Here is a 57,671-nt window from a genome sequence, read left to right on the forward strand (position 1 = left end):
CCAGCAGCAGCGCCACCAGCGGGGAGAGCATAATCAGCGGCAGGCCGGTCACCGCCCAGTGGGCCAGCACCTTCGCCAGCACCACCGCCGGCAGCGGCACCGGCAGCAGCATCAGCTGCTCCAGGCTGCCGTCCTGCAGGTCGTCGCGAAACAGCCGCTCCAGCGCCAGCAGCGAGGCCAGCAGCGCCGCCACCTGGATGATGCCCGGCGCGATACGCGCCAGCAGCTGCGGCTGCGGCCCGACGCTTAACGGAAACAGGGTGATGACCATCAGGAAGAACCACAGCGGGCCGGCGATGTCCGCGCCGTGGCGGAACGCCACGCGCAGCTCGAGACAGAAGACACGCCACATCACAGCCCCGCCTCCCCGCCGGTCAGCGCCAGGCGGCGGACGGTGTCCGCGGCCCCCGGCAGCGGCTGGTGGGTGGTGAGAATGACCATCCCGCCCTGCGCCGTGTGCGCCGCCATCCGCCGGGTGAGGCGCGCCACGCCGTTAACGTCAATGGCGGTGAACGGCTCGTCGAGCACCCACAGCGCGGCGCGGGTCAGCCACAGGCGGGCCAGCGCCACCCGGCGCTGCTGCCCGGCCGAGAGCCGGGCGACCGGCACGTCCTCAAATCCCGCCAGCCCGGCCTGCGCCAGCGCCTCCGGGAGACGCGCGCCGTCGCCGGGGTGGAAGAAGTGCAGGTTCTCCCGCGCCGTCAGGCGGGATTTAATCCCCGGCTGGTGCCCTATCCACAGCAGGCTGTGATGGAAGCTGTCGCGCACGCGGCGCAGGGGCTCGCCCTGCCAGTACACCTCGCCGCCGTCCGGGCGCGCCAGCCCGGTCAGCAGGCGCAGCAGGGTGGTTTTTCCGGCGCCGTTGCCACCGGTGACCTGCACCCACTCCCCGGCGTCCACGGTGAACGACAGCCCGCGAAACAGCGTCCTCTCGTCCCGCTCGCAGTACAGATCTCTGGCTTCAAGCATCATTGTCATTGCGCATATTCAGGTTGATATGGCGTATAAACACCGGTCAGGCTTTCCAGGAAGGCGACGATATCGTCAATATCGTTTTGCGGCAGATCGGTGCCAACCTGGTAACGCAGCATCAGTTTTACCGCGCCATCCAGCGTCGGTACGTCGCCCCGATGGAAATAAGGCGCCGTTAACGCGACGTTGCGTAAGCCTGGGACTTTTTGCCGTAATTTATCGCGAACCTCTTTGGTGACGTTCATACGACCAATATCCGCTGCGGTAATTTCGCCAAAATTAAAGTCTCGCTTTAATCCCAATGGTTCAAAAGAGCGTCCGCCTAAAATGATACCGCCGTGACAGGTTGCACATTTATTCTCTTTAAATAATTGATAACCGTGTTTCTGTTGCGCGGTCAGCGCATTTTCATCTCCACGGAGCCATTTATCAAAAGCGGAATCCGGCGTTATCAACGTTTTTTCAAATTCGGCGATCGCATCAGTAATATTTTCCCCGGTAAATCCTTGCGGATAAACCGCCTGGAAATCTTTTTTCAGGACAGGATCTTTATCAAGCTTGCTAATAATTTCATCCCAGGATTTAGAGGCCATTTCAATAGGATTTAACGGTGGTCCGCCTGCTTGCTCCTGCAGGGTTGCAGCACGACCATCCCAAAATTGTTCGATATTGAATACGGAGTTGAATACCGTCGGCGCATTTATTGGTCCTACCGCACCGCCAACGCCAATTGAGGTTTTTCTGCCATCGACACCGCCCGCATTTAACGCGTGACAATGCGCACAGGATATTGTGCTGTCGCCGGATAAACGTTCATCATGATAAAGCCGGAAACCTAAGTCGACTTTTTTCGCATCGACGGGAATATTGCGCGGAATAGGCTGAACGGGTTCATTCCGGTGCGCGGCGTCGGTATCGGCGCTGGCATAGTTGCGCTCACGCTGATCGGCTATCCAGTTCAGGATGTCAGTACGCTCTTTATCGCTGACGCCCCCCGCCCAGTGCAGCGCGACATAGCGGGTTGGCGGCATGGTCTGATGTTGCATAACCCATTCAATTTTATTCAGTTCGCTTTGCGGCACCGGCGTATCCGCAATCAGGGCGGCCCGTACCGCCTCCAGGTTAAACGATTTGTAGCCGAGCTGGATATCGTAATCCATTAGCTGCTTTGCCACCGGAAAAGAGGAATAAAAAGGTAATTCAGCGGAAGGCGTATGACAATAATCACATCCTTTCTCCCTGAAATAACCCAGTATTTTATTATTTTCACCCACAACCGAGGCCTGCACATCGCTTTTTTTACTGCGCTGTTTGTCGTAATACCATACATACCCGGACAAACCTAAATAACATAACAGCCCAACGGTGATAACCGTTGTCGCATAGAGGGTAATTTTTTTCATATCACTATCCTTATGGGGTATTGCGGCATGATTAATTAAATTTTATTTTTTTACTCATGAGGCCCGTCAATACTAAATACAAACCCATCATGGATATTGATTGGTATCAATAATTACAATTGGCTAAACCTATAGATATGATAACCCCCGACTATCGTAAGATTTATTTTGCGATGCCCGTCACAGGGTTTATTCAGCCGCAACAATGGATAAATCCTCTTTTCCGTCATCAAAACGAACGATAGCCAACAATAATTGACTTAACGCAGCATAAAAACCATAGAGATCATGCTTAAGGCAATTATTTGTAAATTCCGGAAGCCATTCCAGTAATGACGACAATGTTTTCTGGCGTAATTTATTCATTCTCCGTTGTTGGAACGATTCACCCAATGAAAAATGTAAATGGCTGAGTAATTCCAGATAAATCGCCAGGTGGTCGGTCGGCTCTTTAAAATCGTCGTTGACTTCCATCCCGGCTTCAAGCAATAAATGTTTAATCATGCCGGGTTCCTGCTGCGGGTATTGCGAGGCGTAGGGCAAGGCCGATTTTTTATCCGTCATCAGGAACAATCCGCAAAAATCTGCGGCCAGCTCCAGCTGCGCATCCTGACGCAGGCTAAGCGCGGCAATTTTTTGTTCGAGTAACGCCACCGACGCCGCCAGCGCTGGCTGACGCTTTAACAGCGCCAGCCAGTCCGCGATTTCCGCGGACTGTAATTGTATTAACCCTTCATCATCCACTTCCCGGAAAAAGAGTAACGCCAGCCATGCATATACGCAGGCGTACTGTTCCTGAGCAAGCGCTGGCTGCTTAATCATGCGGATTCCCCTGCGATGCGGGTACATATTCACACTGCGCGACCATCTCGACCGGACCGTTAAACGCCGTGACGTTATCAATAGGGCCGGTATATTTTTCAATTTCCACCAGCGTCGTATGCGCGCTGGTCGCCTGCGCGAGCTGTGATGTACCGATATCCAGCGTTAATACGTTAGGGTTGCCGTACTTACATAACGCGTTGAGATCGCCGCCTTTATCAGGATCGTACCAGGCGCCTTCATGAATTCGCGCCACGCCCGGCGCATAGCGATCGGAAACTACCGCCCCCGCCAGTACCTGCCCGCGTGCATTGAATACCCGCACGATGTCACCGTTGCGGATCCCGCGCGCGCTGGCATCCTGTGGGTTAATAAAGACCGGCTCCTTGCCGCCAACGGCATATTGCTGACGCAGCGTTTCCGACTCGCACAGTTGGGAATGCAGACGGAAATCAGGGTGGACGGATTGTAAGTGCAGCGGCCAGCGCTGCGATCCCGGCCCGCCATGCGAGCGTTCGATTTTTTCGAACCACATGGGATGGCCCTGACAATCGTCGTATTGCATGTCGGCGATCGTTTTGGAGTAAATCTCGATCAAACCGCTTGGCGTGCCCAACGGCTCCAGGTCCGGATCTTCACGGAAAGCCTGATGGCGCACAAACATCTGCGGATGATCAAACTCGATGTACTCCTGTTGATTCCAGAACACCTCGAAAGTCGGTAAGTGGATACCGCGACCTTTTCCCTGCTGGCTCCCTTCCTGCCAGATGCGTTTCAGCCAGCCCATTTCATCAAGGCCTTCCGTAAATGCCGCTTCACGGTTAAAGCGTCGGCAGAGATCGCGGAAAATATCAAAGTCGTTACGCGCTTCAAACTGCGGCGATACCACCTGTTTCATGGCGATAATGCCGCGGTTAGAGTGGTTGCCGAATTGATCGAGGTCGTTACGCTCAAATTGGGTGGTAGCCGGCAAAACGATATCCGCAAAGCGGCAGGTCGACGTCCACTGGTTATCAATAGCGATGACCGTTTCCAGCTTGCGCCACCCTTCAATTATGCGGTTAATTTGTTGGTGTCGGTGGAACGGGTTGGTCCCGGCGAACACGCACATCTTCAGCGGCGGTAATTTAACCGATTTCCCGTTCCAGTTAATGATCTTGCCCGGTTCAAGAATGGCATCCATAAAACGCGCAATAGGAATGGTGCTGCTGTAGCCTTTGTAATCCGTGCTGTCGTGCACTGGCGGAACGGTCGTCGAACCGGAAAAGCCGCTTAAAATGATCCCTTTACGACCAGGCGTCCCGGCGCCGTTATAGTGCCAGCCAAAACCAAAGCCGCCGCCCGGTAAACCAATCTGTCCCAGCATTGCCGCCAGCACGACGACCATCCATGACCACTGTTCGCCATGCTGCATACGTTGTACGCACCAGCCAGCGATGATTTGCGTTCTGTCGCCCGCCATCTGCCGCGCCAACGCGCGGATGGTGTCGGCGTCAATACCGCACAGTTTTTCCGCCCAGGCGGCATCTTTGGGCTGTCCATCTTTCTCGCCCAGCAAATAGGGGAGGAACTGGTCAAAACCGACGCAGTAGTTATCGAGGAAATTTTTATCGTACAGTTTCTCGCTGTACAGGGTATGCGCCAGCGCCAGTTGTAACGGGACATCCGTCTGCGGGTTAATGGCGATATGTTTGACCTTATCGCGCCCCAGATAATCGTGCGTGGAGGTGACGACCGGGTCGATGCTGATGACCGAGATAGCGCCGCTGGCAACCTTCTCTTTTAATTGTTCATAGTACTGATAGACATCGTGATCCGGGCACCACCAGTTTGCCTGCTGGTTTTTCACCATATCAGAACCCCATAGCACAATCGTTTTACTGTTCTGTAAAACCAGAGGCCATGACGTTTGCTGCTCGTACACTTCCATTGAACCCACCACGCGCGGCAAAATCACCTGCGCCGCGCCGGTCGAATAGTCCCCTCCCGTGCTGACGCTATTGCCATGTAGCGCAATCGCGCGCGCCAGCATCCCGGAGGCGTTATGGAACATGCCGGTAGATTGCCAGCCGCTCGCCGTCAGTAACGCGCTCGGCCCGTAGGTTTTTTGCACCCGCTCCAGTTCCTGATAGAACAGATCCAGCGCTTCATCCCAGGAGACGCGCACAAAACGATTATCGCCGCGCTGCGAGGTGTCGCTTTGATGACCTTTGCGCATCCAGTCGACGCGCACCATCGGATAGCGAATACGCGCCGCGTTGTGGACGTGATCGGGCAGGCCGGCGATCATTTTGGACGGGTATTTATCCTGTTCAAACGGTTTTGCCGCCACAAATCGACCGTCAACCACCGTGGCGCGAATCGCCCCCCAGTGAGAGCCGGTAAGGATACCCTCTTTCGTCGCGGCGCCTGGCGCAACGGCATCCGCTGCGCGGGCGCTACGGGGCGTCAGCAGTGACGGCCCCAGCATTCCTGCCACCGTCAAACCGCCAAGCTGCGCCAGAAAACGTCGACGAGAGACGTGTAGCGTGTCCTTATTTTTCATTGTGTTCTCCCTTATCGCTGTGCGGCGTGTTGGTGGTATCAGACGCATTCATCTGGAGATATTTCAACAAGGTACGTTCTTCACGCTTATCCAGACTGGTGAAACCGATCATGCCGTTGAGCGTGCCGATCCAGCCGTTAGCGTCAAAGTGCGCTTTGTCCGGCGCGCCGTGACACTGATTACAGGTGCCGTTATAGAGGGAGTCGGCATAGGCCCAAATCGGTTTAATGTCATTTACCATGTCGCCTTTTTGCATCCACGCAGTTGCCTGTAATTTGCTCCACTGAGTATTGGTCGCCGCGACGGTGGTCTCTTCCAGCGTTTTCACATGCTGTTGCACATCGCCGCGAATCGAGGCGACAAAAATACGTTTACCTGGCAACTGCGTCAGCACGCGCTGGCGACCGTCCGTCTCCGTCCAGCCTTCGATTTGCACTTGCAGCCAGTCACCGTCCCGTTTAAGGACTTTCACTTCAGAAGCAGGCAACAGCGAACCTGCCGGTTCTTTATCGCCTTTAGCGGCGTAAATCGGCTTGATATCCAGCGAATAGAGCGTATCGCCGTCATTATGCGTACTGGCGCTGGCGCGCAGTTCATCAAACTGTTTGCGGAAACCGCTGCTCATATCCGGTAGCTGGTGGGCAATCCCTTTATGGCAGTCGATGCAGGACTGATTTTCTTTCGCGGCGATTTTCATTTGCCGCGCCGCTTCCGGGTTCTGTTTCGCGTGATCCATCGCATCGTAGTTATGGCAGGAACGACAGGTCGCGGAGTTATTCTCTTTCATGCGCGCCCATTCACGCTCGGCAAGCTCGGCGCGTTTGGCTTCAAATTTTTCCGGGGTATCAATCGAGTGGGCGATAAATGTCTGGTAAAGATCGTTGCTGGCTTCCAGCTTACGTTTCACCATGCCTGGAATATCAGGGGGGATATGGCAATCGTGGCATTCCGCGCGTACGCCGGAAGCGTTCTGGAAATGTACGGACTGTTTATATTCCTGATACACCGGCTGCATACTATGGCAGCTGACGCAAAACTCTGTCGTACTGGTCAGTTTGATACCGACGTGAGGTAACACGATCAGCGCAACGCCGATCACAATCCCGACAATGACCAGCGCCAGTATCGACCAACGGGCGCTTGGCCTGAGTAGCGCTCTCCAGAGTTTTCGCATAATAGCCCCTGTAATTATATGGTTTAATGCGCAGATCTTATTCCGCAAATATGAACAGCGTCACTGGTCAGGATGAACGGGATACGGCAATATATGAACAGATATGAACAGAAAGAGACCGCGCGCAGGATGTCACATCACATTGTTATTGTTGAGGATGAACCTGTTACTCAGGCCAGATTACAGGCCTATTTTGAGCAGGAGGGGTATCGCGTTTCGGTGACCGACAGCGGCGCGGGCCTGCGCGACATCATGGAGCATGAGCACGTTTCGCTGATCCTGCTGGATATCAACCTCCCCGATGAAAACGGGTTGATGCTGACCAGGGCGCTACGCGAACGTTCCACGGTGGGCATTATTCTGGTGACGGGGCGTTGCGACCAAATCGACCGCATCGTCGGGCTGGAGATGGGCGCGGACGACTACGTCACCAAGCCGCTGGAACTGCGCGAGCTGGTAGTGCGGGTGAAAAACCTTTTGTGGCGCATCGATCTGGCCCGCCCCACGCCGCAAAATGCCAGTGAAAACTGCTATATGTTTTCCGGTTACTGCCTGAACGTGATGAATCACACGCTGGAGCACAATGGTGAAGCCATTAAGCTTACGCGCGCGGAGTACGAGTTACTGCTGGCCTTTGTGACCAACCCAGGCAAAGTGCTGCATCGTGAACGCCTGCTGCGAATGCTTTCCGCCCGCCGCGTAGAGACTCCGGATCTCCGCACGATTGATGTCCTGGTTCGCCGCTTACGCCATAAAATTACGCCGGAACTGTTGGTCACACAGCATGGCGAAGGCTACTTTTTAGCCTCGGAGGTGTATTGATACAGATAGACGGGCCGAAATCCCGGAGGCGATAGCGAACGACGAACGCGCGCGCTGTCAGCGTTGTTATGCGTCAAAATAAGCACCGGCGGGCTGATATTTTCAGGTACCGGTTGCCCCTGTAAGACCTTAATCGACTGCGTTATCGCTAATTCTCCCTGCCAGGCCATCTGATCGCTGAGCGCCATCAGGATATGGCCGCGTTTTAAACCGCGATAAACCTGATGCGTCAGATAAAATGAGACGATCGTGAGCGGAGTCGTCAAATTTCGCCCTTCGCCCATCGCCGCCTCCGCCGCTATCGCCGACCCGGCGACCACATTGGCGTCCGGATGGCGCTCCAGCATTTCCTGGAGTAAGTTTCGCTGCACTTCAATGTCGTTATCGCCCCAGGCGATATCCACAATGTTGATGGCGCTGCCTTTAATTGCCTGACGAAAACCCGCCACCATCTCCTGACTGCCGCCGGCTTCTTCCGGCCCCGGGAAGAGTAAAACGTTAAGCGCTTTTCCTTTGCTCCACTGCACCAGGAAACGTCCCGGCAGATACCCCATCTGAAACCACGGCAGACCAACGCGGGTTGCGACGCTGGCATCGTGAATCATGTTCACCAGTTCAATAACCGGCACATTACCGGCATACCGTTCCAGTTCCGGGAAACGATCGGTACTGCTGCCAAGCAGAATAGCGTCGGCGCCCCACTCCCGGCATTGCATCATTTGCTGTTGTTGCGTCGCCAGTTGCCGATAGCCATTCGCTTCCAGCACTTTTAAATCAACGCCATACAATTTGGCCGCTTTTTGCATCCCGTAGTTGACGGACAACCAGTAAGAATCTTTCAGGCTGGGGTATAATGCGCACAGTTTCCAGGGTTTACTCGCATTGACTGACGTTTGCCGCCAGGGAATCGCCCGATCGGCGCGCGTCCAGTGTAGCAGTCCGGTTTCGGCTGACGCCGTTTCTACATTCGAGACGATGATTATCAAAAAAAAGAACGAAATAAGCGCGCGCATGATAGCCCCACCAGCAACAAGGTTTTATCCTAATGGTTTTTCCGGCGGCAACTCAACCCATTTCACCCGCGGCGCATAAATGTCAACGCCTTCACTGACCCGCAGATTATGGCTGGCCTTCGCCCTGATGGCGGCACTCACCCTGCTCAGCACCGTGATCGGCTGGATAAGCCTGCGCGTCATTAGTCAGGTGGAGCAAACCAATACGCAAGCGCTGCTCCCCACGATGAATATGGCCAGGCAGTTAAGCGAAGCCAGCGCTTACGAGCTCTTTTCTGCGCAAAATCTGACCAATGCCGACAGTGAGGGCGTTTGGCTGGCGCAGGGGAAGATGCTGAAAGCGCAAAGCCTTAAAATTAACCATCTTTTGCAGGCATTAAGCGAGCAGGGATTTAATACCTCGGCCATCGCCCGGCAAGAAAAAGAGATTGCGCAAACGCTTGGGCAACAGGGAACGCTGGTCGGTGAAATTCTCACGCTGCGCGCACAGCAACAGCAGTTAAGCCGCCAGATTGCGGAGGCGGCGGAAAGCATTGCCGCCCAGGCTCACGGCCAGGCCAATAATGCCGCGACATCTGCGGGCGCCACCCAGGCCGGTATTTACGATCTTATCGAAAGCGGTAAAGGGGATCAGGCTGAACGCGCGCTTGACCGGCTGATTGATATCGACCTTGAGTATGTGAATCAGATGAATGAGTTGCGGGTCAATGCCCTGCGGTTTAAGCAGCTCATTGTGACCTTAAAAGACGCGCAAGGGCTGAGCGATGCCGAGGACACCGATGAAAAACTTAATCAGTTGGTTAAAATTTTATCCCGCCGCCAGCAGCGTATAGAAGATCCTACCGTTCGCGCCCAAATCGCCGACGCGTTGGAGAAAATAAACCAGTACACCACACTGGTTACCCTGTTTCGTAAGGAAAACGCCATCCGCGATCAGCTTCAAACGCTTATGGCCAATAACCTCTTTCAGTTTACCCGCTTCAGTACGGAAGTGTCGCAGTTGGTGAACGCCATCGAAAAACGAAACGAGGCTGGGTTAGCGCGTCTTACACACGCCAGTCAGCGTGGGCAAATAGGGTTAGTGATCTTAGGTATCCTGGCGCTGTGCTCATTAAGTTTTATTCTTTGGCGAGTGGTTTACCGTTCCGTATCCCGCCCGCTGGCGCAACAAACGCAGGCCTTACAGCGGTTACTGGAGGGCGATATTGATTCGCCGTTTCCGGAGGCGGCTGGCGTCAGCGAACTGGATACCATCAGCCGTCTGATGGAAGCGTTTCGCGCCAACGTGCGCAAATTGAACCGCCATCGTGAGGATTTGGCGGAACAGGTGCGATCGCAAACGGCGGAGCTTCATGCGCTGGTGCTGGAACACCGGCAGGCGCGCGCCGAAGCGGAAAAGGCCAACGAGGCGAAATCGACGTTCCTTGCCGCCATGAGCCATGAAATTCGCACGCCGCTTTACGGCATTCTCGGTACGGTACAATTGCTGGCCGATAAACCGCTCATGGCAAACTACCGCGACGATTTACAGGCCATTAATGATTCAGGCGAATCGCTACTGGCGATTCTTAACGATATTCTTGATTACTCAGCGATTGAAGTAGGCGGCACCAACGTTTCCATTAGCGAGGAACCGTTTGAACCGCGACAATTGTTGAATAGCGCGCTGCATTTAATGCACAGCCGCGTGCAGGTGGCGCTCATCACCGACTTTAGCGAGCAACTCCCTTCCACGCTACAAGGCGATCCGCGCCGGATACGTCAAATTGTGATTAATCTTTTAAGTAATGCGGCGAAATTTACCGATCGCGGCAGCATAGTGCTGCGCACGTTTTGCGACGATCAGAGCTGGTTTATTGAGGTTGAAGATACCGGGTGCGGTATCCCTGAAGCGAAGCTGACGGCTATTTTCAAACCGTTTGTGCAGGCGACAGGACGCCGGGGCGGGACGGGCCTGGGGCTGGCTATCAGCGCCAGCCTGGCAGAAGCGATGGGCGGGACGCTAACCGTCACCAGTACGCTTCATGTTGGCAGTTGTTTTCGTTTACAACTGCCAGTTCGCCACCCCAAACCCGCAAGCAAAAATGCGTTCAGAGAACCGATAAATCTTAACGGACTACGCCTGTTGCTGATTGAAGATAATATGCTGACGCAGCGTATTACCGCTGAAATGCTCACGGGTAAAGGGGTGAAGGTCTCAGTAGCTGAAAGCGCGAATGACGCGCTACGCTGTTTAGCCGAAGGCGAGTCCTTTGATGTGGCGCTGGTGGATTTTGATTTACCGGATTATGACGGCTTAACCCTGGCGCAGCAGTTGATGAGCCTGTATCCCGCCATGAAACGCATTGGTTTTAGCGCGCATGTGATAGACGATAATCTTCGTCAGCGTACCGCCGGTCTTTTCTGCGGGATTATTCAAAAGCCCGTTCCCCGCGAGGAGCTTTACCGCATGATAGCGCACTATTTACAGGGCAAATCTCACAACGCGCGGGTGATGTTGAATGAACATCAGCTTGCCGGCGATATGGCGTCTGTCGGCCCGGAAAAGCTCCGGCAATGGGTCGCGTTATTCAAAGACAGCGCGCTGCCTTTAGTCGAGGAGATCGAGGCGGCGCGCGCCATGAATGACGACGTTAACATTAAGCGGCTGGCGCATAAATTAAAAAGCGGCTGCGCCAGCCTGGGGATGACGCAGGCAACCGAAGCCTGTCGGGAGCTGGAATTGCAACCGCTTAGCGATATAGATATTAAAACTATCGTGACGCAGGGAGTGACGGCGCTCGACGCATGGATAGCCGATCATCCTTCGCCATAATAGCTTCCGGCTCGCCAAACGACGCGTTTCACATCACCAGTTATCAGGACATAAAACAGTACGCCGAGGGTATAAGAGGGAACTAGCCTACGGCTACTGCCTGTTTAATGATTCTGTGTTTTTTCGTCCTGTAGCCGTGCCTGCTCCGCCAGGGCGGCAAAATCTTTTTCGCTGTAATAGTGCGCGGGAGGCGGTAGCTGCGCCATATCCTCGCTGGGCCACAATTGTAGTTGCGCCAGCGTGCTAAGCTGGATACCGCGCCAGCGATGGGGCAAGCTCAGCGGCAATAGCGGCATTATCTCGCCAGGAATGGCGGTCGGCAGGCGGTCATCGCCCATCTGATAATTACGATGCAGCACCAGATATTTTTCCGGTACCCGCCGCTGGCTGTTCCACCAACGGCCATCAAGCATATCAAACTGAAAACGGGTGATCTGCGTCGGCTGCGCTGCCAGCTGCGTCAGCGCTTGCCGCAGCGCAGTTTCCATCGCCGTGTTGTACATCTCTTGCGTTTTCGTCTGGCCGCCGACAATTAAAGACGCTGCCAGACGGGCACCCGCGAGGTTAGAATAGAGATCTTCCGGCGAAAAGGCCGATACTCCCTCAGAAAATCCGCGAACAGACTCGAAACCGTACCATTGGGCGATTTCGTGCCACTCCGCCACCTGGAACGCCAGATGCGCCGACAGCCAGGCGGCCAGCGTGTAACGCTCGCGTGCATCGACCGGAGGGGTAAAAGCAGTAAAAACCAGACGCCGTTCGGCCAGCTCCTCGCCCAGATTCAGCGTAAAAGCCTGCCCCAGCTTTGGTAGTAGTTGGCTGAAGATATACACTGTCATATCAGCGGTATCCCGCACATGTGCGGTGTCGATGAATCCGCCACGCAAGGTATACACAATACCGTTATTCTCACCGCTAAGGCCAATCAGGTTTGCCACGCCCGAGTACAGATGGTCGTTGTACTGATGATGCCCCAGCGAGTCCACCGTCACGACGTTATTTAACTGATAGAACGGAACCGGCAGTCCCAGCAGCTCGGCATGCAGGTCGTAACCAAAAGCGCAACACGGACGCAACCCCTTTGGCAGCGGCTGCGGCGGCATCGTCGGCCAGGCTTCACTGGCAGCTGGCATTGGGAGAGAGGACAGATAGAGCGTCAGTGGTAAGGCGGCGCGGGCGCTCCCCGTCAGAAACAGTAGCGCCAGAAAGATAACCCGAACGACGGACCTCAAAATGCTTCTCCTACCTGAAAATAAAAACCGCTGCTAGCTTTGCCCACGCCGTAATCCAGCCGCACGTTGACGCGCGGCTTGAACTCAAAGCGATAGCCCACGCCCGCAGAAGGCAGCCATCGCCCGTCATCCAGATGGTGCAAAGACGATCCCATGGTGCCCGCGCCCACCCAACCGACAACGCCATGCCGCCAGCTCAGCTTATGGCGATATTCCAGCTGACCACTGATAGCATTTTTATCGCGATAGCGCCCTTCATAATAGCCGCGCATACGATGGTTACTGCCCAGCAGCGGCAGCATATTCCACGGCACATCACCCTGAGTAAAAGCGCCGTCCGTTTCCCAGGCCAGCACATCTTTATCATTGACGGCATGGTAACGACTATAGTGCAGTTGGTATTCATCAAACCGCGTATCGCTACCGACGTCCGGTGCGAAGTGGGTATAGCGAAGGGTGGCATACTGCCCTTTGCGTGGGTTAGGTATAAAATCACGATCATCCCAGCTAATCTCAACGCTACCGCCGTTACTCAGTGAAGAACAGCCCTGCGCTGTACTTTGAATTTTGGGCGGATCGGTCTCATCAATTTGCGCGGCGTGCTGTATATCCAGCGTCCAGCCAACGCCAAGATAGATATTGTTGACCAGCCGACGATACAGCATGGGTTGCAGATCCAGCACCTGCGCAGTATAGGCCTGCTTATGGCTGTCTTTATCACCGGTGGCAAAACCCTGTCCCCAATAGTAAGTGGGCGTGTCGCTCAATGCGCCAGTGAGGAAGAAACGCCAGCGATCTTGCGCGAAAAAAGCGTAATTTTGCAGGCTTACGCCAAAAGCGCCTGTGGAGCTGAAATAGCCGCTCAGCGACAGCGTGGATACCTGGCTAACCTTATCGGCAGGATCGGGGCGATACATACCGACGATGGCGGTGCCGATGCCCAGCCCCAGTTCAGGGGTATAAAATGGCCCGGGCATTACTCCCCAGTTGACGCCTTTGGCGGCATCGTAAGTATCGCTATCCCCCATTTGTTGTAGCCAGCCGTCCACCTGACTGCGGCTGGGCAGCGCCGCCTGCGCCACGCCGGACAGCACACCAGCGACGCAAAGCAACAGTCGGCAATGGCAGCGGTTCAAAAGCGGTACTCACCGGCCACAAAGAAGCTATTGCGCTCGGCAAAGCCAAACTCGGTGGTAACGTTGAAATGGCGGGTTATTTCATACTGAGCGCCCAGCAGCATGTTCCACGGTGATTGTAGATGCTGTTTGACGTCAAAGCGGCCGTTATTGTTATAGTTAGCCATACTCACCAGCCTTTGTAGCGTCGCTGACGGCATGGTCAGGTCGTCGAGGCTGCCTTTAAACTCCTGCTGCACATCCTGATACATGCTGCCGACCCAGACGTTTAGCTTGCCCGACGGCAGATGCATCTTATCTATACCCGGGGTGGTAAAACGGTAACCAACGCGAGGTGAGACGGTAAAGGCGTCGATGCTGCCATCAAGAATATCGAACTGTGTCTGGGTGTAGTTAGCATCAACAGCGGTAAACCAGTTACCTACGCCGCCGACCAGCGTGGTGCCGATGCCATAGGTAGTGCCTTTAAAGTCGAGTTTAAACTTGAGGTTTTGCAGATCGGCGGGATGAAAAACGTGGCCATTTTTCGTCATCAACCCAACACCAATTTGCGAAATGGAATGACCATCGGTATAGCCCACCAGGCCGTACACATTCATAAATGGCAGCAGCCAGGCATCCAGCTTGACCGTTTCGGTCTTGCTCTTTTCACGGGTATGACCGACGTTAATTTTAAATGCGTTATCTAATGGAATTCCCCCGTTGGAACCTAAAGCCAGGCCATTAAAGTTGATGCTATCAACGTTAATATTCTGCCCAATATTCATGTAGTTAATATTGAGGCCAAATGGCTCGGGAAGCTCATAGCCACGCTTTCGGGCTTCATCACCCAGAAAAGGCAACACTGATGTACTGGCAGGCTTTGCCACCGGCGTTGTCGCGACTGGCGGTGTGGCAGCAGATGGGACGTCATCCTGATAGCTATAAACAGGCGACAGGTTCGCCGGGGGGCTGGTAGCCGCCCAGGTAGAAAAAGCCATAGCGGGCAGCGCCAACAGCAAAAGGGAGCGTTTTTTCATAATGATGAAGCGTTTATTCTGGCGAGAAGCGCCGCCGGATCGAAAGGAGGAGGGAGAATATAGTAATCGTCGCCTGGTGGGCGGGATTTCTGTGCGAATTAATCTTTTGAAATAAAAAACTATTTTCTACAACGTCTTTGTTGCAACACATTAGCTTCATGAGTGGAACTATCGGCCCGACGGCGATCGGGCCGGAGTGAATCAGGACAGAACATGTTGTTCAATCGCCCAGGCAACACCATCTTCAAGGTTCGATTTAGTCACAAAGTTAGCCACCTCTTTGACCGACGGAATGGCGTTGTCCATTGCCACGCCCATGCCGGCGTATTCGATCATCGCAATGTCGTTTTCCTGATCGCCAATCGCCATCACCTCCTCTGGCTTAATACCCAGCGCCTCGGCCAGTGATTTTACGCCGGTGCCTTTATTAACCCGTTTATCGAGGATTTCAAGGAAGTACGGCGCACTTTTCAGCACGGTGTACTTTTCCTTCACCTCTGCCGGTATACGCGCAATCGCCCGGTCGAGAACGGCAGGCTCATCGATCATCATAACTTTCAGGAACTGGGTGTTCGGGTCCATCTTCTCCGCTTCACAAAATACCAGCGGAATGGTCGCCACATACGACTCATGCACCGTGTAGTAGCTGATATCGCGGTTAGCGGTATAAAGCGTATTTCGGTCTAATGCGTGGAAGTGAGAACCCACCTCACGGGACAGTTTTTCCAGGTAACGGTAGTCATCATAGCTGAGCGCCGTTTGCGCAACCGTACTGCCGTCCCCTGCTTTCTGCACCAGCGCCCCGTTATAGGTGATGCAATAATCGCCGGGCTGTTCCATGTGAAGTTCTTTCAGGTAACTGTGCACACCCGCATACGGACGGCCTGTGGTCAGCACCACATTTACCCCTTTTTCACGCGCAGCGGCAATCGCGTTTTTAACCGCCGGAGAAATGGTGTGATCGGGCAGCAGAAGGGTGCCATCCATGTCGATAGCAATAAGTTTGATAGCCATGAAATCCCCGCATTAAATGAGTCCTGACTCATGCTAACGCGATTCCGCTCAAAAAACAGCAAAGAATCCGAGAGAAAGGGGGATAAGATTCACAAACGGGATTCCCCTTTTCAGGCCGTATTCTCCCTCCTGATGTATTAGATAACCTCATTAATCAAACAGAAAATACCGTTTTTCTAAAAGAATGTGTATTGCTACTTTGGACATCATCACTTAGAGCCTAATGGGATTGGTTCTTAATCAGTAAAAATCAACAAAAACTTATATTTTAAAATAACCTTATCCGATGAGAAGGAGATCGCTAATGTCGATGGCCCTTACCGCCCCCCCAACCAGGAAAAGATTTTTAATCGTTGCCTGTCTGTTTATTGGAATATTTATTGCTTATCTCGATCGCGTTAATGTTTCGGTATTAGCCGCGAATGAACCCTTCTTAGCCTATATGGGTATTGAAGGTATGCCATTGCAAATCGGCATGATGATGACCGTCTTTCTGGCCGCTTATGGTATCGCTAACGTTGTATTATCACCGCTTGGTGATTATCTCGGCCCCAGAAAAGCAATGATGCTTTGTATTCTGATCTGGACTATCGCTTTAATGATTGGCGGAGTCGCTACATCATTCGCTCTAATTATTATTTGCCGTATATTACTGGGCATCGGAGAGGGATTTTATTATCCACTGCAAAGCGTATTTATTAAAAACTGGTTCCCGAAGCAGGAACGCGGCAGAGCAAACGCGGCGTGGATCGTCGGCCAGTCAGTCGCTCCCGCCATTGCGATGCCTTTTTTCACCTGGTGGATAGGCACCCACGGCTGGCGCTCCAACTTCTTTTTATGCGCCGCTCTCGGGTTAATCCCTCTTTGGCTACTTTGGCGATATGTTGCTGATAAACCAGAACAACATAAAAGTATCAGCGAACAAGAACTGGCTTATATCAAAGCTGGACAGGAAACGGAAAGCGCAGGCAACAGCGAAAGTTTTATGTTGCGGGTCAAACCGGTGATTACCAACTACAGCTATTGGCTGCTGGTGCTGTGGTATCTGTGTCTGCAATGTTTATATTGGGGAATGATTACCTGGCTACCGACCTATCTAAAATCAGCCAGAGGTTTCAGTTGGGCGGAAATGGGTTGGCTGGCGTCGCTTCCCTTTGTCCTGTCGATATTTGCCAAAGCGGCCGCAGGCGTCTTCGTCGATAAAATAGGACGCAGCGCCCCCATATTAATGGTATTAATGTTTTTCGCTGGCGTCAGTATCTATTTCGGTACCATAACCGAACATAAATATATGTCAGCAGTACTCCTCTCCTTTGCTGTGGCTTTCTGTACGATGGGCACCCCCGTTGCCTGGACGTTATTACAGGGAATGATACCAGGAAAATCCATATCCGCCGCCAGCGGCGTAATGAACGGCGTCGCCAATGGACTCTCTTCATTATCTCCTGTATTTATCGGCTTATTTATTTCTATCACTGGAACTTATACCGGCGGCTTACTATGCCTGGTTTTTATCAGCGCTATCGCCGTGGTATCGGCATTAATCTTAACGATTAAAAAATATTAATTACGGGGAGTAAATTATGAAAATTACCAGCGTTGATATTATTGATGTGGCGAACGATTTTGCGTCCGCCACCAGCAAATGGCGTCCGGTGGTGGTAAAAATTAATACCGATGAGGGCATTTCCGGTTTTGGCGAAGTCGGGCTGGCTTACGGCGTCGGCGCTTCTGCGGGCATCGGAATGGCGAAAGACCTGTCGGCCATTATCATCGGCATGGACCCGATGAATAACGAAGCTATCTGGGAAAAAATGCTCAAAAAAACCTTCTGGGGGCAGGGCGGCGGCGGCATTTTTTCCGCGGCGATGAGCGGCATCGATATCGCGCTGTGGGATATCAAAGGCAAAGCGTGGGGCGTGCCGCTGTATAAAATGCTTGGCGGCAAAAGTCGCGAGAAAATAAGAACCTACGCCAGTCAGCTACAGTTTGGTTGGGGGGACGGCAGCGATAAAGATATGCTGACCGAGCCGGAGCAGTATGCACAGGCGGCGCTGACCGCCGTCAGCGAAGGCTATGACGCAATAAAAGTGGATACCGTCGCAATGGATCGCCACGGCAACTGGAACCAGCAAAACCTCAACGGGCCTCTCACCGATAAAATCCTGCGTCTGGGCTACGACCGTATGGCCGCCATTCGCGATGCAGTCGGCCCGGACGTGGATATCATCGCCGAAATGCATGCCTTTACCGACACCACCTCGGCGATTCAGTTTGGCCGCATGATCGAAGAACTGGGCATCTTCTACTACGAAGAGCCGGTCATGCCGTTAAATCCCGCACAGATGAAGCAGGTTGCCGATAAGGTCAATATTCCACTGGCGGCTGGCGAACGTATTTACTGGCGCTGGGGATACCGTCCTTTCCTGGAAAACGGCAGCCTGAGCGTTATTCAGCCCGATATCTGCACCTGCGGCGGCATCACCGAAGTGAAGAAAATCTGCGATATGGCGCACGTTTACGACAAAACGGTGCAAATCCATGTTTGCGGCGGGCCGATTTCCACAGCGGTGGCGCTGCATATGGAAACCGCGATCCCTAACTTCGTCATCCACGAACTGCACCGGTATGCGCTGCTGGAACCGAATACACAGACCTGTAAATACAACTATCTACCCAAGAACGGCATGTACGACGTTCCGGAGCTTCCCGGCATCGGCCAGGAGCTGACCGAAGAAACCATGAAAAAGTCGCCGACCATTACCGTAAAATAAGCCAACAGTCTGCCTGCACCGCAGGCAGACACCCTGTATTTGCGAGTCGTATCAACGCGACCTTATCCAGCCTGAGATAAAATCCTCTCAGTAAAGGGGTAACACAGGTGGCAAATGAATTTAACTATCCGGCAATTTCGCGCGTTTCTGGCCGTCGCGGATTTGCGTAGTTTTACCGCCGCCAGCAAATATCTGTGCATCACGCAGGGAGCTGTTAGCGGTTTAATCAACGAAATGGAAAGCCAGATGGAGGTTTCCCTTTTCGACCGCACTTCGCGCGTGGTGAAGCTATCGCCCGACGGCGAAAAGTTTTTACCCGCCGCCATGCGGGTTGTTGAAGAGTTTCAACGGGCCGAAAATTATGCCCGCGACCTGAAAGAGATCAAAAAATCCCTGGTGCGGGTTGTTGGCGCGCCGCTGATCGCCTGTGCTTTTCTGCCGCAAATCATCCATGCCTTTAAGCGGCAGCATCCGCATACCCACGTACAGCTTATTGATAAGCCCATGTCGCAATTACAAAAAAGCATTATGTTGGGAGAAGCCGATTTTGGTATCGGCCCGGAGCGGCCGCTGGAACCGGAAATCGACAAACAAACGCTGTTCACAACGGAAATCGCCCTGTACTGCCATCCGGACTATCGGCTGCATAAAAAAACGGTTCGCTGGGAAGAGATTCAAAGCGAAGAGCTGATCGCCGTTGGCAACGAATCCATTCCGATGATCTCCGCAACCGCTGGCGTGCGCATTAAGCCCAAAATGACGGTGGAACATATGGCGACCGCCATGTCGCTGGCGGCGCAGTGTGAAGGCGTGGTGATCGCCGGAACCTTTTCCCGCCATTACGCCAAAAGCTACCAATTAGCGACCTGTTCGCTCACGCCTCCGCTGCGGCGCAATATGAACCTTTATTTCCATGCGTGGCGCGCACAAACGCCCGCCACTCAGCGCTTTAGAGATTTTTTATTCAGCTATGTCGATGAACATCATGATGCCCCGGCCAGCCAGCGGTAGGCCGGGGATTAAGGCAGGTTAAATATCAATATTCGCTGCTTTCAGGGCGTTCTCTTCAATAAAGGCACGACGCGGCTCAACGGCATCACCCATCAGCGTGGTGAACAGCTGGTCGGCAGCAATCGCATCTTTAACGGTCACACGCAGCATACGGCGGCTTTCCGGGTCCATGGTGGTTTCCCACAGCTGATCCGGGTTCATTTCACCCAGACCTTTATAACGCTGGATAGCCAGACCGCGACGTGATTCTTTCACCAGCCACTCCAGCGCCTGCTCGAAGCTGGTTACCGGCTGGCGACGCTCGCCGCGTTCGATAAACGCGTCCTCTTCAATCAGACCGCGCAGCTTCTCGCCCAGCGTACAGATACGACGATATTCCGCGCCAGTCACAAACTCGTGATCCAACGGATAATCGGTATCCACGCCGTGCGTACGCACGCGAACGATCGGCTCGAACAGATTCTGTTCCGTATTAGTATGAACATCGAACTTCCACTGACTGCCGTGCTGCTCTTTCTCATTCAGCTCGGTAATCAGCGCATTCACCCAGCGCGTTACAGTCTTCTCATCAGAAAGATCGGCTTCGGTCAGAGTTGGCTGATACACCAGCTCTTTGAGCAGCGCTTTCGGGAAGCGACGCTCCATACGACCAATCATTTTCTGCGTGGCGTTATATTCAGAGACCAGTTTTTCTAACGCTTCGCCGGATAGCGCCGGCGCATGAGCGTTCGCGTGCAGAGTCGCACCGTCAAGCGCGATGGAAATCTGGTACTGATCCATCGCTTCATCGTCTTTGATGTACTGTTCCTGCTTACCTTTCTTGACTTTGTACAGCGGCGGCTGCGCAATGTAGACGTGGCCGCGCTCGACGATTTCCGGCATCTGACGATAGAAGAAGGTCAACAGCAGCGTACGGATGTGCGAGCCGTCGACGTCCGCATCGGTCATGATGATGATGCTGTGATAACGCAGCTTGTCCGGGTTGTACTCGTCGCGACCGATACCGCAGCCCAGCGCGGTAATCAGCGTCGCCACTTCCTGAGAGGAGAGCATCTTGTCGAAGCGCGCTTTCTCGACGTTGAGGATTTTACCTTTCAGCGGCAGAATCGCCTGGTTCTTGCGGTTACGGCCCTGCTTCGCAGAGCCGCCCGCGGAGTCCCCTTCCACCAGGTACAGTTCGGACAGCGCCGGGTCGCGTTCCTGGCAGTCCGCCAGTTTGCCCGGCAGACCGGCTAAATCCAGCGCGCCTTTACGACGGGTCATTTCACGGGCGCGACGCGCCGCTTCACGCGCACGCGCGGCGTCGATAATTTTGCCGACGACGATTTTCGCGTCAGATGGGTTTTCCAGCAGGTATTCGCTCAGCAGTTCGTTCATCTGCTGTTCTACCGCCGATTTCACCTCGGAAGAGACCAGCTTATCTTTGGTCTGTGAGGAGAATTTCGGATCCGGTACTTTTACGGAAACCACCGCAATCAGACCTTCACGGGCATCGTCGCCGGTGGCGCTGACTTTGGCTTTTTTGCTGTAGCCTTCTTTGTCCATGTAGGCGTTCAGCGTACGGGTCATCGCCGCACGGAAGCCTGCAAGGTGAGTACCGCCGTCGCGCTGCGGAATGTTGTTGGTAAAGCAGTAGATGTTTTCCTGGAAACCATCGTTCCACTGCAGCGCTACTTCCACGCCGATACCGTCTTTTTCGGTGGAGAAATAGAAGATATTCGGGTGGATCGGCGTTTTATTCTTGTTCAGATATTCAACAAACGCCTTGATGCCGCCTTCGTAGTGGAAATGATCTTCTTTGCCATCGCGCTTGTCGCGCAGGCGGATGGAGACGCCTGAGTTCAGGAATGACAGTTCACGCAGGCGTTTCGCCAGGATCTCATATTCAAATTCAGTGACGTTGGTGAAGGTTTCGTGGCTCGGCCAGAAACGTACCATCGTGCCGGTTTTATCGGTATCGCCAGTGACGGCCAGGGGTGCCTGCGGCACGCCGTGCTCGTAGATCTGACGGTGAATTTTGCCATCTCGCTGGATAACCAGTTCCAGTTTTTGCGACAGAGCGTTGACTACCGAGACGCCCACGCCGTGCAGACCGCCGGAGACTTTATAGGAGTTATCGTCAAATTTACCGCCCGCGTGCAGAACGGTCATGATCACTTCCGCCGCCGAGACGCCTTCTTCCGGGTGAATACCGGTCGGAATGCCACGGCCATCATCCGTTACGGACACGGAGTTATCGGCGTGAATAGTCACGACGATATCTTTACAGTGACCTGCGAGCGCTTCGTCGATAGCGTTATCTACCACCTCGAATACCATGTGGTGCAGACCGGTGCCGTCATCCGTGTCGCCGATATACATACCCGGGCGCTTACGCACCGCATCCAGCCCTTTCAGGACTTTGATACTGGAGGAGTCATAAGAATTCGACATCAACGTTTCTCGCTCATTTAATCTTGGGTTAATCCGTTATTTTACCCTTTTCCACGGTAAACATCTTCGAATTTTCATCCGACATGTCTATAACGTGTTCAGCGCTAATTGCGCTGACAAAGACCTGCGATTGCGTGGCTTTTAAGCGGCTGGCCAGCAGTCCGCGACGCGCATCGTCAAGTTCAGAGGCAAAATCATCTATCAGGTACAGGCAGCGCCGCCCGCTTTCGCGGGTGAGGAACTCGCCCTGCGCCAGACGTAAGGCGCACATCAATAACTTTAGCTGCCCGCGCGACAGGGTATCTTCCACCGGCGCGCCGTCGGCGCGAATGCGAAAGTCCGCTTTATGCGGCCCGTGCGCGGTGTAGGTCAACATACGGTCACGCTCAAAGCTTCGCTCCAGCACGTCCGCATAGTCTGTCTCTTTCTCCCAGCCGCGCTGGAAAGAGAACGTCAGGGAAAATTCAGGTAAAAACTGCTGACAGATATCCGCCATGTCCTGTGCGATAGCGCTACTGTACTCCGCCCGCCAGGTACTAATTTGTTCCGCCAACGGGATCAACTCTTTATCCCACGGGCGCAATTGCTCATAACGACTCACCTGGCGCAGCGCGGCATTACGCTGTTTCAGCAATCGTTTCAGGTTGCTCCAGGCGGTGAAGAATCCGGCTTCGTTGTGAAAGCATCCCCAGTCAAGGAACGCTCTTCTGTATTTGGGGCCGCCGTTGAGTAAAGTAAACCCCTCCGGCGTAATCAACTGCATCGGCATTAAATGCGCCAGCTCCGCGATCTTGTGACCGTCGGTACCATCGATACGGACTTTGCTGTCGCCCTGCTTATCTTTGGTTAAGCCAATCGACGTCTCACGCTCTTCGCCCTGTAATCGCCCGTGAAGAACAAACGCTTCCTGCTCATGACGAATCACGCGGCCAGGCTGCAAACTGCGAAACGCCCGACCGTGGCCAAGCGTATAGATAGCTTCCAGCACGCTGGTTTTGCCGCTGCCGTTGGCGCCAACCAGGAAGTTAAAGCCGGGGGATAAAGCGAGATCCGCATTTTCTATGTTGCGGAAGTCTTTGATTAAAAGGCGCGTCAGTGACATATATTAGTACATTCGTCCAGGGGCGTGTGTGTCGCAGCCAGTTCGTCTACCGCCAGCGCGCAGAAAGCGGAGCGTACACGAAGTACGTGAGCATTTCGAGCACTGCCGGGAGGCGAAATGGCAAGTAAACCAGCCCCTTTTCAGATTCTACAGCCTCATTGGCATAACAACGTAGGCAGCACTCTGTGACGCCGCATCCTCAATCTGTACGCTGGATACGGAATCCGTCAGCATAATGCGCACGGTTTCGCACTTCAGCGCATTGAGCACGTCCAGCACATAGCTAACGTTAAAGCCGATTTCCATCTCCGTCCCGCCGTAGCTCACGTCCAGAATCTCTTCCGCTTCTTCCTGTTCCGGGTTATTGGCGGTGATTTTGAGCTGATTCTCACTGACGTACAGACGCACGCCGCGGAATTTCTCATTCGAGAGGATTGCCGCGCGGGCAAACGCCTGCTTGAGGATATCGCAGCCCGCTTCCAGATGTTTATCCGGATTCTTCGGCAGAACGCGACGGTAATCCGGGAAGCGACCATCCACCAGCTTCGAGGTAAAGATAAAGTCGCCGACGTGCGCGCGGATATTATTACTGCCGATCTGCACGCGCAGCGGGTTTTCGCCGCCGTCGAGCATACGCATCAGTTCAATCACGCCTTTACGCGGCACAATCACCGAGTGGCTGGGTAAAGACGCTTCCAGCGGCATTGAACACACCGCCAGACGGTGGCCGTCGGTCGCGACAGTGCGCAGTTCGCTACCTTCCGTTTCAAACAGCATACCGTTTAAGTAGTAGCGCACATCCTGATGGGCCATCGAAAACTGGGTCGCTTCAATCAGGCGCTTCATCGTGGCCTGCGGCAGCGTAAATTCAACTTCGCTTTGCCAGTCGTCAAGATTCGGGAAATCGGCGGCAGGCAGCGTAGACAGCGAGAAGCGGCTACGGCCAGAACGCACCAGCATCCGATCGCCTTCCAACTGAACGGCAATCTCCGCGCCCTCCGGCAGGCCGCGGCAGATATCAAAGAATTTCCGCGCCGGCACGGTAGTGGCGCCTGGCTCATGCGGCTGAGAAAGCGTAACGCGCGCGACCATCTCCATTTCAAGATCGGTGCCGGTCAGAGAAAGCGTACCGTCCGCTACCTGGAGGAGCAGGTTACCGAGAATCGGCAGCGTAGGACGACCGCCCAGCGGGCCGCTGACCTGCTGAAGCGGTTTTAATAAATGTTCACGTTCAACGGTAAATTTCATAGGATCACGACGACAATGTTCTGATTAAATTCGAAAAATCTTCTTTGATATCGTGGCTTTCTTCACGCAGTTGCTCAATTTTACGACAGGCATGAAGTACGGTAGTGTGGTCGCGCCCGCCAAACGCATCGCCGATTTCCGGCAGACTGTGGTTGGTGAGCTCTTTTGCCAGCGCCATAGCCATCTGGCGCGGACGTGCTACCGAGCGAGATCGACGCTTAGAAAGCAGATCCGCAATTTTGATTTTGTAATACTCGGCCACCGTCTTCTGAATATTGTCGATGGTGACCAGTTTTTCCTGCAACGCCAGTAAATCGCGCAGCGCTTCGCGCACAAAGTCGATAGTAATCGCCCGGCCGGTAAAGTTGGCATTGGCGATCACCCGGTTCAGCGCGCCTTCCAGTTCACGTACGTTAGAGCGTAGACGCTTGGCGATAAAGAACGCGACCTCGCCTGGCAGACGAATATCATTTTCGTCCGCTTTTTTCATCAGGATCGCCACGCGGGTTTCCAGTTCTGGCGGTTCGATCGCCACTGTTAGCCCCCAACCAAAGCGGGACTTGAGACGATCCTCAACGCCGTTGATCTCTTTCGGATAGCGATCCGACGTCAAAATGATCTGCTGATTGCCTTCCAGCAGAGCGTTAAAGGTGTGGAAAAACTCTTCCTGGGATCGTTCTTTATTGGCGAAGAATTGAATATCGTCGATCAGCAATGCGTCAACGGAGCGGTAGTAGCGTTTAAACTCTTCGATGGCGTTATTTTGCAGGGCTTTTACCATGTCCTGCACAAAGCGCTCGGAGTGCATATACACGACTTTCGCGTTGGGTTTGCGCGCCATAATGCCGTTACCCACCGCGTGCAGCAGGTGAGTTTTACCCAGACCGGTGCCGCCATAGAGGAATAACGGGTTATAGGCGCCGCCAGGATTATCCGCCACCTGACGTGCCGCCGCGCGCGCCAGTTGGTTGGATTTACCTTCGACGAAGTTATCAAATGTATGCTTAACATTGACGTTGGAGCGGTAGGTCGGCTCCGCCGGCGCTGGTACGTTATCCCAGCCCGAACGGGCCGCAGGCGCTACGCGCTGCGGCTGCGCCGTTGTTGTCTGCGCAGGCGCGACAACGTTATGCACAGGCGTTTTTAGCGTTTGCGTAACGGGCTTTGTTCCCACTTCAAAACGCAGTTGTGGGGCATCCGCGCCGCAGAATGTGTTGAGTAATCCATTGATATTGTTGAGGTACTTATCTCTTACCCAATCGAGCACAAAACGGTTTGGCGCATACAAAGCCAGCGTGTTATCGCTCAGTTCCGCCTGCAACGGGCGTATCCACATACTGAATTCTGTGGCTGGTAACTCATCCTGCAATCGGGCAAGACACTGCTGCCAAAGCGAAAGTGACACGGCGGACTCCACTCGAACAAAAGTCGATAAATGACAAAGGCTGATACATTAATGATTGTTGGCGCACGTCGATAAGACCCTGCATGAAGGGTGACGCACGAACCGCTGTCTGCGGTTTTCACGGATCTTTCAAACGATCGCGACTTCACGCAGTCTGAAAGATTTCGTGTTCATGCCTGACCAGGATCGTTTGAAACGATCAGGACCGCGGATCATAGCCTAAACTGAGCAAGAGATCTTCTGTTTCTCACAGATTCTTCCCGATTTATCCACAGGACTTTCCAGGAAAGGATAAGTGTAATCGATCCTGGGGAACTCCTGTACGCTTTCGCGCGCATATTGAAAAAATTAATAGGTAAAGGTGAGCAGACGCCTAAAAGATCGCATAAAGATCCAGGGCGATCCTTGCGCTTTACCTGGCAGTCCGTATAATTCTCCACCCGTCGCGCAATGCCCGTCATATGGCGTCAACGCTGCTTATTTTCCGCACAAAAAGGCGTGGAAAATCGCGGGAAAATAAGGAAAGAGAATTGACTCCGGAGTGTACAATTATTACAATCCGGCCTCTTTAATCACCCACACTGTGGCGTAAGTCGTTCAAAGTTTGTTCGGGTATACGCAAAAGTCAGTGAATTTATTCAAGTTTAGGTAGAAATCGCCATGAAACGCACTTTTCAACCGTCTGTACTGAAGCGCAACCGTTCTCACGGCTTCCGTGCTCGTATGGCTACTAAAAATGGTCGTCAGGTTCTGGCACGTCGTCGTGCTAAAGGCCGCGCTCGTCTGACCGTTTCCAAGTAATAAAGCTAACCCCTGAGTGGTTAAGCTCGCATTTCCCAGGGAGTTACGTTTGTTAACTCCCGCTCATTTCACATTCGTCTTCCAGCAACCTCAACGGGCTGGCACGCCGCAAATCACCATCCTCGGCCGCCTGAATTCGCTGGGGCATCCCCGTATCGGTCTTACCGTCGCCAAGAAAAATGTTCGACGTGCGCATGAACGCAACCGGATTAAACGTCTGACGCGTGAAAGCTTCCGTCTGCGCCAGCATGAACTTCCTGCAATGGATTTCGTGGTGGTGGCGAAAAAAGGGGTTGCCGACCTCGATAACCGTGCTCTCTCGGAAGCGTTGGAAAAATTATGGCGCCGCCACTGTCGCCTGGCTCGCGGGTCCTGATAGCCCTTATTCGGGTCTATCAACGCCTGATCAGTCCGCTGCTTGGGCCGCATTGTCGTTTCACGCCAACGTGCTCAAGCTACGGAATTGAGGCATTGCGCAGGTTTGGAGTGATAAAAGGCAGTTGGTTGACGGTGAAACGCGTATTAAAATGCCACCCTTTACACCCTGGTGGTGACGATCCCGTCCCGCCCGGACCATTTGATACCAGAGAACACTAACGATGGATTCGCAACGCAATCTTTTAGTCATCGCTTTGCTGTTCGTGTCTTTCATGATCTGGCAAGCCTGGGAGCAGGATAAAAATCCGCAACCTCAGACTCAACAGACCACGCAGACAACGACCACCGCAGCGGGTAGCGCCGCCGACCAGGGCGTACCAGCCAGTGGCCAGGGGAAAATGATTACGGTGAAAACCGATGTGCTTGATTTGACTATCAACACCCGTGGTGGTGATGTCGAGCAGGCCTTGCTCCCGGCTTACCCGAAAGAACTGGGTTCCAACGAACCGTTCCAGCTGCTGGAAACCACCCCGCAGTTTATCTATCAGGCGCAAAGCGGCCTGACAGGCCGCGACGGCCCGGATAACCCGGCGAACGGCCCGCGTCCGCTGTACAACGTCGAGAAAGATGCGTTTGTACTGGCCGACGGTCAGAACGAACTGCAGGTTCCGATGACTTATACTGACGCCGCAGGCAACACGTTTACCAAAACGTTTGTCTTTAAGCGTGGCGATTATGCGGTTAACGTGAACTATAGCGTGCAGAACGCCGGCGAAAAACCGCTGGAAGTCTCCACCTTTGGTCAGTTAAAACAATCCGTCAACCTGCCTCCTCATCGCGACACCGGCAGCAGCAACTTTGCGCTGCATACGTTCCGCGGCGCAGCGTACTCCACGCCGGATGAGAAGTATGAGAAATACAAATTCGACACCATTGCCGATAACGAAAACCTCAACGTCAGCTCCAAAGGCGGTTGGGTGGCAATGTTGCAGCAGTATTTCGCTACCGCATGGATTCCGCGTAACGACGGCACCAACAATTTCTACACCGCCAATCTGGGCAACGGCATTGTCGCTATCGGCTATAAAGCGCAGCCGGTACTGGTACAGCCAGGCCAGACTGGCGCGATGACCAGCACCCTGTGGGTCGGCCCGGAAATTCAGGATAAAATGGCGGCTGTTGCACCGCACCTGGATTTGACCGTGGACTACGGCTGGTTGTGGTTCATCTCTCAGCCGCTGTTCAAGTTGCTGAAGTGGATCCACAGCTTTGTGGGCAACTGGGGCTTCTCCATTATCATCATTACCTTTATCGTTCGCGGTATCATGTACCCGCTGACCAAAGCGCAGTACACGTCAATGGCGAAGATGCGTATGCTGCAGCCGAAAATTCAGGCGATGCGCGAACGTCTTGGCGATGATAAACAGCGCCAAAGCCAGGAGATGATGGCCCTGTACAAAGCGGAGAAGGTTAACCCGCTGGGCGGCTGCTTCCCGCTGATCATCCAGATGCCTATCTTCCTGGCGTTGTACTACATGCTGATGGGTTCCATTGAACTGCGTCATGCGCCGTTCGCTCTGTGGATTCATGACCTGTCCGCACAGGACCCGTACTACATTCTGCCGATCCTGATGGGCGTAACGATGTTCTTCATTCAGAAGATGTCGCCGACCACCGTGACCGACCCGATGCAGCAGAAGATCATGACCTTTATGCCGGTCATCTTTACGGTGTTCTTCCTGTGGTTCCCGTCAGGTCTGGTGTTGTACTATATCGTCAGCAACCTGGTCACCATCATTCAGCAGCAGCTGATTTACCGTGGTCTGGAGAAGCGTGGCCTGCATAGCCGCGAGAAGAAAAAATCCTGATTCGGTGTAGGCCGGATAAGGCGAAGCCGCCATCCGGCAAGGCGCGCCGGTCAGCCTGATGGCGCTAACGCTTATCAGGCCTACAATCAAAAGGCGGTCATATGACCGCCTTTTTTTATTGCAACAAAGTTGAGACTAACCATGAGCCATAACGACACTATCGTCGCCCAGGCAACCCCACCGGGACGCGGTGGCGTGGGTATCCTGCGTATCTCTGGTCTGAAAGCGCGCGACGTTGCGCAAGAGGTGCTGGGCAAGCTGCCGAAGCCGCGCTATGCCGACTACCTGCCGTTTAAAGACGTTGACGGCAGCGCGCTGGACCAGGGTATTGCGCTGTGGTTCCCCGGCCCGAACTCCTTCACCGGTGAAGATGTGCTGGAGCTACAAGGGCACGGCGGTCCGGTGATCCTGGACTTGCTATTAAAACGTATCCTGACGCTTCCAGGCGTGCGCATTGCCCGACCGGGCGAGTTCTCCGAGCGAGCGTTCCTCAACGATAAGCTCGATTTAGCCCAGGCAGAAGCCATTGCCGACCTGATCGATGCCAGTTCCGAACAGGCGGCGCGTTCGGCGCTAAACTCGTTACAGGGGGCATTTTCCGCCCGCGTTAACCACCTTGTGGAAGCACTTACTCACCTGCGAATCTACGTCGAAGCGGCTATCGATTTTCCGGATGAGGAGATCGACTTTCTCTCTGACGGCAAAATTGAAGCGCAGCTCAATGGCGTCATCGCCGATCTTGACGCCGTGCGCACCGAAGCGCGCCAGGGCAGCCTGCTGCGCGAAGGGATGAAGGTAGTGATTGCCGGACGCCCGAATGCCGGGAAATCCAGCCTGCTGAATGCGCTGGCAGGCCGTGAAGCGGCCATTGTCACCGATATCGCCGGTACCACGCGCGACGTGTTGCGCGAGCATATTCACATCGACGGGATGCCGCTGCATATCATCGATACCGCCGGACTGCGCGACGCCAGCGACGAAGTTGAGCGTATCGGCATCGAACGCGCCTGGCAGGAGATTGAACAGGCCGATCGCGTGCTGTTTATGGTGGATGGCACCACGACGGACGCCGTTGACCCTGCCGACATCTGGCCGGACTTTATCGCCCGTCTGCCCAAAAATCTACCGATTACCGTGGTACGTAACAAGGCGGATATCACCGGCGAAACGTTGGGTATTAGTGAAGTAAACGGTCACTCACTGGTTCGCCTCTCAGCGCGTACCGGCGAAGGCGTCGACGTGTTGCGTAACCACCTCAAGCAAAGCATGGGGTTTGATACCAATATGGAAGGCGGCTTCCTGGCCCGTCGCCGTCACCTACAGGCGCTGGCGGAAGCCGCTGAACACCTTGAGCAGGGCAAAGCGCAGCTATTAGGCGCATGGGCGGGGGAACTGCTGGCGGAAGAGTTGCGCCTGGCGCAGCAAAGCTTAAGCGAGATTACCGGCGAGTTTACCTCCGACGACCTGCTGGGACGGATTTTCTCCAGCTTCTGTATCGGGAAGTAAATCTCCTAAATTAAATTAAAAACGAAGTAAAACCTTTCAAAACATATCAAAACAACCAATTGTTATTTATGGCAATTTTAGGAAGTTCTCTTATGGTTAGGTTTTACTTCCCTTCTCACGATTTTGCTCCGTTTTGCTAATTATTGATCCACATTTGCTCCCGAGTTAAAATTTTGGAGTAACGGGAGCAAAGCGGAGCAATTATGAAGGTATCAGTAAACAAGCGTAACCCTAACTCGAAGGGGCTCCAGCAACTTAGGCTAGTGTACTATTACGGAGTTGTTGAAGGTGAGGATGGCAAAAAACGAGCAAAGCGCGACTACGAACCTTTAGAACTCTATCTCTACGAGAACCCAAAGACACAAGCAGAGCGTCAGCACAATAAAGAAATGTTGCGTCAGGCTGAGGCTGCGCGGTCAGCAAGGCTCGTTGAATCTCACAGTAATAAGTTCCAACTGGAAGACAGAGTAAAACTTGCTTCGAGCTTTTACGATTACTACGACAAGTTAACTGCCAGTAAAGAGTCTGGAAGCTCTTCAAACTATTCTATTTGGATCTCAGCAGGTAAACATCTTCGGAGCTATCACGGAAGAGCAGAGCTCACTTTTGAAGAAATTGATAAAAAATTCCTAGAAGGGTTTAGGAAATACCTTTTAGAGGAACCACTAACGAAATCGCAATCAAAACTTGCGAAAAACACAGCCTCTAGTTACTTCAACAAAGTCAGAGCCGCACTAAATGAAGCGTTCCGGGAAGGCATCATCAGGGATAACCCAGTCCAGCGAGTAAAAAGTGTCAAAGCAGAAAATACCCAGCGAACCTACCTCACTCTGGATGAAGTTCGAGCTATGACAAAAGCGGAATGTCGCTATGACGTACTTAAACGAGCATTTCTTTTTAGTTGCACAACTGGCTTGAGATGGAGCGATATTCAGAAGCTTACTTGGAAAGAAATAGAAGAGTTTCAGGATGGACACTACAGAATTATTTTCAAACAAGCTAAATTACTGAATGCCGGAAACAGCTTAGTCTACCTGGATCTACCAGACTCAGCCGTCAAGCTTATGGGAGAGCGCCAAGATAAAGCGGAGCGAGTATTTAAAGGGTTAAAATATAGCAGTTACACCAACGTTGCTTTGCTACACTGGGCAATGCTAGCAGGCGTTCAAAAACATGTTACTTTCCACGTAGGCAGACATACATTTGCTGTGGCCCAGCTTAACCGTGGGGTTGATATCTATTCTCTCTCTCGCCTTCTTGGACACTCAGAATTGAGAACAACGGAAATTTATGCTGATATCCTTGAAAGTCGCCGGGTAACAGCAATGAGAGGCTTTCCAGATATTTTTGAAGATAAAGTACAAGAATCTGGAACTTGCTGTCCTCACTGCGGAAAGTCCGTATTGAATAAAACACTTTAAGATGCCCTACGGCCGCGAGGAAAACTCGTGATGTAATTTGTAACGTCTTGGTGAAGTTCATGAGCAGACTTCACTCTGTTCTTTTCCAACCATGCTTGAAGGTCTGAGCGCTTAATTAGCACCCGATTACCACCCGGCTTAGTAAACGATAAGCGCTTTTCATGCGTCAGGCGGTAGATGTATGAGCGTTTTGCTCCAACGTATGCCGCCGCCTCATCGACGGTAAGATACTCTTTATCAGATGGTGGTAAGTTTGATTTGCTGCCGTCACTCACCGTATTTTCAACGACCTGAGCCAGTAATTGCTTCATTTCTGCAATTTCGCTTCTCAAGGCATTCAAGGTTTCATTCACGTCTACAGTCATCAGCCTACCCGTTACACACCAGTTATTGATAGACCTAGTTTATGAGAGACAGCTACCAATCCTCGGCTCTGGATCTGCCCTTTTAGGGCGCGAACAAAGTTATTAACGCCTGAACATGGTTCAACTATAGGTATCTTTATAGGATTTTTTTAAAGGCAATACCTATAGGTTTAGGGGGGGGGAAATTATGCGTGCAAAGTGGGGGTGATTATGCGCAGCTCGTCAGTAGTCAGGGGGGTAATTATGCGTAAAAAGGGGGGGGCGATTATGCGTGGATAAAATCCAAAACCAACAGTGTTTTCCACAACTTTGCAAAACAATAACATAAAAAAACCGGCACATTGGCCGGTTATTAAGTCAATTACGGTATGGAATCGGTGGGGGGCTGGACATCATCAGAATTCCGCCAGTCACTTTCTTAACTTTTGCATCCGGATAAACAGTAAGGACTCTCTTTAGAGCAGGAAGGAATACCTTCTTAAAGTTCCTGTCAGCGTCGTCTCCGGTATATTCTTGACCAAACTGCTCGCGCAAATTACGCCAGTACAATACGACAGGCCTACCGCTAATTCGATGTAAACGATCCGAAAGCATGGCATAAATATCCATCGCAAGAGCACTGCTATTAAGCTGATTTAGAGCCCTTAAATCAAGCGGTACAGCATGTTCGCTTAGCGTAGTAAAATACTCGTGTGAAAATGTAATAACACCAGGCCATAAAGCACCTTGATTGTCGCTGTTACCAATCCAAGCCTCAAATTTTTGGATGGGCTTACCATCGTAAGTGAACGCTTTATCAGCGGTACTAAAACCAAGGGTAATACTACAAGCAGATAACGCCAAAAGCTGTTTACGGAAGTTTGTATAGCTCCCATTTTTTCCTCCTGATGACTCCTTGCCCAGTTGTTTGAGGAAAGCACTGGCGCTATTGCCGACATCAATCTCGGGTGATTTTGAACGCAACGCTTGAGTATTCAGATATGCCATTACAAGCCTTGGCATGGGACCATACGGAACAGGCTGTTGGAGAAACTGCTTACCATCCCAAATTTTACCCGCTCGGATGTATAGACCAGCAGCACCACAACGCCTCTCAAACTCAGATCCATTTACTCTTGAACGAGGCAAACCGACTTGGCACATGATTGAGTGCATAAAAGTGAAATCATTGGGCGAGGGTGGATCTGATTTAATCCTTACTGAGGCATCTATTAATTCAGACTCAGCCCGACTCAAGCCTTGTGATTTATCACTATTTTCTACTTCGATATCCGCCTGATACTGAGCAAGTAGTTGGCTAAATGGCTTCATTACTTACCCTGCGGGAATCAAGCCATGCCTCCAACTGATCTAACCTGTATCTTAGTGTTTTATCGCCACTGATTTTATATGGTTTGGGAAATGAAGGGTCGTTTGTGCGGATTCGTTGAAGCGTTGGCACAGAGATTTTAAGTAGGGCAGTCACCTCATACACAGAGATCATCTGCAGGTGACTGTAATCTTTTTCATTTAAAGTTTGCTGCATAAATTTCTCCAGCATCATCATTGATTTACTGGAGAAATTTTGAGGGTGAACCCCCGTAAACATGGCCTCTGGAAGTGCCCTATTTGGGCACCTAGGCGATTTATTCCGACACAAAAACTTTCACATGTGAAAGTTTCTCATTGATAAACATCAACCACCATTGCCATCCAAGTCAGGAAAGATTTCACGCGCTTTGTCGTTTCTAATTTTGTCCACATTAATCCCTTCCAGCCGCTCCATAATACGTTCTGAGGCGTCTTGTCGAGTACCATCAATATTAAAATCACTTCCAGCTCCCGTTAAAGCATCCAAGTTTAACGATGCGGGATCAGGAAGTTTTCCATTTTGCTGAAGTATACCCAACCACTCGTCTAGGTTAACCTTACTCCAATCAATATCCGCTATTCGATCCAATGGAATTCCGCCGCATTGAGGTGTGCGCGCATCACCAAAGTTAAGGCCAAGTTGTGGCCGCACTTGCTCTTGGATGATTCGAGAGAGTGGCGAGTTGAAACAGCAATAGGACTCTCGCTCCTCGACACATGCTCCCAGTACTTTGGACTTGCAGTAAGATCCAACGTATGTGCAGCTATTTAGTGCTCTTTTAGCATTCATGGTGAACTCCTTTTCCTCGCACTTCCAAATCATTTGGATCATGACCATCGACACTACATAGACTGTGTAAACAGTCATAACGGTGCTTAGCATGGCGGCACCTTGTTGGCCGAGGATTTGTTCAGTCATTGATTCAGGAGCCCCAGCAGGTACGCCAGCGGCTCCCGTCGCAGAAGCATTTCCTAGAGCTTCAGAAGTCAGCTTGGTAATTTGCTCCTTTAATGCGCCAATAGTCTCCTGGGCAAACTGTTGAACAGGCTGGAGAAAACTATCAACCGCTCCACTAATATTTTCTATATAACTTGCAAAAGGCTGTGTTATTTCGGTCCAGCCAGACATTACGGGGTCTCTTAATACTTGGTATGCTCCTTTCACGGCACTGCCATCAGAGAGTCCCATAACGGCACCGTCTAGCTTAGGCACGGCCATAATCAAATTGAGATAATCAGCAAACGAAATATTCGTCGGCTTTTCACAACAATCTGAGACACCACCCACAGCAATCTTGCATTCCCCAGCCTCACCGGCAAAAGCTGAACACATCACATTTTCTTCACCAGTGGGGTTATCATCATAATTTTGACCAGTACAACTCATATCCTGAGTCATGAACTGAGCTGCATTCAACAATGCAGATGCACGAGCGAAATCAGTGCTTTGTGACTTTGTTATATCGAGACAATCATCCCCCATACACCTAATGGGTCCACCACATTGATACGTCGTTTCTTTCTCTAAAGTAGGTATTGATATGTCCGTTCCGCAGTCGTAGGTATCTTTAAACACATAACACTTACCCGAGGAACCCTCTGCTCCATCAATACATTCAGAACTAATAAATCCACACTGAGGATTATCCTCATACATCTGGCAACTGTTGAGATTTCCACCAGTATTTACAGGGCAGTGTGTTTCACCTTGAGGATCTGTCCAGCAGTCCATTTGCCCCTTATAAAAGTCATAGTCGGCTTTAACTCGAACCTTTTTGCACAGCTTTGGAATGCCAGGGAAAGGTGACGGTTTCAGTTGGGATTCGCAAACTTTGACCCCGTTGATGACTGTGCAGCCCGTAGCATCAGTCGGGTCATCTATACATGTTATCTCGCCTTCGGCAAAACCATCTACAACCCCTTTGGCTGAATCCATGCAGCTCTGTGGAGCCCACTCATCCTTGGTAATGGCTTTCGATGGGTCATAGCGGAGTTTTATGCGGCCAAAACCCTCACCTTCACCAGTTACTGAAACACGGATCTTGAATGTAACAACATCACCATCTTTCACGTTCTTAAAATAGGGAGTGACATCAACATTAGGGTTTCGCTCCCAACTCGTGGAGAGCTCACATCTACCGGCTGTTTCTGGAGGGAAGTTGCCATCTGGGCCAGACCACACTTTAGTTTCTTGGCCGGACTTACCGACCCACACTTGCATGTAATCATCCCACTTAACATATTCAAGTGTTGCGGAAACGATAGCATCCGGGTTACTAACCTGGACTCTTGTGTACTCTTCATAGATTTTACAGTTACCAGCCCAGTAATCGTCCCCAACCTTACCAATCCAGAGCTCCGTGCATCCGTCACCACAGGACTTGAGGTTGTATGGGCCATCATAGTGCTTCACCACAGAGGCATCGTAGTCATGGACAACCTCACAGTCCGCGCTTTGATCTACAACACGCTGACACCGTTCATACTCTGGAATGTGGGTGTTGATAGTATTCTGATTAATGGTTGTTTCGGCAGAACAATCCCCAAAGCCACCTGCGATGAGGTCCATATCCTCATAGGTCTTTTTGCTTAGATTCAATACCGGGTCATTACTGAAATCAGGGCGTGAGCGATTGGCCGCATCCATGAGAACTTGATATGCAGAACCTGATATTGAGGGATTGGAGCTGTTGGCGTCTTGGAATAAATTGGCTTTTGCCTCATTACCAAACTGATCCATAGCATCAGCATCACTAAATATCTGTTCTAGCTCCTCTGGAGATGCTGCATCAGGGAAATACTCTGCGGTATTTTGACCAGGTTGAACTCCAGGAAACAGTTCATTTATGTTTATGGATGTTGATTGACCATTACCGACTGGTAGAGAAATTTTACCATCTTGAACCTGAGCAGAGTTTTGCTTAACTCCGTTCGCAATAGATAAACCAAATTGTTTGGCATCACGACCAACAGCTCCGATGTTAGGTTCCTGATTACCCGCATAAGAATGTATCGGAAGAACTGAGATGGTTAAACATAGGAGCGAGGCAACAAACCTCGTCATGATGGGCGGCATAGTGGACATAGCATTTCTCCAGCTTTTTAGTTTGGATAATGCTATGTCGCTCTCTCATAAAAATTAGCATCGCTATTTGCCCTTTTGCGGCATACGCGGATGTATTCAGGCAGCTTTTGAGACCCGGCAGAATGGGCATTCAACACATGTTCGCTGATTAATTGACGTAAAAAAAGTGCATTGGCATTGCTCGCAATGCTCTATCATTGCTTCTCCATTGCGCATTTCAGAGGCAAGACACCAGGCATCTGTAATGTCGAAGGGCTCCCATTTTCCTCCTTTCATACCTGGTACTTCTTTACGGATAGCGTGATACATCCTAAACGCTTTATTCAGAGCGCTAATATCTACAGAACGCTTAACTTTTTCCCCTCCAAGATTTGAATAGAGCTGCATTAAAAGCGATGCTTGAATTTTAGATGTCTGACTGTGGATCAGCGTCGCTCCACCACGGAATGTCCTGGATTTCTTATCCTTCACATCATATCCGCAATATTCAAGCTCAGCGTACAGCCTGCGAACTTGCTTATAAGTCAAACCAGTCTCTAGGATAATTATCTTTGTGATATAACCCGCCAATGCCATGTGCCTTGCTTTTACCCAGCGAGATAACGAACCAGATGTAAAACATTCACTCATGATTATCTCCACACCAAAGATTGCTGAATCTTTTTTAATAAAATCGGCGTTGTATCGGCAAGAGCTGCTGATAAGAATTGATCGAGTACGCCAATATCAAATCTCAATGAAAATCTAATAACGACCCTATGCGATAACGACCTTAACTGGCTGTTTGAGGAGGCGGCGACTGAGGAAGCAAGACCAGAAGATACACCAAAATTTTGCCTCGCCATGTCCAAGTTTCTACTAGCTAACTTATTAAGCAATAGCCAGTACGCTGCGTCAAAGTCGTCCACAACATTTTTAAGGCATATGACAGAATCGTAGCTACCGGCAAGAGCATCGATCACTTCCATTTGATCTGTTTCAAGTTTAAAGCTAAGAAGAACTCCACTCGCTAATTGTGAAAGATAACTGTCAGGAGTTGACGCCAATTTATTAACAAGATCTTCTGGAAGAGAAAAATGATTGCTAACCTGGGATGGCGCATTGGCTGATAAAAGCTTCAGTAGTGTCCACAGAGTCAAATCAAACTCAAAAATATCTTGGTCTGGCTTCTCTTCACTCAATTGAACGGCAAACTTGTCAAAGCTACCAATAACATCACGTTCTAACGGCTCTAAGGCATACATCAGTAGTCCTCCTTACCTTTTTTTCTGCGGCCTAGATTGATTGAAACTAACGCGCTCCCTGCAATCAACGCTAGTAAGGTAAATCCATATTGGTCATCTCTCCACGACGAGATAAACAAGTGAGTAAGAAAGCTTAGAATAAACAACGTTCCGATTGCCTTAACGACGATGTTTAATCGCTTTTCAGTTTCACGATCTAAATGCTTCATATCTTTCTCCATAACACACCTGATTTATTCACTGATTAACTTTGTCATCAATCATAAATACCATGACTTTTTGATAATGCAACGCCAAACACTGTGTTTTTTTACAGTATCATTTTATGGTGCTATGAAGATTTGCATTTCTGAACGATAATCTATAATCGGTTACATATTAATCAGGAGGCGTAAATGAAAAAGGCGCTATTCTCTTTGTTTTTAATCGTAAGTTTGTTCTATTCGTACAAACTTCTTGGCCTATGGTCGCTCATATTTTTTGTAGTCGGAGTTTCTCTGCTGGCATCTTTAAAGATTGGTAGAAGAGCCTATCTAATCAGTAATTCCGGGAGTAAAACGAACACATTATCTGGGCGAGATCTGTTTGCAGACGTCACATACAACCCTGCCACAGGATCTCCAATGGTAAGTGACGTAGATGTATCCGGAAGCTTCTATGGATTGAATAAAAACAAAGGCTCCTGAGAGCCTTTGTTTTTATTAATTATAGACTTAACGTTAACTGCCTATCTTTATATCTTAATAACGGATACCGTTGAGGCGACGAAAAAAAACCTATCAAAATGTGTTTATTAAGTTCCGGATGCTCTCTGATTACATTGTTCAACACCGAACCATCGACGATAAATTTTTTATTTCCACAGGAGATTGGCTTTTCGTTTAGCCATCTCCCTTCCCCCAGTAATATCATCACTTTAAGCTCTTTAATTGCGCGTCTATATTCAGCTCGTCTGCTCATTAACGGCCTCCTTTGGCTACGGACAAATACCTTGATACAGGCGCTAAATATCCGCCCGCTTGGTCTTTACCTGCCCCCGCAGAACTTTCAATAATCGCAGCCATTTTATCTGCCAATACGTTATCACCAACCTCTTCTCTGAGATTTTCTCTTAGTTCTCCAGAGCGCGATGAATCGCCGCCCATCAACGATGCAGCAAACAATTCTGCTCCTGCCTGACTATTCAAACCATAATCATATCTTGCAGTATCCATTGCTATCTGCCTGAATTCGTCACCATATTGCTGAACAAACTCAGCCGCCTTTCCAGCTCCAGCCTCGCTTGCACTTGCTAATGCAGAAGCAAAAAACATCCCTCTTTCTCTAACAGACATTCCCTGTGCTGCCTCTGAAAGATCTGACTTACCGGTTAACCATTCTTTACCGGCTTCAAATCCACTGATCCCCACACCAATGATGTCCCTACCCAGATTTGCAGCACCTACAGCCAGGAAGCCTCCAAGACCATACTCTTGCTTGACGTAATCGTCCCCTTTCTTTGTGTCCTCAATAAACTGATCTCGTTGTTCCGGAGTCATCTGGGCTAACTTAGACATCGATTGCCCAAAACTCTCTGCGAACCCTTCTTTGGCGGCTCCTGCGCCACCCACAACTTGCTGTACAAAACGACCTGCGCCCTCAGCACCTGCAAACAAAGCACTGGATGTTGACGGGGCCAAATCGGATGCCATGATCTGTGCTCTTAACGCAGGCAAGCGGTCATTAAGATATTCATTTCTGCTTGTCCCATAACTCTGCTCAAGTTGTTGGATACCCTTTTCATGAGCGTCACGAACAGAATTTTCAGATCCAATACTGCCTGATTCAGCTAAAAGCTTTTGTTCATTGCTCATTCTTTCCGGTGCCGAAAGTGCGCTCGAATTTTCAACCGGCGAGACATAGCGCGGAGCATCCTTTACCAACATTGCACTATGACCAGGTTGATTAAAGTCAATACCACTGTTACCACCAGTGGCCTTTGCTATTGCACCGGCTGCAATTGCTTGTTCAGATGGAGAGTTGGAATTGAGCATAGCAAACAACTGCCCTCCAACTATTGCCCTCTGGGAATCAATACCTAAATCTTGGTAATGCTGGGCTTTTCTTTGCGCAAAATCTCTTGTCTCTGGCGATGACTGTCTAACACCATCTGACAATGACTTACCGGCTGACCAGTTGTTCAGAACTTTGTCAGCTAACGCGATAATATTATTGTTGCTAGTAGTCCCGATAGTTTGCTGAGCCTGAGATAACTCTTGGTAGGTTTGTTGCGAAGACAAAAGATCAGAACTGGATTGCATGAGCTGCTTTCTCTGCTCTTCACCTAAGCTCTGGGTAAAACGTTGACCTTTATCAGTAGACACTTGCCGCGCCAAATCACTCGTTAATGCTGAACTGTCATCTTTTGTAAAACCGAGTCCGCGAGATAAAGAGTCAATATCAGAACTAAGCTGCTGTCTACTATCCTGACTCTGCGATTGCGCAGATACATCTAAACTACCGTTCATAGATACCGGATTAGCGGCATTTACAGCGGCACCAACCGGTCCTGTAAAAGCAGCAGCAAGTTTTCCGGCATCCACTCCAGCGCTAGCACGCATAGCAATAGCTCCTGCCACAGCATCCGTGTGAGAAGCATTTATCCCACGATCAGTAACGTAGTTCTGCGCCGCGGACAAAATACTTTTAGCCTGAGTTGAATCAGACGCTCTCAACGTTTGTCCTAATGATTGTAGTTGTGAATAAGTCTGTTCTGAACCATGTCCAGAAAACACACTATTACTTAATTGGCTAGCGAAACCTTTCTGAGCCTGTGCAGTAGCAGCAGAACTACTGCTAAGGGCATTACTTACGGTACTCCCTAAGTTAATACTATCAACTAACGACTCACCTCCAGAGGTCATTGTTCCAGCAATCCGGGATTGATTAAATTGTGGTTGTTGACTCAAAACAGAACCACGGTCCACTAAGTCTGGAGACATTAGTTTTTCATTGACTGTATCACTCGCCCCCACTCGTTGAGCAAGACTATTGAAGGCATATACTGAGCCAGTTACTAACATCAACGATAGGACTGGCGTTGCTGCGGCCATCATTCCACCTATCCCTATCCAACGCTCAATTTCGGCCCCAGCATATGCAACGCCTTCAAATGAGGATAAGTTCCCTGTGGTATATTTTGCGAGCGCCTGCTGCCCCATTATGTAAATGAATAGATTGATTACCGACATAATTGGCAACCAAAGTTGTACCCATATAAGCATTTGAAGATACTTACCGACCAATAGCAAACCTTTAGAACCTAGCACCATCACAAATGCGGCTATGGGCGTAATCGCATAGGCAAACCCCTCTACCAAGGTCATAAGAGGTTGAATCGATTTTACAAACAAAGACTGTTCGGCTGCATATTGCGTATTTCGCTGAGACTCAGCTTGAGTGAGCATGATTTGTGCGTACGGATCATTCATATCACTGTAGTACTGAGCAAAGCCACGCTGTACGATAGGTTGCAGAAAATTGGCTTTTATAAAATCACCTGCGGCCACATTCGTAACCTGCAGGCGATATAAAGCGTCAGATGTAGCATTCAAAGCATCAGTGGTAGACAACAAATAGCCAAGAGCTTGTTGCGAAAGGCCAGAATTGAAGGCAGTTTCAAAGGATTGGCTCAACTGAATCCAGCCATCTGTACAACTGGGATCTGTCGGGCCAGATGGAGACAGGTACAATCGGGTCCCATATATTTGTGAATCAAATCTGAGAGCTGTACGCCAATTCTCTGTGTTGATTTGATCCTCATTTGACTCACCTAATGAAAATTTAATTGCTGTGCATTCTGATATGTAGTTAGTCAGGCTTTTCTTCATATCAACAGCACCGCCTCCTAGGGAATCATTCCAGACAGTCCATAGTGCTGACTCCATTTCGTGATTTCTGAGCTTTGATAATAACTCTAAAGAATCCATGAACTTTGATTCAGTCACACTCGCGACAGGGCTATATGCAACCTCAAAGAGTTTTGTGAGACCAAATCCAACGCTTGAGATTATAGAACCAGCGGCGGCTGGACCAACAGGTACGTTATCCACTACTCGCACTTGTCCGTTGTACGCGTCCTCAATAGTTACCGTAACGCCGGCTCCAAAGGAAATGGCATACACGAGCCAACAAGCAAAAACTTGATGTAAATCCCAGGATTTAGCTCCCTGGAATAACGACTGAAATGAGATGATAAGAGCGCCAATTAAAAGGCCAATACTTACCATTCGTTCAAAATCACCGGTGCCTGTAGCCATCGCTACAGCAATCATTATTTGCTCTAGAAATGCGGCATCACCGACGGAATAAATACTAAAATCCATTAGTTACTCCTTTTTCCCTGATGCTTGGGCCGCAAGTAAAAGCCGCTGCTTCTTTGTGACATCAAGTAAGCTGTTGTAATACCCCATCAGATCACTTAGCTTCCCGTGCCTCACAATTAATTGGTCATACTCTTGTCTGACAACAGCCCGAGAAGCATCAAGTACATCAACAGCTTTTTGTTGATAGGCATTATCACTGTTAGCTAACGCAATAGTTGTTGCCCGGTATATCTCCTCAATAAACCTGTAGGTTATATCTAGCGCTATGATGGTCTGTGCTTGCTGAGCAAACTGCTCTGCTGTATCACTGGAAACAGCGGAAAGATTTCGGAAAAGTGAGCCAAAGCTACTGGGGAGATTTGATACAAAAGCTATCTCGGCAGAACTTAAAGCCCCAACATTGTTTGCATATTTATAAATCAATCCAGGTGAATAATCAGAACCAAGAAGTAAATCTGACATTTGATTGCCAATACCCCTGAGCTGAACACTCTTCAGCTCAGAACCAGCAGAAATACAGTTAACCGTATCACTGTCACATGAATAAACTTTAACAGAGCCACCTGAAATGAGATCTCCAAGGGTAATTCGATTCCCCGGTAAGGTGACGATGGGATTAGTACTGTTGTTTGCTCCAGCAAGATTTGGATCATTAATTAAATCACCAATGACAACGGCACCAGTTATAGACATCATGGCTTCAAGCAGGCTGTTATCCCCGTACTGGAACCATGAACTTACACTATTCTTTTTGAGTTGCTTCCAGACAATATTACCTATCATCTCTTGGTAGGCCTGTGGCGAGTTGTCTTTCAGCGTCTTGATTGCCGTTTGTCCATCCGTTTCCTGCGTTGCAGAAAACATGTCTTCAAATAAACCTTTGGTCGATGCTTTTGTACGAGTATCGTTCTTTAGTTTCGTGTCAAAAGCACTTAGTGAATCGTTAACAATACCCTGAGCTAACTGACAAGAATTGCCTAAATGCTGGTTCAAAGCCTGAACTTTCTTCTGAAAGTTTTCTATCCATTTGGCACCATCAGGAAAAACATTATCCAGAGCTAGTTGAAAAGCATAGCCCTTTGCATTTGCTGCCACAGCTCGCATCAGTTGAACAATCTGATCTGCATTCACAAACGATAAAGAACCACCGAATAGATCAACGCCACCACACCCAGCTTTCCAGGATGGAGGGACAAAGCTAACTAGGTTTTCATCAAAAATACGCGCTTTGGTGGTCACACGCCCACCCGCAATAACTCCACGGCGTTGTGTCTCATGAATACCCGGTCTAGTTGTATTACTCATTTCGTTGAATAGTCTATCCATCTCGGACTGAAGCCCTTCAGCCGAGGCATGAGTGGCGACGACAGAGAAGATGATTAAACAAGAGGCAGATAGTGTTCTAATGTAAGGGGGAGAGACTCTCATACTGTTGCTCCAATAGGTTTCGTGTCACCCGAAAGCCTACCGAGCAAATGAGTACAAACCGAACTCCCAAACTGTCCAATTTGGGCAGTCCAAATAAAACTTTCACATGTGAAAGTTAATCATTGAATAATGTCGGCAACTTTGTCACGTCAGTACAAACTTATGATTTTTAAAAAGTTTTAATTAACCCTTGTTGCATTTTCACAAACCAATGGCACTCTATTTCTAAAAGAGGAGCTTTAAATGAAAATGAATATGTCAACTTCCGTAAGTTCAGCTACAGCCTTGTTCGCCGCCATTATGCTCGCAGGCTGTGCTACAACCCCAAAATCCTATAATTCAGAGATGTCCAGAGCGTTAAACTTGGCAAGAGCTGGGGGTATTTATGACCAAGATCTGAGAGACTCAGAAGATGGGCGGAACTCATATAGACAGTCTCTACTGATGAAAGCGCTAAATGTCACAAGCCTGGCCACATCGCTTGATGCTCCATTAAGAGGATTGAACGGTCAGCAAACTCTCATGTTTAACACTGCAAGCATTCTTACATCACCGGATAACCCATCCGCTAGGCCAAGTTTGATGGCTTGGATGCCTGCATCAATGGCTAAATCCTCAGAAGATGCTTATAGCAACTACATAAACCTAATTGATAATGCCGTTGCGGTAGCCGCGAAATCTATGAACCTGGATTTAACTAAAATAGTGGAAAGTACAGCGCCTAAGATTGATGGAAATCCCTTAATTATGTGGGCAGTAACGGCTCCACAATTTGGCTGTGATGGCTCAAACTGCGTAATTGCATACAACGTTACAATGCCTAATCCGTGGAAAACACCAGCCTTTGTGGGCAGTGGTAATATTGATAGCTTTAATCTGGCCGCTAATAACACGACCAAATATTCTCGATTGATTTTCTCCCAGGTCAGCGACGTGAAATCATTTCCAATGGACGATTTTTACAAAAGTACGAGCCGAGCGCTGCCGGAGTGGGCAGTCATGTATTTCCCGCCCAATAGTGTGTTCCAGGATGGCAAAGCTTTACCATATCCAGTTATCTATGAAAAAGGCCAGCAATTGCTATTTAGGAAGGCACAATGAGTCTGTGGCATGAAGAACTGGAACTGGCTTTGCTAAATCTGGAGGATTCAAAAGCCGGTTGTGATGTGATGACTTACGTGATCAGCCACATTCTAGCCAAATCAGACATTCCACATCAGTGCAGAGTAGGGTTTGTTGAAACAGTGCATAGCAAGACTCAAATCAATCCGCATTGCTGGATAGAGCTAAAGAATGGATGGGGTATAGATCTGACTTTACGCCGGTGGTTGGGTGACGAGGACCGATGGCCGCATGGAGTATTTAGGCTTTCAGACTATCCACAGGTTCAATTCTGGGGAACGCCCCTGTTTGCCCCGAAGCTAGACGATGAGGAAATTAACGCTATGTCCGATCATCTAATTGAGACAGTAAAAATACCAGTTTGTTGCTGAATTATTCAGCATAGATAACAGGGCCGTTTAATACACATATATTTATTGATCAGCGCGATTTTGATTGTGTTTGTTGTATAAATACAAACTTCCGAACGTCACAATGGTAAAAAATGCGAGCAAACTTAACATTGCAATAGTAAAGGCATCCACGGAACTGAACCTCTCTTGTAAAACCTTATATACTTAGAGTCTAACTAAACTAGCGAGATTTACCAGTGGCAAAAACACTAGACCAGATCTTGGAGCATGAGAAGCCAGAAATTGTAGCCGAGGCCAGACGCAAGGCATCAGAGATGCTCCGTCTCTTGGATGAGCAAACGGCCAAGCAGGATAATGAAACCGATTCAGTAGATTCCTATCACCAGAAGTAGCAAAGGGCCAGACAAGCTGGCCCTTTGCTTTTCTTAGTAATTACATCACTAAGTACGGTTCATCGTTGTCGCTTTCAGCTATCGTCAAGTCAATAGTGAAAGTGATATCGATGCGCTCAACAGTCCGATTACACTCACGAGCATACTCATCCTGCAGGCTTTTAAACAGCGCTTCAGCTTCATCATGAGAAGTAGCTTCTACTGTTTCAACAGCCAACTCACCTTCTTTTTCAGTGTAGTTAACCCCACGATAATACACGCGGCCACACACATCGAATTGATGGATCTCTGTTTGATTTTGTCCCAACATATTAATTCTCCAAAAGTTTAATAGCCGGGACTTAGCCCAACCGGGCAAAGTACCCGGTTGGGTTATTTAATTAGGGATTAGGCTTCAGGCATGTTGCGTATAGTCAAGGACTCACAAACACCATGCCCGTAAAGCACTGCATTTCCCTGGGGATTTTGTTCCAAAAACTTGCGCGTGGCTTTGAGAGCTGCCCTATAACCAGCATCAGAAGGCTGATACTCTCGCGTTCGCTTTTTTTTGTTTGTCAGAATCAGTCGATACATAAAATCTCCCTCATCTTTGAGCTGACAATAATTTCCTGGTGGAACCTATTACAGCGCGTTCAGCAACCAGCTCCCCCTCAAGCGGAGCGCATTCGACAGCATCGGAGACTCTAGGTTGATGGCTACCGGAGGTAGCTTTCAACCATTCACCACACAATGAACTGCTATTAGTTACCAATGGGCTAACGACCCGTACAGGCCGCGTTTTTATCAATGATCGATATGCCAGAATCGAAGCCTTATTTAGTAGTTTGGCGACAATCGTAGCCCCGAAAGCAATAACGCCCACGGTAACAATCATGATCAAAACGAACGTAGAAAAGTACATAAACACCTCCAATTAGTTGGAATTGAAGGGGTTACACCGCATAACCGGTGAACCCCGGTTACGGGATAAATTGATAAAATGCTGTTTGTTTTTGGCGACCAGCTATCGCACATACTCAGCACGGAGCTGAAGTTGATTCAAATTTAACAGCTCATTTCTGAATCGACACGCGCTGTATTGGCCCTTTTTGGGCACATTTAAACAAAGCAGCGAACGGAAGGTCTTATTAAGGAATATGACATAGGCGTAGATGGCTTTTAATCAGCAGAGCCGGTGTTTTTTGGGCGCGGAGGCTCTCCAGGACGGTTAAGTAATTCCCACAAGAGTCGGAACGCATAAAAATGATCCCGCAATGTCGTGGTACTCAATCCTTGATGCCTTGTGTAATACCGGTGGATATGAGCTCTTCCAATTTGTGATGGTGCGTTGACTCCTTTTTCATTGGCGGCAATATCGTTTAGAGCCGAAATTAGCCTTTTTACCATAGCTCGCCGAGCCGTCTTCCCTCCATGCCGCACATAAACATGGCTTCTTTCTCTTACCCATTTTTCCATCAATTACCCCAAATAACTATTTGTCACATCGATGCGACCATGACCCAATTCCAAAGCCACTTCAGATCTGATTTCTTTGTCCAGCATTTTGGCGTGAGCTATTGATACTCCAAGTTCTTTGGCTAAATATTCATAGTGCTCTCGCCCATGTTTAACACCTGCTTTTACCGGGCAATCAGCACGCATCAAAGTTTTGTAGCGCGTTTGAGCGTAGTGGTGCCTTTCGCCATGGAAGTTCACCGGATGGCGGCCGATCTCCCGGTAGGCTTCTTGCCGAAACTCACGATAATTCTTCTCTGCGGGGATCATGCTGCGGCCATCCTGTATGGCGGCGGCTCGCTGGAGTGCCGTAATTTGAGCATCACTGGTGATCGGAACAGTGCGCGCCCGGCCACCTTTGGTGCCATCTTTTATGCTCACGGAGCCAGTTTTCTCGGCCTCTCTTAGTGCTCTGGCTGCATCCAGCTTGGCCGATTCCTCGAACCGCAGACCGAAATTACGCTGTAGTTCCAGCAAAGCCCCAAGGCGCTCGGAGGCTGCCCCCATTGCGGCATTATGGGAAGCTTCCGAAACACTTCGGTCGCCAGTGGCGATACCTGAGCGCTTTGGAAGTCCCCCCTCGGAGACAGGATCTACACGTACCTGTCGGTCGCCACGCGCAATCTCCATCACCCGATTCACTGCGCTCAGGTAGTTCTGCGCCGTGGATGGCGCAATTTCTCCCCGCTCGTAGCGATCATTAAGGTGCGCCGCATAAGCGACCAAATGAGCCTTTTTTATGTCCCGCATGTCCTTTATGCCCTGTTCGGACTTAATCCAAGCGCTAAAAACGCTCCATCGGTCATGAATAGTGGCTATGGACTGAAAACTCTTCATCCCCTCCTTGAGAGCGTTCAGGGCTGCCTTGTTTATATCTCGACTACGAAGACCAAAATTCCGTGAATCCGGATTAGTCCGCTCTGAACGCATTGATCCCCCTAACTCTGTTAATCAAAATTGTTACTTTGTTGGCCCGTCCGTATCCGGTGGTAAGTGAAACGCAGTTTTTTAATTAGCTCTGCATGCTAAGGCCAACGCTGGGATCTTGCCCAAACACAGGACAGTTAAACCCGATGTCCACGGTCATTAATTACGAATTGTACTGCTATGGAGCGAACTGCTCATTCCATTGGCTGGTCTGTTCCGACGGAACAAACTGCCAGCAGATCCGGCTGGTACTGTCGTGTCATTCTTTGGAAAGGAAAGCGCGAAGCGCGCTAACCGCCGAAGGCGGTATAATTCGCGCACATTCGTGCGCGGTGCGAAAGCCTAGAGCCCTTGAGGCTCAAGGCTTCCGTCGGGGGCTCTACCCCCGTCTCTGTTTACGCCTACGGCGACAGAGACGGGGTGGAGCATAGAGTAAGCCGGAAATCCAGCACTCGTTCTGACGGATGAGGGAGGCCCTCTTGTGTTTGGCCGCTCGGAATTGAGCGCCAGGAACGCGACATAGCTGTCAGCCAGATCGCGATATGGAAGCCTGGTCGCTTGCGGAATGCACAAACGCAGGCAGCAGCAAAACGCTGCAAGCACAATGATGATAAACATCTGATTTTCCTCCGGGGAGATAGGTTTTAGACGGAGGAGTGCCCCTAGGGGACAGTCCCCCTGAGGGTTAACGAAGTGAAGGCAAACGCCTTAGATTTGGAAAAATGCTGTTTTGGGCCAGCTACCGTTTACAATTCATATATTAATCAATCTGATAGTAACGTCAAGTTCATCAGAAAGTGGCTTTTCGATGGCTTTTGGGTGATGTTTTCATTCTTAAAAATGTCTTGTATATTCAGAAGTCGCTTTTTGATGCTTTTTAGATAGAACCTTACAACCTGAACGATTCTTGAGTGGTAGGAAATAATCAAAAAGCGCCTTTTGGGCGGTGTTTGGATGCTCAACTAACTTACTATCGGCTCACTTAACAAAAGGAGATGTATATCCAAAATATTCTAACTGAGCAGAGCGATTCGTTCGCCATATCCCTGAATAATTATCAGGCTTATCTCGCTCTTTTGCGTATGTAACAACAAGCCGACGCTTGGCACGGGATACACCAACAAAGAAAGCACACCGATTAGCATCTTGATCCCCAAAGAATATTTCGTTCTCAACGGCCATAATTATCGTTGAGTCGAACTCCAATCCTTTGCTCTTATGGATAGTCAGAATACGCACAGCCTGATCATCAGAGAAACGAGTCAAGGCTTGAGGCAAATCGGGGGTAAGTTCAAGCAATTCTTCAATGCGCGCTTTGGTATCTCTCACAACTTCACCTAACCTAGCATGTGACTCATAGTCGGGCGAGAGAGCAACAAGAGTCTCCATTCCTATTTTCTTCAGAAAGCTACACACAGAATCCCACCATCCCGAAAACGGCTCATCCAACAGCTCGGTCATGGTGATGATTTTTCTCTGCTCCTTGAAGAAGCGTTGGAAGCTTTGCCTAGCGCTAGACTGCACCTCATCATCAGCAAAGGGAATCAATTGATTCATAAGCCGAACCCAAGCTTTGGGCTCTCGCTGGCCGTAGAGGCAGGACAAATAGTCAACAACGAGCCTCGCGGCAGGTTCAACAGTAATATCCTGCATCTCCTGCTCGTTCCGGTACGGTATTCCCCTAACTTCCAATGCCGTCATCAAGTGGTTGGCATAAAGATCTAGTTGTTTGGACACTAATACGGCGATTTCGGACAACGGAACCTTTTCATTTCTTATCCACCCGGCAATCAAATCGGCCAAATACTCAGCTTCCCCCTGTGCATTCTCGAATTGCCACGCGAAAACCTCTCCCTCCTCACCAGCAAGTTGGTGATCTGGCATAACGGAAGCTGGATCAAGCACACGAATTATCTCGTTCTGCATCCGAAGCAGGCGTGGTTTTGAACGAAAGTTTCGGTACATGTTTAGTGGTACGGCTGAAAAATCCTTAGCGAACGTTTGGAAAATTCCGTCCAAAGCTCCTGCCCATCCCATGATTTTCTGCTTGGTGTCACCGACAGCGGTAAGACGAATGCTTGTACTTTGGAAAGCTACCTTAACGAGTTCATATTGCTGATCCGTGCAGTCTTGGAATTCATCCAAGAAAACATCGCTGTAAGTTTGGCGTATGGCATTTCTTGCGACAACAGAGGCCTTGAGAATTTGAATTGCTAGCGGCACAAGATCATGAAATGTAATTTGCCTTCTTGTGACTTTTCTTTCGCCAATCGAATAATCCGTATCCAGAGCATCATTACCAGTAAGCACTACTCGGAAGCGATCAATAATACGCTTTGCAAACGCATGAAATGTGTAGCTATCAAAACGGGAAGCCAATTCTTGTCCACAGCGTCGCTGGATTCGCTCCTTCAAGTTTTTGCTGGCGTCAACTTTGAAAGAAATAGCGAGTATTCTCTTCGGATAACGGCAGGTTCCGGTTCGGAGGAGGAAGTCAGCTCGCTGTGCAAGCATTTCCGTCTTGCCCGCTCCCGGCCCCGCAGTCAGTGCAAGACAGCGCGCTTGTTCCTTCGCAGCCAGCAGAGCATTGGGTTCAAGTGTTAGCCCATCAGAAGGCAACCATGCATCTACAGCAATCACTCGGGCAGCTCCGCAAGCTTGGCTATCACGGCATCTGCAAGTCGTCCAAATGATCCTGGCATGTTCGCCAGCAATTCCTCGTTGCTCAGTTGAGCAAGAGCATCTATATGCGCAGCGGGCTTACTACCCAGTTTAAAAAGCTTGTGATACGTAGAGAAAAGATTTAACTCGTCTCCGCTGTATTGGTATGAGCCATGATGGCTCTTACCCAAAACGGCTTTAATCGTAGACTCATCTGAAACCTCCTGCTGAACACCGTACGCATTAGGGAAAGCAAGAAGCATTGAAAAATCTAAATCCATTGGAAATGAGAAAAAAACACCACGTGTTTCCAGCTCTAAAAATACACTCTTAGTGCCGTTTTCAAAGAAATGATGTGTACGAACAGGTACTTTGTCATCATTCCAATCTGATAAAGAAAAAGTAGTTGGTAGTACCTTTTCAGGTTGATACAAACCAAGTTGGTTATTTACATACTTTATTCTTCCCCAGCCCGCTTGATATCTGCCCACATCTAAATCTAGAAGAGTCAAAAATGGGATTTGCAGTTCGGATAACAGACGCCAAAAATGGTTTACATGCCTACCTCCAAGCGGAGCAATCGTAACCGCTGATTCATCAACTGGCGCACCCTTTGCTTGGAAAAGGCGCGGTAATACAATTTCTTCGCTATCCCCTTCACCCAACACAATCAAACGAGAGAAGTAGATCTCAGGAAATGCCTGGACAGCCTCACGTACAAATTTGTGCGCTTCATCGGTTTTAGCGGGTAATTGGATTTTCTTAATTCTTGATTGCCGGGTTTCAGTAAGTCGAAGATATCGAATATGTTCCGGATCGACACGTCGCAACATCGACGGAGCATGCGTAGCGACTAGGGCCTGAGCATCCTCGTTACTCGTCATTGAGTTAAGAGCGTTAACAATTCTTCCCAAATAGTGAGGTGAGAGGCTGTTCTCTGGTTCCTCAAGGGCTATTAAAGTAAAGACTGGCGGACGCAACTTTTCAGGGTCAAAAGAGTCGTCCTCACCGGCAAGGACAGCACGACCAACAGCTTGAGATGAGAGAACCAACGATAGATAGAGCATCGACTTCTGACCGTCACTGAGTCGAGAAAAATCGACAAGATTGTCATCATGTCCAGGCGAGAATGATACGGACAAATGACGAAGCAACGCCTCGATCTCAGATGCCACAAAAGTAATCTTGGGATCTGTAAAGTAGCTGCCTTTATGGAGGGTGCCCCATATTTTCTTCAGGTGGGAGCTAAAAGCATTAACCGATGAATTAGCAGCCAGGCTCTCACTAATCTGGTCGGTGAACCCTTTGACCTTTTCTCGTTCATTTTCCCAGTTCACGGCACGTAGCAAGCGGCCAAGCAGCGCACTCGTTCCGTATGCTATGTGGTCAGTAGGATCTCTCCTGGCTGGCAGATAGTGGACTTGTATGTGATTTCGGTCAGATCGAGGAACTGTTTCAGGATTTATAGGTGAGCCGTCCGGACCAACTTCAAGCACATACACGAAAGCTTCATCAATATCTCCATCTAGGCCCATAGTGGCACTTAGGCGATACCGTACCCGAGGAATTCCGTCAGGGTCATCAAGGCGCATGTGACTGAAATGGGGAGCAACGCTTGAGTTATCTTCTTCACCCTCCAACTCGGGAAAAACGAAGTCCGCCTCAATCCATAACTGCCTTTCTTCGGGCGCTTCTTGTTCATCGTGCGGGACATGGAAGTCTGAGCGCTGAATACGGCGTAATGATGGATCAAATGCAAACAGTCGGCACAAAGCCTGGAGTGCAGCAGTCTTGCCTGACCCGTTGGGGCCAATCAGATAGGTAATATTTTCCAGTGTCAGTTCTATTGGTTCAGCACCAAAACTTTGAAAATTTGATATCCGAATACTGTGCAGTTTCATCCTTGCCTTCAACTCCTAGAAGTATTTTCTTGTCTTAAAATAAGACAGGGGAAATTAAACTAATGGCTTTTAGTAACTCAAGTTACAATTTCTATTGCGACCTGATTTTCTATTGCAACTTCAATCTGATTCTCTATTACAGAGTAAATGTCAACACTCTCATCAGGTACTTCAATACTAATAAGAAGGCTAAACCGCACTCTATTTTCCCACCGTTCTTCTGCAGTTTTATATTTCCACCATCCACCTACTGGAAAAATAGCTATAGTATGCATATCAGCTAAATCTTGAGCACTACCAGTCCAGTGATCTGAATGAATTGAACCTCTTGTTCGAAGTTGACTCCCTAAAAACCACCCATCATTGTCACCTTCTGGTCCATCGTAATCATCCATATTTGCTAAACCATTAATGTAAGAACGGAAGTTAGCAATTGATTGACCAGGTCTGATAGTTTCAAACCTTAAACCATGAGATTGATAGCTATATCTTGTACGATAACCTCTCCTACCAGGATTAGGTTCTATGAAGTAAGATAAAGTAACTTTGAGTTTAACTTCTAACTCTGGCGGCAAATTTTGCAATTCCGCGAGAGGCCAAGGTAACTGATAAAGTTTCATTTGATTTAGTTTAGGATCAGATGACGCATTAGCATCTTGGGATTTGATAAATGGCTGAATTTCGCCTTCAGCGATCAAAGTAAGCGCATGGTCAGCACTATATCTAGCTCTGTCAATGTTTGTTACACCATACCCAACCGTACGCAATAATGTTTCTTTTGCTACTTTAGGACTATGTACTGCACTTAATAAACCAAATCGTTCCATCATTCGTGGAGTCCACTCCGCAGAGTGAATTATCAAACCTCGTATAGTCTCGGGCCAAAGTTCAGGATACTCGGCTGTTAACTGAGCCGCACATCTCGAGACTAACGCACACGCAGCGCTTGTATCACTACCCCGCTCAAAAACCTGACCGGTAGTTTTTCCTGATGTTGTTAATAATCCAACAGTATCTTCATTACTGAGTTCAGTCTTATCAGGTGACAAAAGTCGATTACCACCTTCGGCAACTACATCTGGCTTAAATGGTGCTTGCTTTCTCCACGCCCAATTCACCGAAGAACGACTTGATGGAGCAACATCACCCGCCATTGCAAATGGTGACCAACCTTCAAAATATGGATCATCATTTGTGGTCATTTCTGTATATGCCCCAACAGTAATAGCATTCCATGCTTGAGCTGGATCTTCTATCTGCGCGAGATTGACTTGATCCCAATAGTCTTGGTCAGGACGAATATCTAAGTTGTTACCGGCAGAAATAACAAAAAGTCTCCGCTTTCCATCTTGCATACCAGAAGTGAATTGATCAATTTCTGCAGACCATGAAGAAGGTCTGCCACTTTCTCTTTCGTGATCAGACGTAACAGCAAGGCTATATACTCTATTTATATCTGGCCTATCTACTTCAAGTTTGGATGCTGTTCCTACCGTTATAGCCCCATATAAAAAGGGATCATTGTTGCCTTGCGGAGGTAAAATTCTTGCTGACTCAATAACATGTGATAGTTGGATAGCGCTATTTCCTAATACGACATCCATCAAATTCCCAAATGCTGCAAGTCCTGCCTGCAAAGAACCATGCTCATTAAACGGCGCTAGTGCTTGATATTGATCGTATTTGGGCCAATCAGGATCCCAAGAAACAGAAAAATCATCACAGCACACTTTACTTAACAGCATGTTATTGTAATTAATACCAGTATCCAGTATTGACACACTGGTTGTTATATTATCTGAAAGAGATACTCGATCAGAAATACTCTTCAGCCACTCTTGTTGCTCTTTTGGTGAAGAGCTAATGATGGGAACTGGTGTCTCCTTCGCTTTCCGAATTTCTTCTAAATTTGAAATTAATTCAGGAGCTTTCTCAAGTTTATTAACTGAGGCTTTAATAAGAACAACAAAAGAATTGAAAAATGAAAGAGATGTGTTTCCTAAGCGACCATCAACTCTTTCAGCAAGAGACTCTGCTATTTTTTTAACGTCGTCTACGGTGTTACTTTTCAACCATAATTCCCACCAGACATCAAGATTCCTATCTGCAGGAAATAAATCTATAGGATCTGTCCAAAATGACTCCAAATTTGCAAGCCTGATCTCGGAAATACTATCTATTAACGTATGATTTCGAGGAAAAGAAACGCCTTCCTTATTTGGTTTTCCATCTTTCTGAGGGTCTAAATACTGTTGTATTTTTTTAAGGAATGTATCACGTTTATCTTCAGGTATAAAAATTAACGCGAACTCTCTATCTCCTCTCATTTGGCAAGAACAGAGTTTAAAATCTCTGTTATCTAAACTATCTAATGGGAGCTTGCATCCATCAACTCCGATAATTTCAACATAAATACCAGAATCATCTGTGATAGGATTAATTTGTTGTTTTCTTTTTTGTTCGTAAGCATTTATTAAATTCTGATATAAACCAGCCAAATAACTTCCATGTTGGTTTCTATCTCGACCAGGAACACCTGAATTTCGACCAGGCCTTTTAGATTTAAAAGGTTCGTCAATGAAAAACCGAGCCACATCTAAATGCTTCCTTTTAGAAACCATATAATTCCCTTATATACTTTTTATTTTTTATTACCTGACTGCCTTCTAGAAAAGGCCTTTAACAGTGTTTCACTTGTTATTTTTGCATTAAAATTCAAAACAGCTTCTTTAGCTGCATCTTCACAAGATCGGGTAATCTCAGCAGAGCTCAAACCATTTGCAGCTTCAGCAACCATCCTCCAATCAAAATCATCGGTATCGAAAAGTGATAGACGGTTTTGAATAAGAAGGCATATTTGATCAAATTTTGGTTTTTCAAACTTAATGATGTCATCAAATCTTCTATAAAGCGCTTGGTCTAGTAACTCTGGATGGTTTGTAGCTGCAACAATAATACTCTCTGATGCATCTTGCTCTACAAACAACAAAAATGAGTTTAACACCCTACGAATTTCCCCAACATCATTGGGTGCACCTCGTTGAGTTCCTATAGCATCAAATTCGTCAAAAAGATAAACAGCTCTTGTTTGCCTTATATGATCAAAGATCAAACGCAACTTTGCAGCAGTCTCTCCCATAAAACGAGTAATAAGATTATCTAGGACGATTGTATAAAGAGGTAATTTTAACTCTGTTGCCAACATAGATGCAGACATTGTCTTACCAGTTCCAGGAGAACCAGTAAAAAGAAGTTTTCTACGCGGCTGCAAACCAAACTGACTGAGTTTATCCTTCTGACGCTGTTCTAATATCACCTTCTCCATACGTTCTTGTATGTCATCAGAAAGAACAAGCTCATTTAGGCGAACACTGTGTGGCGTGAGCTCTAATAGACCTTTTAACTCACTTTGATTCTGTTGCGCAAAAGGTATAGTTCTAGACGATGCTAGACCCAGCTTATTGGTAGAACGCTGAGATTTCTCAACAAGATTTTTAATATCGCTCGCAAGCTTATTATGCCCCTGTCGAGCTTCTTTGGCAGCAACCTGAAGGGCAACAGAATAAAAACGCTGATCGTCACGTTCAGCGTGACTCTTTAAAAGCGCTTTTAGTTGTTCCGCAGTAGCCATTATTCAATCTCCATAAGACGGGGCAACTTTACCAATTTTATACAATAAAGTCTGTGTAGTATGACAGGGTTTAAGCACTTAATCCCCTCTAGAATTTTGTACACTCACCACCCCTACATGATTATAAATAGTCGTTCTAGATACACCATATCGCCTAGCAACATCAGATACAGGAATAGAACCATCTTTGAGTAATGCCCTAATCTCCCTGATATCCTTTTTCTGTAACTTTGGCTTCCGCCCACCCAAGCGACCGCGAGCTCTTGCGGCTTCCAATCCCGCCTTGGTACGTTCGCTAATCAAATTTCGCTCAAATTCAGCCAAAGCAGCAAACACATGAAAAACCAGCTTTCCAGAAGCACTGTTCGTTTCAATCTGTTCTTGTAGGCTCAGAAATCCAATCCGTCGCTCATCAACCAGATGGGTAACAACGCTCACCAAGTCTGCCAAACTACGGCCTAACCTATCCAGCCTCCAAACGACCAACGTATCCCCAGGTCTAAGAGCCTTTAAGCAGTTATCAAGTTCGGGTCTAGCGGCATTCTTCCCACTGGCCTTGTCCTCGTAAATGATCTCGCAACCAGCAGCAGCCAACGCATCTCTCTGCAAATGCAGGTTCTGATCGTCGGTTGAAACCCTAGCGTAGCCAATTTTTTGATTCATGTACGTTTTTTTAACATAGAATTTTATACAAGTATTTTAACATGTATATAGATTAAATTCCAATCAACTTGTGTCGTTTTCAGAAGACGGCTGCACTGAACGTCAGAAGCCGACTGCACTATAGCAGCGGAGGGGTTGGATCCATCAGGCAACGACGGGCTGCTGCCGGCCATCAGCGGACGCAGGGAGGACTTTCCGCAACCGGCCGTTCGATGCGGCACCGATGGCCTTCGCGCAGGGGTAGTGAATCCGCCAGGATTGACTTGCGCTGCCCTACCTCTCACTAGTGAGGGGCGGCAGCGCATCAAGCGGTGAGCGCACTCCGGCACCGCCAACTTTCAGCACATGCGTGTAAATCATCGTCGTAGAGACGTCGGAATGGCCGAGCAGATCCTGCACGGTTCGAATGTCGTAACCGCTGCGGAGCAAGGCCGTCGCGAACGAGTGGCGGAGGGTGTGCGGTGTGGCGGGCTTCGTGATGCCTGCTTGTTCTACGGCACGTTTGAAGGCGCGCTGAAAGGTCTGGTCATACATGTGATGGCGACGCACGACACCGCTCCGTGGATCGGTCGAATGCGTGTGCTGCGCAAAAACCCAGAACCACGGCCAGGAATGCCCGGCGCGCGGATACTTCCGCTCAAGGGCGTCGGGAAGCGCAACGCCGCTGCGGCCCTCGGCCTGGTCCTTCAGCCACCATGCCCGTGCACGCGACAGCTGCTCGCGCAGGCTGGGTGCCAAGCTCTCGGGTAACATCAAGGCCCGATCCTTGGAGCCCTT

47 protein-coding genes (1 of these 47 running past the window's edge) are annotated in these 57,671 nt (G+C 49.6%); 14 read left to right on the forward strand and 33 right to left on the reverse strand.

Translation table 11 applies throughout. The annotated features are described in order from the left end of the window. The 6 genes from ccmB to torC form a co-directional block, all read right to left on the reverse strand. Positions 1-355: heme exporter protein CcmB (ccmB, locus tag J4650_RS20815; RefSeq protein ID WP_085429175.1), on the reverse strand; the 355-nt coding region annotated here is incomplete at its 3' end. Then, positions 352-969 carry a cytochrome c biogenesis heme-transporting ATPase CcmA gene (gene ccmA, locus J4650_RS20820; protein WP_023993777.1) on the reverse strand — a complete coding sequence of 206 codons (618 nt, stop codon included), beginning with the start codon at positions 967-969 and terminating at the stop codon, positions 352-354. The genes ccmB and ccmA, both read right to left, overlap by 4 nt. Positions 970-974: 5 nt before the next feature. Continuing rightward, positions 975-2,375, reverse strand: coding sequence for a cytochrome-c peroxidase (locus tag J4650_RS20825; protein ID WP_000724469.1), 1,401 nt, complete (start codon positions 2,373-2,375; stop codon positions 975-977). Positions 2,376-2,564: 189 nt separating this feature from the next. Then, entirely contained in the window at positions 2,565-3,197 is a 633-nt protein-coding gene (gene torD / locus J4650_RS20830; protein WP_023993776.1) for a molecular chaperone TorD, read from the reverse strand. Next, positions 3,190-5,742 carry a trimethylamine-N-oxide reductase TorA gene (gene torA, locus J4650_RS20835; RefSeq protein ID WP_023240449.1) on the reverse strand — a complete coding sequence of 851 codons (2,553 nt, stop codon included), beginning with the start codon at positions 5,740-5,742 and terminating at the stop codon, positions 3,190-3,192. Before torA ends, torD begins: the two co-directional genes overlap by 8 nt. Next, positions 5,732-6,916 carry a pentaheme c-type cytochrome TorC gene (gene torC / locus J4650_RS20840; protein ID WP_001230254.1) on the reverse strand — a complete coding sequence of 395 codons (1,185 nt, stop codon included), beginning with the start codon at positions 6,914-6,916 and terminating at the stop codon, positions 5,732-5,734. The genes torA and torC overlap by 11 nt, the downstream gene beginning before the upstream one ends. A gap of 129 nt (positions 6,917-7,045) precedes the next feature. Here torC and torR point away from each other — a divergent pair, with 129 nt between their 5' ends. Beyond that, positions 7,046-7,738, forward strand: a complete 693-nt coding sequence (gene torR, locus J4650_RS20845; protein WP_001562512.1) for a two-component system response regulator TorR — start codon at positions 7,046-7,048, stop codon at positions 7,736-7,738. On the opposite strand, the gene torT is transcribed toward torR, so the two are convergent. Then, complete coding sequence (torT, locus tag J4650_RS20850; RefSeq protein WP_001202038.1) at positions 7,711-8,751, reverse strand: TMAO reductase system periplasmic protein TorT; 1,041 nt, start codon at positions 8,749-8,751, stop codon at positions 7,711-7,713. The two genes, torR and torT, sit on opposite strands and share 28 nt — an antisense overlap. 79 nt (positions 8,752-8,830) lie before the next feature. Between torT and torS the strand changes: the two genes are divergently transcribed. Then, on the forward strand, positions 8,831-11,566 hold the full coding sequence (torS, locus tag J4650_RS20855) for a TMAO reductase system sensor histidine kinase/response regulator TorS (RefSeq protein ID WP_023993775.1): 2,736 nt from the start codon (positions 8,831-8,833) through the stop codon (positions 11,564-11,566). A 104-nt stretch (positions 11,567-11,670) separates the two neighbouring features. On the opposite strand, the gene J4650_RS20860 is transcribed toward torS, so the two are convergent. From J4650_RS20860 to yidA, 4 genes are all read right to left on the reverse strand, one after another. After that, a complete protein-coding gene (locus tag J4650_RS20860; RefSeq protein WP_023993774.1) occupies positions 11,671-12,798 on the reverse strand; it encodes a DUF4056 domain-containing protein in 1,128 nt (375 codons plus the stop codon). Next, a complete protein-coding gene (locus J4650_RS20865; protein WP_023993773.1) occupies positions 12,795-13,934 on the reverse strand; it encodes a BamA/TamA family outer membrane protein in 1,140 nt (379 codons plus the stop codon). The genes J4650_RS20860 and J4650_RS20865 overlap by 4 nt, the downstream gene beginning before the upstream one ends. After that, positions 13,931-14,953 (reverse strand): hypothetical protein, encoded by a 1,023-nt coding sequence (locus tag J4650_RS20870; RefSeq protein ID WP_023993772.1) that lies wholly within the window; start codon positions 14,951-14,953, stop codon positions 13,931-13,933. Before J4650_RS20870 ends, J4650_RS20865 begins: the two co-directional genes overlap by 4 nt. A gap of 201 nt (positions 14,954-15,154) precedes the next feature. After that, positions 15,155-15,967 (reverse strand): sugar-phosphatase, encoded by an 813-nt coding sequence (gene yidA, locus J4650_RS20875; RefSeq protein ID WP_000985571.1) that lies wholly within the window; start codon positions 15,965-15,967, stop codon positions 15,155-15,157. Positions 15,968-16,271: 304 nt separating this feature from the next. Between yidA and J4650_RS20880 the strand changes: the two genes are divergently transcribed. From J4650_RS20880 to J4650_RS20890, 3 genes are all read left to right on the forward strand, one after another. Continuing rightward, entirely contained in the window at positions 16,272-17,534 is a 1,263-nt protein-coding gene (locus J4650_RS20880) for an MFS transporter (protein WP_000061257.1), read from the forward strand. A gap of 13 nt (positions 17,535-17,547) precedes the next feature. Continuing rightward, entirely contained in the window at positions 17,548-18,741 is a 1,194-nt protein-coding gene (locus tag J4650_RS20885) for an enolase C-terminal domain-like protein (protein WP_000975839.1), read from the forward strand. A gap of 114 nt (positions 18,742-18,855) precedes the next feature. Further along, complete coding sequence (locus J4650_RS20890; RefSeq protein WP_023993771.1) at positions 18,856-19,752, forward strand: LysR family transcriptional regulator; 897 nt, start codon at positions 18,856-18,858, stop codon at positions 19,750-19,752. Positions 19,753-19,770: 18 nt separating this feature from the next. Here J4650_RS20890 and gyrB read toward each other — a convergent pair whose 3' ends face one another. From gyrB to dnaA, 4 genes are all read right to left on the reverse strand, one after another. Then, the gene (gene gyrB, locus J4650_RS20895) at positions 19,771-22,185 is read right to left on the reverse strand and encodes a DNA topoisomerase (ATP-hydrolyzing) subunit B (RefSeq protein ID WP_023993770.1); all 2,415 of its coding nucleotides are present in this window, start codon (positions 22,183-22,185) and stop codon (positions 19,771-19,773) included. A 28-nt stretch (positions 22,186-22,213) separates the two neighbouring features. Next, positions 22,214-23,287, reverse strand: coding sequence for a DNA replication/repair protein RecF (recF, locus tag J4650_RS20900; RefSeq protein ID WP_023993769.1), 1,074 nt, complete (start codon positions 23,285-23,287; stop codon positions 22,214-22,216). 147 nt (positions 23,288-23,434) lie between these two features. Beyond that, a complete protein-coding gene (gene dnaN / locus J4650_RS20905; protein ID WP_000673474.1) occupies positions 23,435-24,535 on the reverse strand; it encodes a DNA polymerase III subunit beta in 1,101 nt (366 codons plus the stop codon). 4 nt (positions 24,536-24,539) lie between these two features. Further along, positions 24,540-25,940: a chromosomal replication initiator protein DnaA gene (gene dnaA, locus J4650_RS20910; protein ID WP_000059093.1), complete on the reverse strand. Its 1,401-nt coding sequence runs from the start codon at positions 25,938-25,940 to the stop codon at positions 24,540-24,542. A 660-nt stretch (positions 25,941-26,600) separates the two neighbouring features. Between dnaA and rpmH the strand changes: the two genes are divergently transcribed. The 6 genes from rpmH (at position 26,601) to J4650_RS20940 (ending at position 31,914) form a co-directional block, all read left to right on the forward strand. After that, complete coding sequence (rpmH, locus tag J4650_RS20915) at positions 26,601-26,741, forward strand: 50S ribosomal protein L34 (protein WP_000831330.1); 141 nt, start codon at positions 26,601-26,603, stop codon at positions 26,739-26,741. A 16-nt stretch (positions 26,742-26,757) separates the two neighbouring features. Beyond that, entirely contained in the window at positions 26,758-27,117 is a 360-nt protein-coding gene (rnpA, locus tag J4650_RS20920) for a ribonuclease P protein component (protein ID WP_000239725.1), read from the forward strand. Next, a complete protein-coding gene (gene yidD, locus J4650_RS20925) occupies positions 27,081-27,338 on the forward strand; it encodes a membrane protein insertion efficiency factor YidD (protein WP_001307474.1) in 258 nt (85 codons plus the stop codon). Before rnpA ends, yidD begins: the two co-directional genes overlap by 37 nt. 2 nt (positions 27,339-27,340) lie before the next feature. Continuing rightward, positions 27,341-28,987 carry a membrane protein insertase YidC gene (gene yidC, locus J4650_RS20930; RefSeq protein ID WP_000378277.1) on the forward strand — a complete coding sequence of 549 codons (1,647 nt, stop codon included), beginning with the start codon at positions 27,341-27,343 and terminating at the stop codon, positions 28,985-28,987. Between the two features lie 141 nt (positions 28,988-29,128). Beyond that, a complete protein-coding gene (gene mnmE / locus J4650_RS20935; protein WP_000019081.1) occupies positions 29,129-30,493 on the forward strand; it encodes a tRNA uridine-5-carboxymethylaminomethyl(34) synthesis GTPase MnmE in 1,365 nt (454 codons plus the stop codon). A 203-nt stretch (positions 30,494-30,696) separates the two neighbouring features. Beyond that, positions 30,697-31,914: a site-specific integrase gene (locus J4650_RS20940; RefSeq protein ID WP_000868887.1), complete on the forward strand. Its 1,218-nt coding sequence runs from the start codon at positions 30,697-30,699 to the stop codon at positions 31,912-31,914. Here J4650_RS20940 and J4650_RS20945 read toward each other — a convergent pair. From J4650_RS20945 to J4650_RS20975, 7 genes are all read right to left on the reverse strand, one after another. Next, a complete protein-coding gene (locus J4650_RS20945; RefSeq protein WP_000215270.1) occupies positions 31,911-32,279 on the reverse strand; it encodes a helix-turn-helix domain-containing protein in 369 nt (122 codons plus the stop codon). The genes J4650_RS20940 and J4650_RS20945 overlap by 4 nt on opposite strands. Before the next feature lie 357 nt (positions 32,280-32,636). Next, positions 32,637-33,590: a replication protein RepA gene (locus tag J4650_RS20950; protein ID WP_000802150.1), complete on the reverse strand. Its 954-nt coding sequence runs from the start codon at positions 33,588-33,590 to the stop codon at positions 32,637-32,639. Next, positions 33,577-33,804: a helix-turn-helix domain-containing protein gene (locus tag J4650_RS20955; RefSeq protein ID WP_001187968.1), complete on the reverse strand. Its 228-nt coding sequence runs from the start codon at positions 33,802-33,804 to the stop codon at positions 33,577-33,579. The genes J4650_RS20950 and J4650_RS20955 overlap by 14 nt, the downstream gene beginning before the upstream one ends. Before the next feature lie 150 nt (positions 33,805-33,954). Next, on the reverse strand, positions 33,955-36,714 hold the full coding sequence (gene traN / locus J4650_RS20960; RefSeq protein ID WP_080164351.1) for a conjugal transfer mating pair stabilization protein TraN: 2,760 nt from the start codon (positions 36,712-36,714) through the stop codon (positions 33,955-33,957). A 96-nt stretch (positions 36,715-36,810) separates the two neighbouring features. Beyond that, positions 36,811-37,344 (reverse strand): FlhC family transcriptional regulator, encoded by a 534-nt coding sequence (locus J4650_RS20965; RefSeq protein ID WP_024140163.1) that lies wholly within the window; start codon positions 37,342-37,344, stop codon positions 36,811-36,813. A gap of 2 nt (positions 37,345-37,346) precedes the next feature. Then, positions 37,347-37,958, reverse strand: a complete 612-nt coding sequence (locus tag J4650_RS20970; RefSeq protein ID WP_001747910.1) for a hypothetical protein — start codon at positions 37,956-37,958, stop codon at positions 37,347-37,349. Continuing rightward, complete coding sequence (locus J4650_RS20975; RefSeq protein ID WP_001747911.1) at positions 37,958-38,167, reverse strand: hypothetical protein; 210 nt, start codon at positions 38,165-38,167, stop codon at positions 37,958-37,960. The genes J4650_RS20970 and J4650_RS20975 overlap by 1 nt, the downstream gene beginning before the upstream one ends. Positions 38,168-38,353: 186 nt before the next feature. On the opposite strand from J4650_RS20975, the gene J4650_RS20980 reads away from it, so the two are divergent. Next, positions 38,354-38,644, forward strand: a complete 291-nt coding sequence (locus tag J4650_RS20980) for a hypothetical protein (protein WP_000709418.1) — start codon at positions 38,354-38,356, stop codon at positions 38,642-38,644. A 19-nt stretch (positions 38,645-38,663) separates the two neighbouring features. Here the strand turns inward: J4650_RS20980 and J4650_RS20985 are convergent, their stop codons facing one another. Genes J4650_RS20985 through J4650_RS20995 form a run of 3 tightly spaced genes read right to left on the reverse strand, consistent with a single transcriptional unit; the run spans position 38,664 to position 43,750 of the window. Then, positions 38,664-38,918: a hypothetical protein gene (locus J4650_RS20985; protein ID WP_000091004.1), complete on the reverse strand. Its 255-nt coding sequence runs from the start codon at positions 38,916-38,918 to the stop codon at positions 38,664-38,666. Further along, on the reverse strand, positions 38,918-42,322 hold the full coding sequence (locus J4650_RS20990; protein WP_080164352.1) for a conjugal transfer protein TraG N-terminal domain-containing protein: 3,405 nt from the start codon (positions 42,320-42,322) through the stop codon (positions 38,918-38,920). Before J4650_RS20990 ends, J4650_RS20985 begins: the two co-directional genes overlap by 1 nt. Before the next feature lie 3 nt (positions 42,323-42,325). After that, positions 42,326-43,750: a conjugal transfer protein TraH gene (locus tag J4650_RS20995; protein ID WP_001536376.1), complete on the reverse strand. Its 1,425-nt coding sequence runs from the start codon at positions 43,748-43,750 to the stop codon at positions 42,326-42,328. 243 nt (positions 43,751-43,993) lie between these two features. On the opposite strand from J4650_RS20995, the gene J4650_RS21000 reads away from it, so the two are divergent. After that, positions 43,994-44,851: a hypothetical protein gene (locus J4650_RS21000; protein WP_000783473.1), complete on the forward strand. Its 858-nt coding sequence runs from the start codon at positions 43,994-43,996 to the stop codon at positions 44,849-44,851. Then, positions 44,848-45,243, forward strand: coding sequence for a hypothetical protein (locus J4650_RS21005; RefSeq protein WP_000060800.1), 396 nt, complete (start codon positions 44,848-44,850; stop codon positions 45,241-45,243). Before J4650_RS21000 ends, J4650_RS21005 begins: the two co-directional genes overlap by 4 nt. A gap of 414 nt (positions 45,244-45,657) precedes the next feature. On the opposite strand, the gene J4650_RS21010 is transcribed toward J4650_RS21005, so the two are convergent. The 8 genes from J4650_RS21010 to intI1 all read right to left on the reverse strand — a co-directional run. After that, complete coding sequence (locus J4650_RS21010; protein WP_000901446.1) at positions 45,658-45,927, reverse strand: hypothetical protein; 270 nt, start codon at positions 45,925-45,927, stop codon at positions 45,658-45,660. Positions 45,928-47,075: 1,148 nt separating this feature from the next. Continuing rightward, complete coding sequence (locus J4650_RS21015) at positions 47,076-47,948, reverse strand: integrase domain-containing protein (protein WP_124235006.1); 873 nt, start codon at positions 47,946-47,948, stop codon at positions 47,076-47,078. A gap of 1,068 nt (positions 47,949-49,016) precedes the next feature. After that, the gene (locus J4650_RS21020; RefSeq protein WP_000562220.1) at positions 49,017-50,678 is read right to left on the reverse strand and encodes an ATP-dependent helicase; all 1,662 of its coding nucleotides are present in this window, start codon (positions 50,676-50,678) and stop codon (positions 49,017-49,019) included. After that, complete coding sequence (locus tag J4650_RS21025; RefSeq protein WP_000766277.1) at positions 50,675-52,600, reverse strand: AAA family ATPase; 1,926 nt, start codon at positions 52,598-52,600, stop codon at positions 50,675-50,677. Before J4650_RS21025 ends, J4650_RS21020 begins: the two co-directional genes overlap by 4 nt. Before the next feature lie 77 nt (positions 52,601-52,677). Further along, positions 52,678-55,221, reverse strand: a complete 2,544-nt coding sequence (locus tag J4650_RS21030; protein ID WP_001536280.1) for a S8 family peptidase — start codon at positions 55,219-55,221, stop codon at positions 52,678-52,680. Positions 55,222-55,241: 20 nt separating this feature from the next. Further along, complete coding sequence (locus J4650_RS21035) at positions 55,242-56,231, reverse strand: ATP-binding protein (protein WP_049208435.1); 990 nt, start codon at positions 56,229-56,231, stop codon at positions 55,242-55,244. Positions 56,232-56,309: 78 nt separating this feature from the next. Beyond that, positions 56,310-56,894: a recombinase family protein gene (locus J4650_RS21040; protein ID WP_001072145.1), complete on the reverse strand. Its 585-nt coding sequence runs from the start codon at positions 56,892-56,894 to the stop codon at positions 56,310-56,312. A 273-nt stretch (positions 56,895-57,167) separates the two neighbouring features. Then, positions 57,168-57,671 carry part of the coding region annotated (gene intI1, locus J4650_RS21045) for a class 1 integron integrase IntI1 (RefSeq protein ID WP_086250441.1) on the reverse strand (this coding region is incomplete at its 5' end). Its footprint extends 336 nt past the window's final position, so 504 of the 840 annotated nt are shown.

The organism is Salmonella sp. 32120201201600049SM (assembly GCF_017572835.1).
GTDB classification, from domain to species: domain Bacteria; phylum Pseudomonadota; class Gammaproteobacteria; order Enterobacterales; family Enterobacteriaceae; genus Salmonella; species Salmonella enterica.

What these genes read in the sequence shown, in the direction of transcription:
- ccmA (WP_023993777.1), bottom strand. Translation starts at nt 969, where the DNA reads ATGCTTGAAGCCAGAGATCTGTACTGCGAGCGGGACGAGAGGACGCTG.
- J4650_RS20825 (WP_000724469.1), bottom strand. Translation starts at nt 2,375, where the DNA reads ATGAAAAAAATTACCCTCTATGCGACAACGGTTATCACCGTTGGGCTG.
- torD (WP_023993776.1), bottom strand. Translation starts at nt 3,197, where the DNA reads ATGATTAAGCAGCCAGCGCTTGCTCAGGAACAGTACGCCTGCGTATAT.
- torA (WP_023240449.1), bottom strand. Translation starts at nt 5,742, where the DNA reads ATGAAAAATAAGGACACGCTACACGTCTCTCGTCGACGTTTTCTGGCG.
- torC (WP_001230254.1), bottom strand. Translation starts at nt 6,916, where the DNA reads ATGCGAAAACTCTGGAGAGCGCTACTCAGGCCAAGCGCCCGTTGGTCG.
- torR (WP_001562512.1), top strand. Translation starts at nt 7,046, where the DNA reads ATGTCACATCACATTGTTATTGTTGAGGATGAACCTGTTACTCAGGCC.
- torT (WP_001202038.1), bottom strand. Translation starts at nt 8,751, where the DNA reads ATGCGCGCGCTTATTTCGTTCTTTTTTTTGATAATCATCGTCTCGAAT.
- torS (WP_023993775.1), top strand. Translation starts at nt 8,831, where the DNA reads ATGTCAACGCCTTCACTGACCCGCAGATTATGGCTGGCCTTCGCCCTG.
- J4650_RS20870 (WP_023993772.1), bottom strand. Translation starts at nt 14,953, where the DNA reads ATGAAAAAACGCTCCCTTTTGCTGTTGGCGCTGCCCGCTATGGCTTTT.
- yidA (WP_000985571.1), bottom strand. Translation starts at nt 15,967, where the DNA reads ATGGCTATCAAACTTATTGCTATCGACATGGATGGCACCCTTCTGCTG.
- J4650_RS20880 (WP_000061257.1), top strand. Translation starts at nt 16,272, where the DNA reads ATGTCGATGGCCCTTACCGCCCCCCCAACCAGGAAAAGATTTTTAATC.
- J4650_RS20890 (WP_023993771.1), top strand. Translation starts at nt 18,856, where the DNA reads ATGAATTTAACTATCCGGCAATTTCGCGCGTTTCTGGCCGTCGCGGAT.
- gyrB (WP_023993770.1), bottom strand. Translation starts at nt 22,185, where the DNA reads ATGTCGAATTCTTATGACTCCTCCAGTATCAAAGTCCTGAAAGGGCTG.
- recF (WP_023993769.1), bottom strand. Translation starts at nt 23,287, where the DNA reads ATGTCACTGACGCGCCTTTTAATCAAAGACTTCCGCAACATAGAAAAT.
- dnaN (WP_000673474.1), bottom strand. Translation starts at nt 24,535, where the DNA reads ATGAAATTTACCGTTGAACGTGAACATTTATTAAAACCGCTTCAGCAG.
- rpmH (WP_000831330.1), top strand. Translation starts at nt 26,601, where the DNA reads ATGAAACGCACTTTTCAACCGTCTGTACTGAAGCGCAACCGTTCTCAC.
- yidD (WP_001307474.1), top strand. Translation starts at nt 27,081, where the DNA reads ATGGCGCCGCCACTGTCGCCTGGCTCGCGGGTCCTGATAGCCCTTATT.
- yidC (WP_000378277.1), top strand. Translation starts at nt 27,341, where the DNA reads ATGGATTCGCAACGCAATCTTTTAGTCATCGCTTTGCTGTTCGTGTCT.
- mnmE (WP_000019081.1), top strand. Translation starts at nt 29,129, where the DNA reads ATGAGCCATAACGACACTATCGTCGCCCAGGCAACCCCACCGGGACGC.
- J4650_RS20940 (WP_000868887.1), top strand. Translation starts at nt 30,697, where the DNA reads ATGAAGGTATCAGTAAACAAGCGTAACCCTAACTCGAAGGGGCTCCAG.
- J4650_RS20945 (WP_000215270.1), bottom strand. Translation starts at nt 32,279, where the DNA reads ATGACTGTAGACGTGAATGAAACCTTGAATGCCTTGAGAAGCGAAATT.
- J4650_RS20950 (WP_000802150.1), bottom strand. Translation starts at nt 33,590, where the DNA reads ATGAAGCCATTTAGCCAACTACTTGCTCAGTATCAGGCGGATATCGAA.
- J4650_RS20955 (WP_001187968.1), bottom strand. Translation starts at nt 33,804, where the DNA reads ATGCAGCAAACTTTAAATGAAAAAGATTACAGTCACCTGCAGATGATC.
- traN (WP_080164351.1), bottom strand. Translation starts at nt 36,714, where the DNA reads ATGTCCACTATGCCGCCCATCATGACGAGGTTTGTTGCCTCGCTCCTA.
- J4650_RS20965 (WP_024140163.1), bottom strand. Translation starts at nt 37,344, where the DNA reads ATGAGTGAATGTTTTACATCTGGTTCGTTATCTCGCTGGGTAAAAGCA.
- J4650_RS20970 (WP_001747910.1), bottom strand. Translation starts at nt 37,958, where the DNA reads ATGTATGCCTTAGAGCCGTTAGAACGTGATGTTATTGGTAGCTTTGAC.
- J4650_RS20975 (WP_001747911.1), bottom strand. Translation starts at nt 38,167, where the DNA reads ATGAAGCATTTAGATCGTGAAACTGAAAAGCGATTAAACATCGTCGTT.
- J4650_RS20980 (WP_000709418.1), top strand. Translation starts at nt 38,354, where the DNA reads ATGAAAAAGGCGCTATTCTCTTTGTTTTTAATCGTAAGTTTGTTCTAT.
- J4650_RS20985 (WP_000091004.1), bottom strand. Translation starts at nt 38,918, where the DNA reads ATGAGCAGACGAGCTGAATATAGACGCGCAATTAAAGAGCTTAAAGTG.
- J4650_RS20990 (WP_080164352.1), bottom strand. Translation starts at nt 42,322, where the DNA reads ATGGATTTTAGTATTTATTCCGTCGGTGATGCCGCATTTCTAGAGCAA.
- J4650_RS20995 (WP_001536376.1), bottom strand. Translation starts at nt 43,750, where the DNA reads ATGAGAGTCTCTCCCCCTTACATTAGAACACTATCTGCCTCTTGTTTA.
- J4650_RS21000 (WP_000783473.1), top strand. Translation starts at nt 43,994, where the DNA reads ATGAAAATGAATATGTCAACTTCCGTAAGTTCAGCTACAGCCTTGTTC.
- J4650_RS21005 (WP_000060800.1), top strand. Translation starts at nt 44,848, where the DNA reads ATGAGTCTGTGGCATGAAGAACTGGAACTGGCTTTGCTAAATCTGGAG.
- J4650_RS21010 (WP_000901446.1), bottom strand. Translation starts at nt 45,927, where the DNA reads ATGTTGGGACAAAATCAAACAGAGATCCATCAATTCGATGTGTGTGGC.
- J4650_RS21015 (WP_124235006.1), bottom strand. Translation starts at nt 47,948, where the DNA reads ATGAAGAGTTTTCAGTCCATAGCCACTATTCATGACCGATGGAGCGTT.
- J4650_RS21025 (WP_000766277.1), bottom strand. Translation starts at nt 52,600, where the DNA reads ATGAAACTGCACAGTATTCGGATATCAAATTTTCAAAGTTTTGGTGCT.
- J4650_RS21030 (WP_001536280.1), bottom strand. Translation starts at nt 55,221, where the DNA reads ATGGTTTCTAAAAGGAAGCATTTAGATGTGGCTCGGTTTTTCATTGAC.
- J4650_RS21035 (WP_049208435.1), bottom strand. Translation starts at nt 56,231, where the DNA reads ATGGCTACTGCGGAACAACTAAAAGCGCTTTTAAAGAGTCACGCTGAA.
- J4650_RS21040 (WP_001072145.1), bottom strand. Translation starts at nt 56,894, where the DNA reads ATGAATCAAAAAATTGGCTACGCTAGGGTTTCAACCGACGATCAGAAC.